Annotated in this window: 53 protein-coding genes and 1 tRNA gene (1 of these 54 only partly in view); 11 read left to right on the forward strand and 43 right to left on the reverse strand. The window is 69.7% G+C overall.

Going from position 1 to position 56088, the window contains the following annotated elements; genetic code table 11:
• Positions 1-513 precede the first annotated feature (513 nt).
• The 5 genes from rplA to AC3RXZ_RS15200 form a co-directional block, all read right to left on the reverse strand.
• Positions 514-1203, reverse strand: a complete 690-nt coding sequence (gene rplA, locus AC3RXZ_RS15180; protein WP_491494579.1) for a 50S ribosomal protein L1 — start codon at positions 1201-1203, stop codon at positions 514-516.
• Between the two features lie 11 nt (positions 1204-1214).
• Positions 1215-1646: a 50S ribosomal protein L11 gene (rplK, locus tag AC3RXZ_RS15185; RefSeq protein ID WP_491494580.1), complete on the reverse strand. Its 432-nt coding sequence runs from the start codon at positions 1644-1646 to the stop codon at positions 1215-1217.
• Positions 1647-1989: 343 nt separating this feature from the next.
• On the reverse strand, positions 1990-2979 hold the full coding sequence (nusG, locus tag AC3RXZ_RS15190; protein WP_491494581.1) for a transcription termination/antitermination protein NusG: 990 nt from the start codon (positions 2977-2979) through the stop codon (positions 1990-1992).
• A 45-nt stretch (positions 2980-3024) separates the two neighbouring features.
• Positions 3025-3288, reverse strand: coding sequence for a preprotein translocase subunit SecE (gene secE / locus AC3RXZ_RS15195; protein ID WP_243229866.1), 264 nt, complete (start codon positions 3286-3288; stop codon positions 3025-3027).
• Between the two features lie 40 nt (positions 3289-3328).
• Positions 3329-3401: transfer RNA gene (locus tag AC3RXZ_RS15200), tRNA-Trp, on the reverse strand.
• A gap of 154 nt (positions 3402-3555) precedes the next feature.
• Between AC3RXZ_RS15200 and AC3RXZ_RS15205 the strand changes: the two genes are divergently transcribed.
• Both AC3RXZ_RS15205 and AC3RXZ_RS15210 read left to right on the forward strand, forming a co-directional pair.
• Positions 3556-5373, forward strand: a complete 1818-nt coding sequence (locus AC3RXZ_RS15205; RefSeq protein WP_491494582.1) for an HSP90 family protein — start codon at positions 3556-3558, stop codon at positions 5371-5373.
• A 25-nt stretch (positions 5374-5398) separates the two neighbouring features.
• Positions 5399-8197, forward strand: coding sequence for a tetratricopeptide repeat protein (locus tag AC3RXZ_RS15210; protein WP_491494583.1), 2799 nt, complete (start codon positions 5399-5401; stop codon positions 8195-8197).
• A 17-nt stretch (positions 8198-8214) separates the two neighbouring features.
• Here the strand turns inward: AC3RXZ_RS15210 and poxB are convergent, their stop codons facing one another.
• The 13 genes from poxB to gabT all read right to left on the reverse strand — a co-directional run bounded on the left by poxB (position 8215) and on the right by gabT (position 24035).
• Entirely contained in the window at positions 8215-9939 is a 1725-nt protein-coding gene (poxB, locus tag AC3RXZ_RS15215) for a ubiquinone-dependent pyruvate dehydrogenase (RefSeq protein WP_491494584.1), read from the reverse strand.
• Between the two features lie 43 nt (positions 9940-9982).
• Complete coding sequence (locus tag AC3RXZ_RS15220) at positions 9983-10531, reverse strand: DUF2165 family protein (protein ID WP_491494585.1); 549 nt, start codon at positions 10529-10531, stop codon at positions 9983-9985.
• The gene (locus AC3RXZ_RS15225) at positions 10528-10725 is read right to left on the reverse strand and encodes a DUF4177 domain-containing protein (protein WP_243229859.1); all 198 of its coding nucleotides are present in this window, start codon (positions 10723-10725) and stop codon (positions 10528-10530) included. Before AC3RXZ_RS15225 ends, AC3RXZ_RS15220 begins: the two co-directional genes overlap by 4 nt.
• A gap of 121 nt (positions 10726-10846) precedes the next feature.
• Positions 10847-12271, reverse strand: a complete 1425-nt coding sequence (locus AC3RXZ_RS15230) for a GntP family transporter (protein WP_243229858.1) — start codon at positions 12269-12271, stop codon at positions 10847-10849.
• Between the two features lie 46 nt (positions 12272-12317).
• Complete coding sequence (locus AC3RXZ_RS15235; RefSeq protein WP_491494586.1) at positions 12318-13208, reverse strand: NAD(P)-dependent oxidoreductase; 891 nt, start codon at positions 13206-13208, stop codon at positions 12318-12320.
• An 18-nt stretch (positions 13209-13226) separates the two neighbouring features.
• On the reverse strand, positions 13227-14630 hold the full coding sequence (locus AC3RXZ_RS15240) for a four-carbon acid sugar kinase family protein (protein WP_491494587.1): 1404 nt from the start codon (positions 14628-14630) through the stop codon (positions 13227-13229).
• Between the two features lie 197 nt (positions 14631-14827).
• Positions 14828-15535: a FadR/GntR family transcriptional regulator gene (locus tag AC3RXZ_RS15245; RefSeq protein WP_243229853.1), complete on the reverse strand. Its 708-nt coding sequence runs from the start codon at positions 15533-15535 to the stop codon at positions 14828-14830.
• A gap of 322 nt (positions 15536-15857) precedes the next feature.
• Positions 15858-17219: an NAD-dependent succinate-semialdehyde dehydrogenase gene (locus AC3RXZ_RS15250; protein ID WP_491494588.1), complete on the reverse strand. Its 1362-nt coding sequence runs from the start codon at positions 17217-17219 to the stop codon at positions 15858-15860.
• A 21-nt stretch (positions 17220-17240) separates the two neighbouring features.
• Positions 17241-18713: an NAD-dependent succinate-semialdehyde dehydrogenase gene (locus AC3RXZ_RS15255; protein ID WP_491494589.1), complete on the reverse strand. Its 1473-nt coding sequence runs from the start codon at positions 18711-18713 to the stop codon at positions 17241-17243.
• Between the two features lie 34 nt (positions 18714-18747).
• Positions 18748-20292, reverse strand: a complete 1545-nt coding sequence (locus AC3RXZ_RS15260) for an APC family permease (RefSeq protein WP_243229850.1) — start codon at positions 20290-20292, stop codon at positions 18748-18750.
• Positions 20292-21176, reverse strand: a complete 885-nt coding sequence (locus AC3RXZ_RS15265) for a universal stress protein (RefSeq protein ID WP_243229849.1) — start codon at positions 21174-21176, stop codon at positions 20292-20294. The genes AC3RXZ_RS15260 and AC3RXZ_RS15265 overlap by 1 nt, the downstream gene beginning before the upstream one ends.
• On the reverse strand, positions 21176-22561 hold the full coding sequence (locus AC3RXZ_RS15270; RefSeq protein ID WP_243229848.1) for a flavin monoamine oxidase family protein: 1386 nt from the start codon (positions 22559-22561) through the stop codon (positions 21176-21178). The genes AC3RXZ_RS15265 and AC3RXZ_RS15270 overlap by 1 nt, the downstream gene beginning before the upstream one ends.
• A gap of 112 nt (positions 22562-22673) precedes the next feature.
• Positions 22674-24035 (reverse strand): 4-aminobutyrate--2-oxoglutarate transaminase, encoded by a 1362-nt coding sequence (gene gabT, locus AC3RXZ_RS15275; RefSeq protein ID WP_491494590.1) that lies wholly within the window; start codon positions 24033-24035, stop codon positions 22674-22676.
• A 98-nt stretch (positions 24036-24133) separates the two neighbouring features.
• Between gabT and AC3RXZ_RS15280 the strand changes: the two genes are divergently transcribed.
• Positions 24134-25621 (forward strand): PucR family transcriptional regulator, encoded by a 1488-nt coding sequence (locus AC3RXZ_RS15280; RefSeq protein WP_491494591.1) that lies wholly within the window; start codon positions 24134-24136, stop codon positions 25619-25621.
• 19 nt (positions 25622-25640) lie between these two features.
• On the opposite strand, the gene AC3RXZ_RS15285 is transcribed toward AC3RXZ_RS15280, so the two are convergent.
• The 6 genes from AC3RXZ_RS15285 to AC3RXZ_RS15310 form a co-directional block, all read right to left on the reverse strand.
• Positions 25641-26624, reverse strand: coding sequence for a hydroxyacid dehydrogenase (locus AC3RXZ_RS15285; RefSeq protein WP_491494592.1), 984 nt, complete (start codon positions 26622-26624; stop codon positions 25641-25643).
• A complete protein-coding gene (locus tag AC3RXZ_RS15290) occupies positions 26621-27289 on the reverse strand; it encodes a DUF624 domain-containing protein (protein WP_491494593.1) in 669 nt (222 codons plus the stop codon). The genes AC3RXZ_RS15285 and AC3RXZ_RS15290 overlap by 4 nt, the downstream gene beginning before the upstream one ends.
• A gap of 1 nt (position 27290) precedes the next feature.
• Entirely contained in the window at positions 27291-28214 is a 924-nt protein-coding gene (locus tag AC3RXZ_RS15295) for a carbohydrate ABC transporter permease (protein WP_491494594.1), read from the reverse strand.
• Positions 28211-29149 carry a carbohydrate ABC transporter permease gene (locus tag AC3RXZ_RS15300; RefSeq protein ID WP_243229838.1) on the reverse strand — a complete coding sequence of 313 codons (939 nt, stop codon included), beginning with the start codon at positions 29147-29149 and terminating at the stop codon, positions 28211-28213. The genes AC3RXZ_RS15295 and AC3RXZ_RS15300 overlap by 4 nt, the downstream gene beginning before the upstream one ends.
• 69 nt (positions 29150-29218) lie before the next feature.
• Positions 29219-30499, reverse strand: a complete 1281-nt coding sequence (locus AC3RXZ_RS15305) for an ABC transporter substrate-binding protein (RefSeq protein ID WP_491494595.1) — start codon at positions 30497-30499, stop codon at positions 29219-29221.
• Between the two features lie 53 nt (positions 30500-30552).
• On the reverse strand, positions 30553-32460 hold the full coding sequence (locus AC3RXZ_RS15310) for a DUF2264 domain-containing protein (RefSeq protein WP_491494596.1): 1908 nt from the start codon (positions 32458-32460) through the stop codon (positions 30553-30555).
• 195 nt (positions 32461-32655) lie between these two features.
• Here AC3RXZ_RS15310 and AC3RXZ_RS15315 point away from each other — a divergent pair, with 195 nt between their 5' ends.
• Complete coding sequence (locus tag AC3RXZ_RS15315) at positions 32656-33768, forward strand: LacI family DNA-binding transcriptional regulator (protein ID WP_491494597.1); 1113 nt, start codon at positions 32656-32658, stop codon at positions 33766-33768.
• 17 nt (positions 33769-33785) lie between these two features.
• On the opposite strand, the gene AC3RXZ_RS15320 is transcribed toward AC3RXZ_RS15315, so the two are convergent.
• The gene (locus tag AC3RXZ_RS15320; protein WP_491494598.1) at positions 33786-35240 is read right to left on the reverse strand and encodes a helix-turn-helix domain-containing protein; all 1455 of its coding nucleotides are present in this window, start codon (positions 35238-35240) and stop codon (positions 33786-33788) included.
• 123 nt (positions 35241-35363) lie between these two features.
• Between AC3RXZ_RS15320 and aceA the strand changes: the two genes are divergently transcribed.
• Both aceA and aceB read left to right on the forward strand, forming a co-directional pair.
• Positions 35364-36671, forward strand: coding sequence for an isocitrate lyase (gene aceA / locus AC3RXZ_RS15325; RefSeq protein ID WP_491494599.1), 1308 nt, complete (start codon positions 35364-35366; stop codon positions 36669-36671).
• A gap of 111 nt (positions 36672-36782) precedes the next feature.
• Complete coding sequence (gene aceB / locus AC3RXZ_RS15330) at positions 36783-38432, forward strand: malate synthase A (RefSeq protein ID WP_243229827.1); 1650 nt, start codon at positions 36783-36785, stop codon at positions 38430-38432.
• 56 nt (positions 38433-38488) lie between these two features.
• Here aceB and AC3RXZ_RS15335 read toward each other — a convergent pair whose 3' ends face one another.
• Entirely contained in the window at positions 38489-39484 is a 996-nt protein-coding gene (locus tag AC3RXZ_RS15335; protein WP_243229826.1) for an aldo/keto reductase, read from the reverse strand.
• A 69-nt stretch (positions 39485-39553) separates the two neighbouring features.
• On the opposite strand from AC3RXZ_RS15335, the gene pdxR reads away from it, so the two are divergent.
• The 5 genes from pdxR to AC3RXZ_RS15360 all read left to right on the forward strand — a co-directional run bounded on the left by pdxR (position 39554) and on the right by AC3RXZ_RS15360 (position 43605).
• Positions 39554-41029, forward strand: a complete 1476-nt coding sequence (gene pdxR, locus AC3RXZ_RS15340; protein WP_491494600.1) for a MocR-like pyridoxine biosynthesis transcription factor PdxR — start codon at positions 39554-39556, stop codon at positions 41027-41029.
• Between the two features lie 65 nt (positions 41030-41094).
• Positions 41095-41499, forward strand: coding sequence for a hypothetical protein (locus AC3RXZ_RS15345; RefSeq protein WP_243229823.1), 405 nt, complete (start codon positions 41095-41097; stop codon positions 41497-41499).
• A 45-nt stretch (positions 41500-41544) separates the two neighbouring features.
• Positions 41545-41979 (forward strand): hypothetical protein, encoded by a 435-nt coding sequence (locus AC3RXZ_RS15350; RefSeq protein ID WP_491494601.1) that lies wholly within the window; start codon positions 41545-41547, stop codon positions 41977-41979.
• An 18-nt stretch (positions 41980-41997) separates the two neighbouring features.
• A complete protein-coding gene (locus AC3RXZ_RS15355; RefSeq protein WP_491494602.1) occupies positions 41998-42357 on the forward strand; it encodes a hypothetical protein in 360 nt (119 codons plus the stop codon).
• A gap of 45 nt (positions 42358-42402) precedes the next feature.
• Positions 42403-43605: a pyridoxal phosphate-dependent aminotransferase gene (locus AC3RXZ_RS15360; protein WP_491494603.1), complete on the forward strand. Its 1203-nt coding sequence runs from the start codon at positions 42403-42405 to the stop codon at positions 43603-43605.
• Positions 43606-43735: 130 nt separating this feature from the next.
• On the opposite strand, the gene AC3RXZ_RS15365 is transcribed toward AC3RXZ_RS15360, so the two are convergent.
• From AC3RXZ_RS15365 to secY, 17 genes are all read right to left on the reverse strand, one after another.
• On the reverse strand, positions 43736-44131 hold the full coding sequence (locus tag AC3RXZ_RS15365; protein WP_491494604.1) for a VOC family protein: 396 nt from the start codon (positions 44129-44131) through the stop codon (positions 43736-43738).
• A gap of 42 nt (positions 44132-44173) precedes the next feature.
• Entirely contained in the window at positions 44174-45310 is a 1137-nt protein-coding gene (locus AC3RXZ_RS15370) for a UDP-N-acetylmuramate dehydrogenase (RefSeq protein WP_491494605.1), read from the reverse strand.
• A complete protein-coding gene (locus tag AC3RXZ_RS15375) occupies positions 45310-45708 on the reverse strand; it encodes a MaoC/PaaZ C-terminal domain-containing protein (RefSeq protein WP_491494606.1) in 399 nt (132 codons plus the stop codon). Before AC3RXZ_RS15375 ends, AC3RXZ_RS15370 begins: the two co-directional genes overlap by 1 nt.
• A complete protein-coding gene (locus AC3RXZ_RS15380; RefSeq protein ID WP_491494607.1) occupies positions 45708-46154 on the reverse strand; it encodes an FAS1-like dehydratase domain-containing protein in 447 nt (148 codons plus the stop codon). The genes AC3RXZ_RS15375 and AC3RXZ_RS15380 overlap by 1 nt, the downstream gene beginning before the upstream one ends.
• Before the next feature lie 44 nt (positions 46155-46198).
• Positions 46199-46990 carry a sulfite exporter TauE/SafE family protein gene (locus AC3RXZ_RS15385; RefSeq protein WP_243229811.1) on the reverse strand — a complete coding sequence of 264 codons (792 nt, stop codon included), beginning with the start codon at positions 46988-46990 and terminating at the stop codon, positions 46199-46201.
• 130 nt (positions 46991-47120) lie between these two features.
• On the reverse strand, positions 47121-47810 hold the full coding sequence (locus tag AC3RXZ_RS15390; RefSeq protein ID WP_491494608.1) for a class I SAM-dependent methyltransferase: 690 nt from the start codon (positions 47808-47810) through the stop codon (positions 47121-47123).
• A 147-nt stretch (positions 47811-47957) separates the two neighbouring features.
• Positions 47958-48491 carry a 50S ribosomal protein L17 gene (gene rplQ, locus AC3RXZ_RS15395; protein WP_243229808.1) on the reverse strand — a complete coding sequence of 178 codons (534 nt, stop codon included), beginning with the start codon at positions 48489-48491 and terminating at the stop codon, positions 47958-47960.
• Positions 48492-48525: 34 nt separating this feature from the next.
• Positions 48526-49515: a DNA-directed RNA polymerase subunit alpha gene (locus AC3RXZ_RS15400; RefSeq protein ID WP_243229807.1), complete on the reverse strand. Its 990-nt coding sequence runs from the start codon at positions 49513-49515 to the stop codon at positions 48526-48528.
• A 138-nt stretch (positions 49516-49653) separates the two neighbouring features.
• Positions 49654-50052, reverse strand: a complete 399-nt coding sequence (rpsK, locus tag AC3RXZ_RS15405; RefSeq protein WP_045249905.1) for a 30S ribosomal protein S11 — start codon at positions 50050-50052, stop codon at positions 49654-49656.
• A 32-nt stretch (positions 50053-50084) separates the two neighbouring features.
• Positions 50085-50459: a 30S ribosomal protein S13 gene (gene rpsM / locus AC3RXZ_RS15410; RefSeq protein ID WP_243229806.1), complete on the reverse strand. Its 375-nt coding sequence runs from the start codon at positions 50457-50459 to the stop codon at positions 50085-50087.
• A gap of 172 nt (positions 50460-50631) precedes the next feature.
• The gene (gene rpmJ / locus AC3RXZ_RS15415; RefSeq protein ID WP_005050492.1) at positions 50632-50748 is read right to left on the reverse strand and encodes a 50S ribosomal protein L36; all 117 of its coding nucleotides are present in this window, start codon (positions 50746-50748) and stop codon (positions 50632-50634) included.
• A 65-nt stretch (positions 50749-50813) separates the two neighbouring features.
• The gene (infA, locus tag AC3RXZ_RS15420) at positions 50814-51035 is read right to left on the reverse strand and encodes a translation initiation factor IF-1 (protein ID WP_018171468.1); all 222 of its coding nucleotides are present in this window, start codon (positions 51033-51035) and stop codon (positions 50814-50816) included.
• A gap of 198 nt (positions 51036-51233) precedes the next feature.
• Positions 51234-51914 (reverse strand): DsbA family protein, encoded by a 681-nt coding sequence (locus tag AC3RXZ_RS15425; protein ID WP_491494609.1) that lies wholly within the window; start codon positions 51912-51914, stop codon positions 51234-51236.
• 225 nt (positions 51915-52139) lie between these two features.
• Positions 52140-53126, reverse strand: coding sequence for a hypothetical protein (locus AC3RXZ_RS15430; protein WP_491494610.1), 987 nt, complete (start codon positions 53124-53126; stop codon positions 52140-52142).
• Positions 53127-53345: 219 nt separating this feature from the next.
• Entirely contained in the window at positions 53346-54173 is an 828-nt protein-coding gene (gene map / locus AC3RXZ_RS15435; RefSeq protein WP_491494611.1) for a type I methionyl aminopeptidase, read from the reverse strand.
• Positions 54174-54175: 2 nt separating this feature from the next.
• Positions 54176-54772 (reverse strand): adenylate kinase, encoded by a 597-nt coding sequence (locus AC3RXZ_RS15440; protein WP_243229803.1) that lies wholly within the window; start codon positions 54770-54772, stop codon positions 54176-54178.
• Positions 54769-56088, reverse strand: the 3' portion of a protein-coding gene (gene secY / locus AC3RXZ_RS15445) for a preprotein translocase subunit SecY (RefSeq protein ID WP_243229802.1). 3 nt of this gene lie beyond the right edge of the window; the window shows 1320 of its 1323 coding nt (coding positions 4-1323); its start codon lies beyond the right edge, outside the window — the gene reads right to left on this strand; it ends in the stop codon at positions 54769-54771. Before secY ends, AC3RXZ_RS15440 begins: the two co-directional genes overlap by 4 nt.

The raw sequence follows: 56088 nt of genomic DNA on the forward strand, positions 1-56088 counted from the left end.
TGTTGAGTTCTCAAGGATCAGACGCTCCCCCGACCCAGCCATCACAACCAGGCCCGAAGGGCAACTTCTCTATCTTATCCGCGTCGTTCAGGCTGTCAAATCGACATGCCGGAAGACCCGGGACCAGAGCCGTTCACCGAAGCTCTTCGAGCTTCGAGACAACTTCTCTAGCTTATCCGTTTCGCGGAGCCTGTCAAATCGGCGCCGGCGGATCCAGGATCCGCTGCGCGACCGTCGACCGCGTACCACGAGGTGGATCCCCCATCCTAGACGCGATGGTCCGGACTCTCAAGAGTGAGAAGGATCGGGGGTGGTTCTCCGCTTGAGGGGGGTGAGGCTCTCGGCCTTTCCGCTTCCCTGTGGGGCGAACAGGTAATAACTTACGCAGGATCCCCGGGCCGGGCAAATCGGGGCCTCCGCCTGGCGTGTCGCGCGGAAAATCGCGGGATCCCGCGACATCCCGAGCACGACGAAGGGCCCCCACCGAGGTGAGGGCCCTTCGAGCGACGCGATTCAGATGGCGTTGACGTCCAGCGGGATGCCGGGGCCGAACGTGGTCGACACCGCACCCTTCTGGATGTAACGGCCCTTCGAGCTCGACGGCTTCAGGCGCACGATCTCCTCGAGCGCGGCGCCGATGTTCTCGCCCAGCTGCTCGGCGGAGAACGACGCCTTGCCGACGACGAAGTGCACGTTGGCGTGCTTGTCGACGCGGAACTCGATCTTTCCGCCCTTGATGTCCTCAACGGCCTTGGCCGGGTTCGGGGTCACCGTGCCGGTCTTCGGGTTTGGCATCAGACCGCGGGGGCCCAGCACCTTTCCGAGACGACCGACCTGGCCCATGAGCTCGGGCGTCGAGACGGCCGCGTCGAACGCGGTCCAGCCGCCGGCGACCTTCTCGATGAGCTCGGCGCCGCCGACCTCATCAGCGCCGGCCGCGATCGCAGCCTCGGCCGCGGGACCGGTGGCGAACACGATGACGCGCGCGGTCTTTCCCGTGCCGTGCGGCAGGATGACGGTGCCGCGCACCATCTGGTCCGCCTTGCGGGGGTCGACCGAGAGCTTCAGTGCGACCTCGACGGTCGCGTCGAACTTCGACGAGCCGGTCTCCTTCGCCAGGGCGACGGCCTCGGCGGGAGTGTAGAAACGGTCTGCCTCGATCTTCTCGGCGGCAGCGCGGTATGCCTTGGACTTGGTAGCCATGATTGTTCTCCTCAGCCCTCGACCGTGATGCCCATGGAGCGGGCGGTGCCGGCGATGATCTGCGAGGCGGCCTCGATGTCGTTCGCGTTGAGGTCGGCCTGCTTGGTCTCGGCGATCTGACGGACCTGGTCCTTGGTGATCTTGCCCACCTTGACCGTGTGCGGCGTCGCCGAGCCCTTCTGCAGGCCGGCGGCCTTCTTGATGAGCTCCGCAGCCGGCGGGGTCTTCAGGATGAACGTGAAGCTGCGGTCCTCGTAGACGGTGATCTCCACGGGGATGACGTTGCCGCGCTGCGACTCGGTCGCGGCGTTGTACGCCTTGCAGAACTCCATGATGTTGACGCCATGCTGACCGAGCGCGGGGCCGATCGGCGGCGCCGGGTTGGCAGCACCGGCGTTGATCTGAAGCTTGATCAGGCCGGTCACCTTCTTCTTCGGTGCCATTCTCTTTCCTTTCGTCGAGCGGATGCCGTGTGCATGCGCTCTCCCACGGGCCCGGCGAATCCGGGTCGTGGTCGTCTGCGCGCGCGGAAGCGGCGCACAAACCAGGCAAGTCTACCCGATGCGGCCGGATGCCGTGGACGAACGAGAACGGCCGCCCCGATCGGGACGGCCGTTCCAGGAAGGCGATGGTTTCGACTCGCTTCGCTCGCTCAACCTTGTGACGCCCTCGCATCAACGCTGCTGCGCAGCATTGATAGAAAAGGCGCTGGTTTCGACTCGCTTCGCTCACTCAACCTTGTGACGCCCTCGCATCAACGCTGCTGCGCAGCATTGATCCGAGTCGTCACAACATCTTCGTGACCTGGTCGAACGACAGCTCGACCGGGGTCTCGCGCTCGAAGAGGGACACGAGGACGGTGAGCTTGCCGCTCTCGGGCTTGATCTCGCTGATCGAACCGGGAAGGCCGGCGAACGAGCCCTCCTTGATCGTGATCGTCTCGCCGATCTCGAAGTCGACCTCGGCGGCGACCGGACGGGCGACGGCGACGCCGCCCTTGGCCTGCACGTTCTTCGCGGTGGGGACGTCCTTGACCTCGACGAGGGACTTCAGCATGTTGAAGGCCTCTTCGAAGCGCAGCGGGGTGGGGTTGTGCGCGTTGCCGACGAACCCGGTGACACCGGGCGTGTGGCGGACGACCGACCAGGTGTCCTCGTTGAGCTCCATGCGCACCAGCACGTAACCGGGAATCCGCACGCGCGTGACCATCTTGCGCTGGCCGTTCTTGATCTCGACGACGTCCTCCATCGGGACCTCGACCTGATAGATGTCGTCCTCGACCTCGAGCGTCGACTTGCGCTGCTCGATGTTGGCCTTGACCTTGCGCTCGAAGCCGGCGTACGAGTGGATGACGTACCACTTGCCGGGCAGCATCCGCAGATCCTGACGGAACTCCTCGTAGGGGTCCGCCTCGTCGTCGCCGTTCACGTCGGGACCGTCGTAGGGGGCGACCTCGTCGGCCACCGCGGCCTCGCGGTCGGCGACCTCCTCGGCCACCGAGTCGTTCAGGACTTCAGCGGCGGCCTCGGACTCAGCCGCCTCGTCCAGGTTGAGAGCGTCGTTCACGATCGCGTCCGCCTCCGGGTCGTCGATGTCGATGTCGTCATCCGTGTCGTCTTCCTCGTCGTCGCCCTCGACATGCAGAGCGACGTGCTCGGCCGGAGCGACCGAGGACTCCTCGGCGGAGAGGACGTTGCCCTCCTGCGCCTCGTCGTCCTCGCTGGACTGCTCCGCGGCGGTCGCCCAGTCGGCGTCGTCGGAATATCGTTCAGACACGTTGTTTCTTTCCATTCACTGCGGCACGCAGACCGCTTTCGGGGGTTACTGCGGAACCCCGAAGACCTGAGTCGTCAGCCACGAGAAGGCGGTGTCCAGGCCGTAGACGAAGGCCATCACGATCACCACGAAGACGAGGACCACAAGAGTGAACTTGACCAGTTCCTTGCGGGTCGGCGTGACGACCTTGCGGAGCTCGCCGATGACCTGACGGAAGAACAGCGCGATGCGGCCGAAGAAGCCCAGCTTCTTGACACGGGCTGCGCCGCCTGCCGCGACGACCTCGCCGCGCGGTTCGTCCTGATCCATCCTGAATGTACCTTTCGTGTGCCAGCGTGGCGCTGACGCGCAGGGCGGACAGGAATCGAACCTGCAACCTGCGGTTTTGGAGACCGCTGCTCTGCCAATTGAGCTACCGCCCTAGAGACCATGAGGCCCCTGGATCTGCATCGCTTCTGCACCCGTGGGCACGGCGAAACAATGCAGACAACTGCTCCACCAGTGTAGGGCATCCCACGGGGCCCGGCGAACAGAGCCCGTCCTGTTAGGCTCGTCAGTCGGTCGAGGGAGGGCGTCGTGCACGGGGAGATCCAGCAGTTCCAGGTCGATCTGCGCGGTGTCGTGGACCTGTTGAGCCGCCACATCTATTCCAGTCCGCGCGTGTATCTGCGGGAGCTGCTTCAGAACGCCCGCGACGCCATCGCCGCCCGCGGCGAGGTCGACGGGGCCGGCGGCACCATTCGTATCACCCCGCTGACCGAGGCATCCGGTGAGTTCGTCCTGCGCGACGACGGCGTGGGCCTGGACGCCACCGAGGTCGCCGAGCTGCTCGCCACCGTCGGGCGGAGCTCCAAGCGCGACATCTTCGACCTCCCCCGCAGCGACTACCTCGGTCAGTTCGGGATCGGTCTGCTCAGCTGCTTCATGGTCGCCGACACGATCGTCATCCGCTCGCGCAGCGCCCGAGGCGGCGCGAGCGTGGAGTGGACCGGCAGCGCCGACGGCACGTTCCAGGTCGCCGAGCTCGACGAGGAGCTTCCGATCGGCACGAGCGTGCACCTCATCCCCCGCTTCGACGCCGACGACCTGCTGCGCCCGGCCGCGGTGCGCGAGCTCGCGACCGTCTTCGGGGAGTTCCTTCCCGTGCGGGTCGTGCTGGAGACGGCGTCCGGAGACATCGACCTGACCCGGCCCGCACCGTTCCTGGATGCGCGTGCAGATCCCGACTCCGCCGTCCAGTACGGCCGCGACCTCGTCGGCTCCACGCCGCTCGACGTCATCGAGCTCGCAGAGCCGGCCACTGGCACCCGTGGTCTCGCCTACGTCCTGCCGTTCGCGCCGCCCCCGGGCTCGCGCCAGGCCACACGCATGTATCTGGGCAGCATGTTGCTCTCCGAGCGTGCCGACGACGTCCTGCCCGACTGGGCGTTCTTCGTCAGGGCCGTCGTAGACTCCACCGGCCTCGCGCCGACCGCGAGCCGGGAGTCCCTCGTCGAGGACGCCGCGCTCGAGCGCGTGAGGGAGCAGCTCGGGGCCGGGATCCGACGCTGGATCCTCGAACTCGGTCTGCGCGAACCGCACCGGCTGGCGCAGTTCGTCGCGATCCACGAAGTCGGGCTCAAGTCGCTCGTGCGCCACGACGAGGAGCTCGCGGCGTTCATCACCCGCTGGCTGACCGTCGAGACGACCCATGGCACCCTGCGGATCGGCGATCTCGTCGAGCAGTTCGCTCACGTCAGGTACGCGCAGACCGTCGACGAGTTCCGTCAGGTCGCCGGGATCTCGCCGAACGCCGAGGTGCTGGTCAACGGCGGCTACCTCTACGACGCGGACCTCGTGCGGATGCTGCCCGAACTGTACCCGCACGTGACCGTCGAGAAGGTGGACGTGTCCGGGGAGCTCGACCGGCTCGACCCGCCGCCCCTGGACGACCGCGCCGCAGCCATCGCCCTGGAGGACCGGGCGGGCGCGGTGCTCGCGGCATCCGACTGCTCGGTCGTGGTGCGTTCGATCGATCGGCCGGAGCTCACCGGACTGTACGTCGCCGACCCCGAGGTGCTGCGCGCTCTCGACCGCGGGCGCACCCAGGGGATCACGGGAGCGCTGTGGGGCGGTGTGCTTGCGCGCATCGACGACACGCTGTCCGCCGGGCGGGAGGACGATCTCCGTGCCCGGCTGTGCCTGAACTGGTCCAACCGCGTGGTCCGCTCGCTCACCGGCGTGCGCGACGACGCGGTCTTCGCCCGCACCGTCCAGCTGCTGTACATCCAGGCGTTGCTGGCGGGCCACCATCCGCTCTCCGACGCCGACCGCGGGCTGATGACGACCGCGCTCGCGGACCTCGTCTCCCTGTCCGCCGGGCTCGACGTCGACACGATCGACGACCCCCGCTGATCACGCCGCCGAAGAAGGGTATCCGATGGCACGTCCCAAGAAGCAGTTCCAGCAGCTCCTCGAGGAGATCGACCGCACACCGTGGGGTCCTGCGGAACAGGCACTCGTCTCCCAGGCCGTCGCCTTGGCGCAGGAGATCGGGGACGACCGACTCGAGTACCAGGCGCGCATGCGCCAGACCGCGTCGGCCAACATGGGCGGCGCGACCGACGTGATGCTGAACTCGTTCGCCTGGTGCCTCGCGCGCCACGACGCGGATCCGGCCCGCTTCCCCGCCGACATCGACAACGGCGGCGCGGACCTGATGTGGCAGTTCAAGTGGATGGCCTCCGCGCTGCGCTCCTCCCCCGCGTTCGCCTCCGAGCAGATCTCCGCCGTCCTCGACGACATGGAGGCCCACTACCGCCAGGCGGGGCTGGGGATGAGCGGCGTCCTGACCGCCCGATTCGAGGACGCCTGGGATGCCGGGCGCCTCGACGAGGCCGAGAAGCTGCGCGTGCAGCTCGAGGCGACGCCGCGCGACGACTACAGTCACTGCGACGCGTGCAGCCGCAGCCAGGTCGCCGGCTTCTTCGTCGACACGGATCGGGATGCCGAAGCCATCCGCCTCGTGGAGGAGATGATCGAAGGCGGCTTCTCGTGCGGCGAGGAGCCCGAGCACGCCCTCTCCCGTGTGCTGCTGCCGTACCTGCGGGCCGGTCGCCTGGACGAGGCGAAGACCGCCCACCTGCGCAGCTACCGCCTTGCCAAGGACAACCCGGACAACCTGACCATCGTCGCGAACAACGTCGTCTTCTGCGCCGTCAGCGGGAACGAGGCCCGCGCCCTGTCGCTCGTCGAACGGCACCTGCCCTGGCTCGCCCACGACGGTCTGAACGTCGACGCCCATTTCACCGCCCTGGGGGCGATCGCCTTCGCCCTGGACCGCGTGACGGCTGCCGGACACGGCGACACCCCCGTGCGCGGCGCGGACGCCGCGGCGCTGCAGCCGTTCTTCGGAGAGCACGAGGGCGCCTGGTCCGCCGCCGAGCTCGCCGCCGCGGCGTGGTCGGCCGCCGAGCGCATCGCCCGCGAGTTCGACGCCCGCGACGGCGGGGACGCGCATGCCGGCCGGCTGCGCCGTCTGCGCGGGCTGACCGAGGCCTCCTACGACGTCCCGATCCGCTCCGACGCCTTCGTCGAGCCGGTGGCCGCCGCATATCCGGCCGATGCCGATGCGTGGTATGCGCGCGTGGTCGAGCTCGCCGACTACGGCGCCGAGAGCGACACGCTGAGCGCCCTGCCCCATGCCTTCGACGTGACGGATGCCGCGAAGACCGCGCGCCTGAACGCGATCCGCCTGGCCGTCCTCGTCGCCGGTGAGCGCGAGGACGAGGCCCGCGCGTTCCTCCCGGATCGGATCGCCGCCCTGCGGGCCGCGGGCGACGAGGCCCAGGCGGCGCTCGAGGAGCGGCTGGGACTGGCGATGTTCGGCGAGGACGGACCGGACGCCGTCGCGGCGCTCGACCGGGAGCTCGCGGACGACGAGGCGCTGCCGGCCGCGTCGCGCGGCGACCTCGCGATCACGCGTGCGTCGCTGCATCTCAAGGAGTCCGAGTTCGACGCCGCCCTCGATCTCGCCGAGCGCGCGCTCCGCGGCTTCGCCGAAGCCGGGGATGCGCGCCGCGTTCACGGCACGAGCCTGCTCGCCGTCTTCGCGCTGCTGCAGACCGAGCAGCTCGAGCGCGCGCTCGGCCACCTGGACCGACTGCTCGCCGAGGAGTTCCTCGGCGACGGGCACCGTGCGCGAGCGCTGGAGATCCGCGCGCGCATCCGCGGAGGACAGGGCGAGTTCGCGCCGGGGGCCGCCGACGCCGACGAGACCTGCCGCATCCTCGCCTCGATCGGGGCGAGCGGCAGCCTCGCCGCCGCGCACATGCTCGCCGGGGCGCTCTGGGAGGACGCCGACGAGGCGGACCAGGCCGTGAGCCGCTACCGCACGGCCTCTCACCTCGTCCAGCAGGACGGCGGCGACCTCTCCGGCATCGACTTCCGCCTCGCGCGCGCCATGCTGTCGGCCGGGGATGCCGCGGAGGCGGCGGAGCTGTTCGGCGACGTACTGCGACGCGAGGAGGAGGCCGAGGTCCCCGAAGGCTCCCGCGCGATGACCGTCGCGATGCTCGCCCGCGCATTCACCGCCTCGGGCGAGTACGGTCAGGCAGTCGGCGCCTTCGGTTACGCCGCGGAGCTGTACGGCGCCGCGGGAGAAGGACCGGACCAGGCGATGTCGCTCACCGAGCGCGCCAAGATCCTCGCCCGCTTCGATGAGCACGACGACGCGATCGAGTCCCTCGAGCAGGCGGCCGAGATCGTCCGTCGGTCCCCTGACGCCGTCGGGGCCCTGTCGGAGGTGCTCCACAATCTCGCGCAGGCCTATGCCTCCGAGCAGGACGAACGGGCCTTCGGCCTGTTCGACGAGGTGGCCTCCCTCGCGACCGAGCACGAGGCGGGCTGGCTGCTCGCCGACGTCACGGACTCGCGGGCGCGCGCCTTCGCATCCCTCGGACGCGTCGACGAGGCGGTGGCCGCCGCGCTCACCGCTGCCGACGGCTTCCTCGGTGTCGGCGATGCGGGAGCGGCCGGCGGCTCCGAGCTGTTCGCCGCCCGCGTGCTGGCGGGGAACGAGCGCGGTGAGGACGCGGTGGCGATCTATCGCACCGTCCTCGAGCACGCCGCGGAGATCCCGCCGCTGCGGCAGGTCGCCGCGCTCGAGCTCGGCGACGTGCTCGAAGGCCTCGGACGCACCGCCGAAGCCGCCGAGGCGCGGGCCGTCGCCGAGGCCTGAGCGACCGCCCGCCGACCTCAGAAGAGCTGACGCCAGTTCGCCCTGGCGAGATCGAGCAGCTCGTCGCCGCGCCCCGAGAGGACCGTGCGGATGGCGTAGAGCGCGAAGCCCTTCACCTGCGACGCCTCGATCGCCGGCGGCATGGAGAGCTCCTGGCGTTCCGTGACGACGTCGAGCAGTGCGGGACCGTCGTGGGCGAGGACCTCCCGCACGGCATCCGGGAGATCCTCGCTCCGCTCGACCCGGCGCGCGAAGATGCCCAGGGCGTTCGCGACGGCAGCGAAGTCCGGATTCTCCAGGTCCGTGCCGTAGGTGACGAAGCCGGCCGCCTTCATCTCCAGCTCCACGAAGTTCAACGACGAGTTGTTCACCACGATCGTCTTCACGGGCAAGCGGTTCTGGGTGAGGGTGATCAGCTCGCCGAGCATCATCGCCAGTCCGCCGTCGCCGGCCAGCGCGACGACCTGACGGTCGGGGTGCGCGACCTGCGCGCCGATGCCGTGCAGCAGCGCGTTGGCCATCGAGCCGTGGTTGAACGATCCGATCAGGCGCCGGTGCTCGGTCATGGTGAGATAGCGGGCGGCCCAGACTGTGGGAGACCCGACGTCCGCCGTGAAGATCGCATCGTCGTCGGCCTGCTCGTCGAGCAGTCTCGCGAGGTACTGCGGATGGATCGGAGCCCGGCCACGGGACGGCACCGCCAGCTCGTCGAGCTTCTTGCGCGTCTTGCGGTAATGCGTCGTGGCGTCCTCGAGATGCGAGCGGTCGGTGTTCTCCGCCAGACGCAGCAGCAGTGCCTGCGCGGTGGCGCGCACGTCCCCGACGAGGCCGAGGTCGAGCGGATGCCTCTTGCCCAGCTGCGCTCCCCGGATGTCGACCTGGATCGTGGTCGCGCCCTCCGGATAGAACTGCTCGTACGGGAAGTCGCTGCCGAGGACCAGCAGGGCGTCGGCAGCCTCCATCGCGCGGTAACCGGAGGCGAAGCCGAGCAGGCCCGTCATGCCCACGTCGAACGGGTTGTCGTACTCGATGAACTCCTTGCCGCGCAGGGCGTGGACGATCGGCGCGCCGAGACGGTCGGCCAGCGCGATGACGTCGTCGTGCGCTCCCTCGACCCCCGCTCCCGCGAGGATCGTGACCTTCCTGGCGGCATTCAGCAGCGTCGCCGCACGCTCGAGCTCCTCGGCGCCGGGTACGACGACCGGCCGGGCGCGTTCGATGACGGTGGCCCGGTCGTCGCCGATGTCGGCCAGCGCGACGTCCCCGGGGATCACCAGCACCGCGACGCCGCGCTGCTCGATCGCGGAGCGCATGGCGATCTCGAGCAGCCGGGGCATCTGCCGTGCGTCCGAGACGTACTCGACGTAGACGCTGCATTCGCGGAACAGCTCCTGCGGGTGCGTCTCCTGGAAGTACCCGGTTCCGATCTCGGTCGTCGGAATGTGCGCGGCGATCGCCAGCACGGGCACCCGGGACCGGTTCGCGTCGTACAGCCCATTGATGAGGTGCAGGTTCCCCGGTCCGCACGACCCAGCGACGACCGCGAGCTCTCCGGTGGTCGCGGCATCCGCTGCGGCGGCGAACGCCGCGGCCTCCTCATGGCGGACGTGCACCCAGCGGATGGTCCCGTCCTTGCGGAGGGCGTCGGTGAAGCCGTTCAGGGAGTCGCCGGGGATGCCGTAGACCCGGTCGATCCCGTTGGCGCGCAGGTTCGTGACGATGTTCTCAGCGACAGTGGCCATGGTCCGACCCTACGCCGCCTGCGTCACGATGAGGCCGGATGCCTCAGACGCGCTCGGCGGCAGATCGGTCAGCCGGCTCCCGGGTTCCGGCGCTCACGGCGGCCGGCTCGTTCAGTGCCAGGAGGACGGCGAACCCGGTCCACACCGTGACGATGCCCATGGCGGTCTCCTTGCCGTTCCACGTGCTGGACTGCCACATCGCGAACCATTCCGAGCCGATGACGACGAAGCCGATGAACCAGATCGCGAAGCCGAGCGCGAACGCGGCGTAGCCCCAGAACCGCGCCTTGTCGTAGGCGAGGACGTCCGCACCGCGGCGCAGGAACAGCAGGACACCGCCGTAGAGCGCGAGGAACGCGAACACGCCTTCGGCGGCGATGATGCCGATGTACGCGATGGTGTGGATCACGGGGTTGTCGATGGCCCGCCACATGAGGGCGTTGCCTTCGAACGTGGTGTCCATGGAGAGCACGTGGACGACGAACTGGTAGTTGGAGTCGTAGTCCATCAGGTTGCCGGCGAACACGAACAGGCCGAAGAGTCCGGCGATGAACACGACGAAGGCCTGGAGCAGGCGCAGGGGATGCCTCATTGCGGGTGGTCCTTTCGCACGAAGACGAGATCGCATCGCGGTTCGGTGTGCTCGGCGAGCGGGATCAGCTGCACGAACTCCCACCCCTCCGCGGCGCGTTCGCCGATGACGCTCCGGTAGTCGAAGGCGAAGTCCCAGCCGTCGCGACGGCGCACGAGCGGCACGCTGACGAAGGCGTATTCCGCGGTCGGCATGACGTCCCTCCCGTCCTCGGCCCCGGAGACCGGTTGCCCCGATGCTAGCGGGAGCGCACGGCGGAAGGACAGAGGTCCCGGCATCCTGGTGCGGATGCCGGGACCTCTGTCCTCGCGCAGGTCAGCCCATCGGGATGACCGCGTAGAGCAGCCAGGTGAGGAGGAAGCCAGCCGCACCCAGCACGGTCGTCAGGGGCGTCCAGGTGCGAAGGCCGTCCTTGACCGACAGCCCGAGGTAGCGCGTGACCACCCAGAAGCCGGAGTCGTTGACATGGCTGAGCCCCAGCGCCCCGTAGCCGATGGCGACCGCCACGAGCGCGATGTGGACGGCGTCGAGTCCGAGGACGGCGACGGTGGGCAGCAGCAGGCCCGCCGTGGTCGTGATGGCCACCGTCGCCGAGCCCTGCGCCGCGCGCATGATGAGCGAGATGAGGAACGCGGCCAGCAGCAGCGGCATCCCGGTGTCCGCGAGCACCTCGGCCACGGCTCCGCCGATCCCGGTCTCGGTGAGGATGCGACCGAACGCGCCTCCCGCACCGGTGATGAGGATGATCACGGCGGCGCTCGGGAGCGCCGACTCCATGACCTCGCCCAGCTTGGCGCCCGACCAGCCGCGGCGCACGCCGAGCAGGAACATCGCGAAGGCGATCGCCACCATTAGCGCGAAGATCGGCTGCCCGATCATCGACAGGAAGCCGTGCCAGAACGTGCCCTCGTCGAAGGACGGCGCGACGGCGGTGCCGAGCATGATGAGAACGAGCGGCAGCAGGATGATCGACAGCACCGTGTACGCGCTCGGGGCCTTCTCGCCCTCGCGCAGTCCGGCGTTCGGGGACGCCTGCTCGGACCCGAAGGCCTCGAACATCTCCTTGGTGGCCTCGATCATCGCGAACTCGCGACGGTTGAGGAACTTCGACACGAGATAGGACAGCACGGCCAGCGGGATCGAGATGATCAGGGCGAAGATCAGCACCCAGCCGATGTCGGCGCCGAGGATCGTCGCGCCGCCGACGATGCCGGGGTGGGGCGGGACGGCGACGTGCACGGCCAGCATGATGCCGGCCACGGGCAGTCCGAACTTGATCGGATTGAGCCCGGCGATCTTCGAGAAGGCGAAGATGATCGGGACGAGGATGATGAATCCGGCGTCGAAGAACACCGGGATCGCAAGGATGCCGGCGGCCGCGACGAGGGCGATGCCGACGCGCTTGGGCCCGAGCCAGGACGTGAACTTGCCGGCGAGCGATTCGGCTCCGCCGGACAGCTCGATGATCTTGCCGAGCATCGATCCGAGCGCGACGAGCACGGCGACCGAGCCGAGCGTTCCGCCGACCCCGGCGATGATCGCCTGGATGATGCCGAGCTGTTCCGGACTCGTCTCAGTCGCGGGGACCGTCGTCATCGGCAGACCGGCGGCGAGGCCGACGACGATGGAGACGAGGATCAGGGCGTAGAACGCCTGCATCTTGAAGCGGATGATCAGCAGGAGCAGCAGGGCAAGGCCCGCCACCCCGATCGCGATCAGGGCGGGAAGAGGGAGCGTCATCGGGTCTCTTCTTTCCGGTGCGCGTGCACCGAGTCGGTTTTCAGGGTCAGGACAGTCGTTCGGGGGCGATCACGCGGATGACCGCGGAGTCGTCGAGGGCGCCGAGGCCCTGTGCCTCGCCGAGCAGGAACAGCTGCTCGGCCGCGGCGGCCACGGGAGTGGACAGGTGAGCGCGCCGGGCCGCGTCGCCGACGATGCCGAGGTCCTTGACGAAGATGTCCAGACGGCTTAGCACCTCGGCCCCCTCCTCGTCGTAGGCCTGCAGCGCCCGAGGACCCCGGTTGCCGAGCATGAACGAGTTCGCCGCGCCGGCGGTGAGCGCCTCGAGCGTCTTCTCGCGGTCCAGCCCCAGCGCGTCCGCGAGGGCGAGCGCTTCGCCGGCCGCCGCGATGTGCACGCCGCACAGCAGCTGGTTCACGGTCTTGAGCGCCTGCCCGTCGCCGGGCCGCTCCCCCACGACCGACAGCGTGGATGCCAGCTGGTCCAGGATCGGACGGGCGATGCCGAGGGCGTCCGGGGTCGCGCCGACGACGATGAGGAGGTCGCCCTCTCCGGCCCGCACGGGGCCACCCGAGAGCGGAGCGTCCACGAGGTGGGCGCCGCGCTCGGCGAGGCGTGCGGCGATGTCGGCGATGCCGTCGGTGCCCACGGTGCTCGTGAGGATGACGACGGAGCCCGCCGCGAGGTGCGGAGCGAGGCCGTCCTCTCCGAAGAGCAGGGCGTCGAGTTGCGCGCCGGTGCGGACGGCCACGAGCACGGCCTCGGCGTCCGCGACCGCCTCGGAGGCGGAGCCCGCGGGCGTCACGCCCTGATCGGCTGCGAGCGCGACGCGCTCGGGGGCGATGTCGAATCCGCGCACGGTGAAGCGTTCGGTGAGCCGGGTCGCCATGGGAAGCCCCATGGCGCCGAGCCCGATGACGGCGACGGTGGTGGTCATCTCGTTCCTTTCCGGAGGTCAGTGGGTGTCGGCCAGCGTCGCGACGACGCGGGCGAGCGAATCCGCGACGCCGACGTTGCCGGCGAAGACGACGTAGGGGATGCCGACGGCAGGGCCGGTCTCCGGCTGCCAGAGCGACACGATGCCGGGGAGCATGGGTCCCAGCACCGTGGCGCGGCGGATCCGGAGCGCTTCGCTGGCGACGTCGCTGGAGGTGATGCCGCCCTTCGCGATCACGAAGCGCGGCGGCGCGATCTCGAGGACACGGCGGACGAGCTCCACGACGCCGCCGGACACCTGGCGCGCGATCTCGAGGCTGGCGTCCCCGGTGGCTCCGGTGACCAGTTCGCGCGTCGTGTGGACGATGACGGTCCCGGAATCGAGCGCCGCCGCCACGGCACGGGACTGCGCCTCCAGGTGCGCTTCGCGCCGGTCGTCGATGAGGCTGGGGACGTCGAGCTCGATCGTGGCGGTGCCCGGCCGGGCGAGACGCAGCGCATCGAGCTGCTGCGTGGTGAGGGGCACGTGACTGCCGACGACGACCAGGCCGCCGCGGTGGTGCGCGAACGGGATGTCCTCGGCGCGGACCGGCTGGGCGATCTCCTGGCCGATGTGGGCGCGGACGTAGGGAGGCCCGACCCGCAGCAGTGCTCCGCGCTCCTTCAGACCGTTCAGCGCGAGCGCTACGACGCGCATGTCCGACTCGTCGACCACGTCGACGGCGACGATCGTGCCGGCGGGCAGTTCCCGCAGGAAGGCGGTGACGGCGTCGACGCCGGAGCGGATGATGTCGATCGTGAGAGCGGCGACGGCATCCGCGGGGATGCGCCCTCCCGTCTTCTCGGCGACCCATTCGCGCAGATCGGAGGAGGCGAATCCGAACGTGGCGTCCTGGGCGAAGGCCGTCTCGCCCACCGGCGTCGCCTCGCCGTCGGTGACCCAGTAGTGCACCGAGTCGACCGTGATGCGCCCCGCCTCGGGGAACGCCGGGACGAGAAGCGTCAGCTCCGGCACCATGCCGCCGTGGGCGGCGATCTCGGCAGCGAGGACATCGGTCTCGAGGGGGAAGTGCCCGCGCAGGGTCGAATCGCTGCGCGACACGAAGGTCACCCGTCGCCCCGCGGCCTCTGCGGCGGCGAGCGCGACCGCGACGATCTCGCGGTTTCGGCGTGCGGCGGTCTCCTCGTCGAGGGAACGGGTGTTGGTCAGGATGTAGACGGCGGCGGCTCCCGTCGCGAAGGCGCCGTCGAGGTCGTCGCGCTCCCAGCGCGTGAGGACCGGGAGATGGGCGACGGACTGCGTCCCGGTCGGATCGTCGTCCAGCACGACGAGGACGTCTCGCGCATCGCGGGCGCGCGCCACGGTCTCGGCGTCGATCTCCACGGGGGCCGGCAGCGGCGCGAGCAGGGCGTCGACGTGCACAGGAACTCCTTCGTTCGAGGGTGTTATCCGATATCAGATAACGACCTTACGCCTCCCCCGCCACTGCCGCAAACCCGACGCCCCACCCCTGCCTGAGCCGCGAGACTTGGCCTGCGGAGCGAGACTTGGCGTGGAGACGTCGGTCTCGCTCTGCAAGGGAAGTCTCGCGTCCTGCGCAGGAGATCGGGGAGCGGAGGTCAGGCGCCCTGGACGTAGTGGAGCAGGTCGGCGCGGGTCTGACGCATATGGCTGGCCATGGCCTCGCGCGCTCCCTCGGCCGAGCGCGTGCGCATCGCCGCCAGCACAGCGGCGTGCTCGGCGAGAGCGTGCTCCCGGATCTCGAAGACCGCGCTCGTCTCGCTGCGGGATTCCTGGAGCAGAGCGGTCAGAGGGCGCACCGAGGCGACCAGGATGCGGTTGTCCGCAGCCTGGAAGATCACGTCGTGGAAGGCGAGGTCGGCCTCCACGAACCCGGGGACGTCGCCGTTGGCATGCGCCGCGTGCATCCGCTCCAGTGTCTCCTTGAGAGCGCGCAGATGCTCGTCCGTGCACCGCGGCGCCGCCAGCTCGGCGGCCCCGGTCTCGAACATCACGCGCATGTCGAGCAGGTCCAGCGCCGCCCGCCGGCGCGCTCCCCCGCTGCGGGAGTACCGGACGACCGCTTCCAGGCCCGTCCATTCGTCCACCGGGGCGATCCGGTGCCTGCTCCCGGGGACCGGGACGATCACTCCCTGCGCCTGCAGCAGGCGCACGCCCTCGCGCAGGGTCAGCCGTGAGACGCCCAGGCCGTCCGCGAGCTCCCCCTCCGGCGGGAGGGGTTCACCGGCGACGAGGCGTCCGGCGATGATCTCGTCGAGCAGGCCGTCGACCACCGCCTGGGTGCGGGTGACGCGCTCAGACTTCATGAGACGGCTCGATCCGGGATGCGGGCATGGATCAACGCTAGCGCGGCGGTGTCGGGGGACGCGGCAGCGGCGTTTCGACTCGCTGCGCTCGCTCAACGAGCGAGGGGTGTGCGAGCGAGGACGGCGGAGCCGACTTCCCCCTCCGCTCGTTGAGCGAGGACGGCGGAGCCGACCGAGTCGAAACGGGCTGACTGCTGAGGCCCATTCGCGAAACGGCGTTTCGACTCGCTGCGCTCGCTCAACGAGCGAGCGAAGGGGGAGCTGCTCGACGAGCGAAGGAGGGCCGGGCCGCGCGGGGGGGCGGGCCGGCCCTCCCCGAGTGTCAGGCGATGCGCACGAGCTTCTTGTTCACGAACTCGTCCGCGGCCAGCAGCCCCAGCTCGCGCGAGGTCCCGCTGCGCTTGACCCCGCCGAAGGGAAGCTCCGGGCTGTCGGCAAGGACGAGATTCACGTAGACCATGCCGGCCTCGATCGCGTCCGCGACCCGTTCGGCCTGCGCGGCATCCGTGGTGAACACGTAGGAGCCGAGCCCGAACGAGGTGTCGTTCGCCAGTGCGACGGCCGCGTCCTCGTCCGCCACGCGGTACACGACCGCTGCGGGGCCGAACAGCTCCTCGCGATACACGTCCATGTCGGGCGTGACGTCCGCGAGCAGCGTCGGCGCGAAGAACGCCCCGTCCCTGGTGCCGCCGGTGAGCAGCGTCGCTCCCTGTGCGACGGCCGTGTCCACCTGCTGCTGCAGCCGCTCAGCGGCCGCGAGCGAGGACAGCGGACCGAGGACGGTGTCCTCGTGTGTCGGGTCCTCGGCCTCGATCGCCGCCAGCTTCTGCGTGAACTTCAGCGCGAACTCGTCGTAGAGCCCGTCGACGACGATGAACCGCTTCGCCCCGTTGCAGGACTGGCCGTTGTTGTCGATGCGCGCGTCGACGGCGGCCTGCACGACGGCATCCAGGTCGTCCGCGGAGAGGACGATGAACGGATCCGATCCACCGAGCTCCAACGCGACCTTCTTCAGGTTGCGTCCGGCGACCTCCGCGACCGCCGCGCCCGCGCGCTCCGAACCGGTGATCGAGACGCCCTGGATCCGTGAGTCGGCAATGATCGCGGCGGCCTGATCGTTCGTGGCGTAGACGTTGACGTACCCTCCGTCGGGAAGACCGGCGTCGGAGTAGATCCGCTCGAGGAACGCCGCGGACTCCGGGCACTGCGGCGCATGCTTGAGGATGATCGTGTTGCCGATCGCGAGGTTCGGCGCGGCGAAGCGGGCGACCTGGTAGGCGGGGAAGTTCCAGGGCATGATGCCCAGGAGCGCGCCGAGCGGCGCGCGGCGCACCACGGCGGTGCCCTCCCCCAGGATGTCCAGGGGCTGGTCAGACGTGATCCGGTCGATGTTGTCGGCGTAGAACTCCACGATGTCGGCGGCGAAGTCCACCTCGCCGACGGCGGCCGCGATGGGCTTGCCCATCTCGCGCACGATGATCGCCGCGAACTCGTCGCGACGCTCGCGGTGCAGCTCGGCGATGCGGCGGATGACCCCCGCCCGCTCGGCCGGTGGGGTCCGGCCCCAGGTGCGGGCCGCCGAGGAGGCGCGCACCACGGCATCCTCGATCTGGGCGTCCGTGAACGTGTCGTACTCGGCGATGGTCTGCCCCGTGGCGGGGTTGACGACGGCGTACTCGGTCATCTCTGGCGTCCTCTCGCTGTCTCAGTTCGGGATCAGGGTGTACTTCGTGGACAGATATTCGTGGATGCCCTCGGCGCCGCCCTCGCGACCGACGCCCGACTGCTTCACGCCTCCGAACGGGGCGGCCGCGTTCGAGACCACGCCGACGTTCAGGCCCATCATGCCGGTCTCGAGCGCATCGATCATCCGGTGCCCGCGAGCGAGATCCTCGGTGAACACGTAGGAGACGAGACCGTACTCGGTGTCGTTGGCGAGGCGGACGGCCTCCTCCTCCGTGTCGAACGTCGCGATGGCGAGGACCGGACCGAAGATCTCCTCGCGGAGGATGTCGCTTCCTGCCGCGACCTCGGTGATCACCGTCGGCTCGAAGAACGTCCCGACGCCGTCGATCGCGTTGCCGCCCGCGAGCACGCGAGCGCCGCGCGAGACCGCGTCGCCGACGAGCTCGGATGCCTTCGCGACGGCGTCCTCGTCGATGAGCGGGCCGATGGCGACGCCCTCCTCAGTGCCGCGTCCGATCTTCATCGTCCTGACCCGTTCGGCGACCCGGTCGGCGAACTCCTCGGCCACGGCGGAGTGCACGATGAAGCGGTTCGCCGCTGTGCAGGCCTGCCCGATGTTGCGGAACTTCGCCGCCATCGCTCCGTCCACGGCCTTGTCGAGATCGGCGTCCTCGAACACCACGAAGGGAGCGTTGCCGCCGAGCTCCATCGAGACCCGGAGCACGCCCTCGGCCGCCTGCGCGATGAGTTTGCGTCCGACCTCGGTGGATCCGGTGAACGACAGCTTGCGCAGTCGCGGGTCGGCGATGATCGGCGCGGACAGCTTCGACGAGGACGAGGTCTGCACGACGTTGACGACGCCGGCGGGAAGCCCGGCCTCTTCGAGCAGCCTGGTGAAGTAGATCGTCGTGAGCGGGGTGAGGGCCGGGGGCTTGATGACCACCGTGCACCCCGCGGCGAGCGCGGGGGCGATCTTGCGCGTCGCCATCGCGAACGGGAAGTTCCACGGCGTCACGAAGAACGAGGGCCCCACGGGACGCTGCGACACGATCATGCGCCCCGTGCCTTCGGGGTTGGCGCCGTAGCGACCGGAGATGCGCACGGCCTCCTCGCTGAACCAGCGCAGGAACTCGCCGCCGTACACCACCTCCCCGCGCGCCTCGGCCAGGGGCTTGCCCATCTCGAGGGTCATCAGCAGCGCCAGGTCCTCCTTGTGCGCCTGCACCAGGTCGAACGCCCGGCGCAGGATGTCGCTGCGCGTGCGCGGGGCGGTCGCCGCCCACTCCTCCTGGGCGGCCACGGCGGCATCCAGGGCACGGATGCCGTCCTCCGGCGTCGCATCCGCGATGGTGCGGATCACGGCGTTCGTCGCCGGGTCGTGCACCTCGAAGGTGCGGCCGCCGGAGGCGTCCTGCCAGATCCCGCCGATGTACAGGCCGGTCGGGACGCTGTCCAGCAGCGCCTGCTCGTCGGGGGCGAGTGCGGATGTCATCGTCGTCTCTCTTTCGTCTCTCTCGGGTTTCTGCTCAGCGGCGCCGGATGCTCGGCGGGGCGTCCATGCCCAGTGTCTCTCCGCGGAAGAAGGCCGGGCGCCGGATCGACTGCCAGATCATGATCGCGATCCCGACCACGATGATGCCGACGCCGAGGATGAACACCAGCCCGACCCCGCCGATGCTGGAGCCCGAGCCGTAGCCGGGGTCCATGGAGTCGATGAGGGTCGTCACGAACAGCACCGCGAGGATCGCGCCGCCCACCAGCGGGAACAGGAAGGTGAAGAAGAAGCTGCGCGCCGAGTCGAACCACTGCCGACGGAAGTACCACACGCACGCGAACGCGGTGAGGCCGTAGTAGAAGCAGATCATCATCCCGAGCGACAGGATCGTGTCAGTGAGCACGTTCTCGCTCACGAGCCGCATGACCGCGTAGAACACGCTCGCGACGACCGCCGACACGATCGTGGCGAAACCGGGCGTGAAGAAGCGCGGACTCACCCGCGCGAAGGTCTTCGGCAGCGCGCCGTAGTACCCCATGGCGAGCAGCGTCCTGGCCGGGCCCACGGCGGTCGACTGCAGCGAGGCCGCCGAGCTCGACAGCACCGCGAGCGACACGAGGAACGCGAGGGGGCCGAGCACAGGATCGGACAGGGCGAAGAACACGTTCGCGGAGATGTCCTCGTTCGCGAGCCCCAGCGCGCCCGTGCCGACGCCCGCGAACATCATCAACCCGATCGACAGCAGCAGGTACAGGCTCACGACGATCACGACCGTGACCATGGCCGCGCGACCGGGAGTCTTCTCCGGGTCCTTGGTCTCCTCGTTCATCGTGAGCACCACGTCCCAGCCCCAGAAGATGAAGATCGACAGCGACAGGCCGGCGGCGAACGCGCTGAACGACGACACCTCGAACGGGTTGAACCACGACCAGGAGAACGCCGTCGGGTCGGGCGCCTCGCCCTGCACGGACCTGACGATCGCGACGACCGCGAACACCACGAGCACGACCACCTGGAACCCGACCAGGACGTACTGGAACTTCTGGGTGGTCTGCATGTCCCGGTACGAGACGAGCGTCGCGCCGAGCATGAACAGCAGGCACACGGCCACGTTGATGAACGGGTTGAAGGCGAGGTCCGCGATGGCCGGGTTGCCTGTGATCTGCGAGATCAGCAGGAACAGGAACTCCACGGCGATGCCGGCGAGGTTCGACAGCACGATCACGGTCGCGGCGACCAGACCCCAGCCGGTCATCCAGCCGATCCAGGGGCCGAAGGCGCGCACGCCCCACGTGAACGAGGTCCCCGAGTCCGGCATCACCCTGTTCAGTTCGCGATAGCCGAACGCCGTCAGCAGCATCGGGATGAATCCGACGAGGATGATCGCCGGCACCTGCGTGCCGACCTCCGCCACTGTCGGGCCGAGCGATGCGGTCAGCGTGTAGGCCGGGGCGATCGTGGAGACGCCGATCACGACGGCGCCGAGCACTCCGACCGCGCCGGCGCTCAGGCCCTTCTGCGAGATGCCGGTCGTGACGGCGGAGACGGGCTCCGTCGCCCGATTGGTGCTGCTCATCAGCGGTCTCCTGCTTCGGCGCGGGTGCGCGGGACGACGATCATGGGGACGGGCAGCTCGTGCAGCATCTTCGCCGCCGTGGAGCCCAGGAAGAGGCGTCTCGGCTGCGCCAGACGCGAGGAGCCGACGAGGATGACCTCGCCGGGGAGCCAGGACAGATGCGCGACGGCGTCCTCGACGCTGTCGCCGCCGGCCTGCTCGACCTCCGTGGCGATGCGCTCGTCCACCGCGGCCCGCGCCTTCTCCAGCACCGACTGCGCGTAGTCGTCCGTCACGATGCCGATCGCCGCGGTGTCCAGCCCGGGAGGGACGTCGAGCGGCATCAGCGACACCAGGCGAAGCGGGACTCCGGCGACGCTGGCGACGGTGGTCGCCTCGTCGAGCAGAGCGTCCGCACCGGGTCGGATGCCGATCGCCGCCGTCACCCGCGGGAGCGCGTGATCGTCCTCGCGGGCGATGCCCGCCGGCGCTAGAGCGACGGGGATCGTCGAGGAGTGCAGCAGCTCGGAGGCGACGCTGCCGAGCCGATGCCGTCCGAACAGGCCGCCGCCGGCGGCTCCGACGACGATCAGGCGTGCGCCGAACTCCTCACCCGCCGCGATCAGCCCCTCGGCGAACGACTCGGCGAAGCGCACATGGCCGGTGCGGGTGAGCTCGGGCGGCAGCGTGCCGATCGCATCCGACAGCCACTGCCGCGCCTGCGCCCTGATGTGCTCGGCGTAGGCCCGCTCCGGCGCGACGATGGGGCTGCGCGTCCCCTCGGTGGGGAGCACGATCACGAGGTGGAGCCGCGCTCCGAGACTGCGCGCGAGGCGCGCGCCCAGTGCCGCGGCGTCCGCCCCGGCATCCGTCGCCGTGTAGCCGACGACGATGGCGCCGGCCATCAGCTCGCGCTCTCGAGAACGGCGCCGGACTCGCGGCTCGCGGAGACGATCGCCGACGCGACGAGGCGTCCCATGCGGATCGCGCCGTCCACGTGCTGGTATCCGGCGCCGGCCATGTCGCTGCACGCGAAGTGGATCGGGCCGACCGGGGTGCGCAGGTCGGGTCCGTAGCGATGCAGCCCGCCGAGGTCGAAGCTCGCGGCGTAGGCGCCGCGGGTCCACTCCTCGCTGCCCCAATCGCTCTCGTAGTACACGACCGGGTTCTTCGCCTCCGGGCCGTAGTAGTGCGACAGGGACTCGAGGATGCGCTCGCGGCGCTCCTCGGCGCTCAGCGTGAAGAGGTCGTCCGCGTTCCGATCGCTGACGAAGCCGACGAGGGTCCCCCGCTCGTCTCCGTGGTTGGTGTTGTCGTAGGCCTCGTGCGACAGCTCGTACGGACTGAACGCGGTCCCCGACAGGCCCTGCTCGCGCCAGAACGGCCGGTCGTACACGGCGTGCACTTTGATCACGAACCCCATCGAGAGGTGCTGGTGCAGCTGATGCTGCCGGCGCGGCAGCGGCGGGACGAACGAGATGCGGTTGTAGAGGATCGGCGCGTGAGCGAGGATCGCGAAGCGCGCGCGGACCGTGTGCTCGTCGGTCTCGGCGACCACGGAGCCGTCGTTCCACTCCAGCCGGCGGACCGGCTGGTTCAGCAGCACGTCGTCGCCGAGCCGTTCGGCGAGCAGAAGCGGGACCTGCTGAAGGCCTCCGACGACCCGCTTGTCGAGGATGAAGTCGGCGTCCACGAGGTTCGAGTACGAACCGGCCGACGCCGCCATGAGCAGCGACTGCAGCAGCGAGAACGCGTGCGTGGGCTTGGTGAGCATGGCCGAACCGGTCGCGAACGCGAGATTGCGGACGGCCTCGTCGTCTTCGGTCTGCGCGCGCAGCCAGGCGTCCCAGGAGATCTCGTCCCATTCCTGCGCCTTCGGGTGCTCCCACGGACGATCCGGGTCGATCTCCGCCACCATGGCGTCCAGGCGCTCGGTGATCTCGGCGATCACCCGCTCGGTCTCGGGGGCCACCGGGAACATCTCGCCGGTGAACCGTCGCGCGACGCCGTCGGGGCCGACGTACACGCTGTCGCCCTCGCGGTAGCGGCTGAAGGTCGTGAGCCCCAGCTCGGCGATGGTCTCGATCAGCGCGTCCTGGTCGGGCGAGACCCATTGACCGCCGATCTCGAGCATCGCCGTGTCGATCACGTCCGTCCACAGGCGCCCGCCGACGCGGTCCCGCGCCTCGAGCACCGCGACCGACAGTCCGGCCTTGCGCAGATCGTTGGCCGCCGTGAGCCCGGCGGCTCCGGCGCCGATGACGACGACGTCGCGTGAGATGTCGGCCATGTGCAGCTCCTTCGTTGTGTTCGCGTCAGCGCGGATGCCGGGCGGCCCCGGCGCCGCTGGAGTGTGCCGGTCGCGGCCCGAAATCCCCCGATCCGAGCCGCGACCGGACGTTCTAGGCCGCCGCCAGCGCCTCGGCGATGATGTCGAGGCCCTCGTTCAGCAGGTCGTCCCCGATCGAGAGCGGCGGGAGGAAGCGGATCACGTTGCCGTAGGTGCCGCAGGTGAGGACGATGATGCCCTGTGCGATCGCGGCCTTGGCCACGGCCGCGGTGAGCGCGGCATCCGGAGCCTTCGTCTCGGGGTCGACGAACTCGGCGGCGACCATCGCGCCGTGTCCGCGGACGTCGCCGACGCGGGCGTCGCCCTGCTGGATCGCGGTGAGCCGCGTCTTCAGCACGTCCCCGATCTCGCGGGCGCGCTCGATGACGCCGTCGTTCTCGAAGACGTCGAGCGCGGCGAGGGCCGCAGCGCACGCGATGGGGTTGCCGCCGTAGGTGCCGCCGAGACCGCCGGAGTGCGAGGCGTCCATGATCTCGGCTCTGCCGGTGACCGCCGCGAGCGGGAGTCCGCCCGCGATGCCCTTTGCCGTCGTGATCAGGTCGGGCTCGATGCCGAAGATCTCGCTGGCGAACATGGCTCCGGTGCGGGCGAAGCCCGTCTGCACCTCGTCGGCGATGAAGACCACGCCGTTGGCGCGGCACCAGTCGACGATCGCGGGCAGGAAGCCGTCGGCGGGGACGATGAATCCGCCCTCGCCCTGAATCGGCTCGATGATGACGGCGGCGAGGTTGTCGGCGCCGATCTGCTTCTCGAGCTGGCTGATCGCGCGGGCCGCCGCGTCCTCTCCCGACAGCCCGTCGCGGAACGGGTAGGACGTCGAGGCGCGGTACACCTCGGGGGCGAACGGGCCGAACCCGCTCTTGTACGGCATCGCCTTGGCGGTGAGCGCCATGGTGAGGTTCGTGCGGCCGTGGTAGCCGTGATCGAAGGCCGCGACGGCCGGGCGGCCGGTGTGCTTGCGGGCGATCTTGATCGCGTTCTCGACCGCTTCCGCGCCGGAGTTGAACAGCGCGCTCTTCTTCGCGAAGTCGCCGGGGGTCAGTCGGTTCAGTGCCTCGGCGACGGCGACGTACGACTCGTACGGCGAGATCATGAAGCAGGTGTGCGTGAACTGCGCGGCCTGCGCGGCGACGGCCGCCGCCACCTTCGGGTGCGCGTTGCCGACGGTGGTCACGGCGATGCCGGATCCGAGGTCGATGAGCGAGTTGCCGTCCGCGTCGACGACGACTCCTCCACCCGCGGCCACCGCCGCGATCGGGATGGTGTGGCCGACACCGGCGGGCACGGCATCCGCCTTGCGCGCGAGGAGGTCGGCCGAGCGCGGGCCGGGGAGGTCGGTGACGAGGCGGCGCTCCTGTGGGAGTTCGGGGCCGCCGAGCGGAAGGGTGTCGGTCGCGGAGTCGAGAAGGGCCATGCCGCGAGCGTAGGCCGCGGCCGGATGCCGATGCACTCGCCGCTCTGTACAATCTGTCTCGAGGATTCGCCGTCTCGTACATCGGAGAAGGAGAGGTCGTGGAGGAACCGACGCTTCGGGCGCTGCTGCGACGCCCGGATCTCCGACTGCGGCTGGTGTCCGAGGAGCGACGACTGCGCGACGGCGCGCTGGATCGGCCGCTGCGCTGGGTGCACTCCTCCGATCTCGCCGACCCGACCCCTTTCCTCGCGGACGAGCTCGCTCTCCTGACCACAGGGACGCAGTTCGCCGACGGCGATGCCGCCGGCGCGGCCGCCTACGTCGGCCGGCTGCAGGAGCGCGGTGTCGTGGGGCTCGGCTTCGGCAGCGAGGTCCACCGCACCGGCGTCCCGCCGGAGCTGATCGAGGCCTGCGAGGCGGCCGGCATGCCTCTGTTCGAGGTTCCGTACGAGACGCCGTTCATCGCCGTCGCGCGCGCGCACTCCGAGGCGATCGCCGCGCAGGCGTACGCACGCCGGACCTGGGCGCTGGACGCCCAGCGCGCGCTCGCGATCGCGGCGCTGAGACCCCGCGGACTCTTCGCGACCCTGGCCGAGCTCGCCCGGCGCCTCGAGCGCTGGGTGGGCATGTTCGACGCCGCGGGCGTGCTCGTCCACGAGCACCCTCAGGGCGGACTCGCGCCGGAGGATGCCGCGGCGCTGGCCTCGCGCGCCGCGGACCTGCTCGCCCGGGGAGGGCAGGCCGGCCAGTCCCTCACCCTCGGAACCGCGTCGTACACTCTGTTCACGCTGGGGCGCGGCGGGCACCTGCGCGGCGTCATCGCGATCGCGACCGCGTCGCTGGATGCCGAGGCCCGCGCCGTCGTCACCTCGGTGATCGCGATGGCGGGACTCGCGCTCGAGCAGAACGAGCAGCTCGCGCGCAGTCGTCGGCGCCTGCGCAGCCAGGTGCTCGCCTCGCTGATGCTGGACGATCCGACCCTGGCGCGCCGCGTGCTCGGCTCACTCCCGCACGCTCCCATGCTGGTCGCGATCGCCGACGCCGACGCACCCCTGGAGGCGGTGGAGGAGTTCTGGGAGCGGCACAGGTCGGACGGGGCGACCGGGGTGTTCACCGCGGAGTCCGACGACGGGTTCGTGATGTGCGTCGCTGAGGAGGACGGAGCGCTGTTCGACGAGATCTCCGCGCGCTTCGGCATCCGGATCGGCGTGTCCGAGCCGGAGCACTACGCGCGGTTCTCGCATGCCCACGCTCAGGCCGCCGCGGCGCTGCGGCGCGGCCGGTCGGGTGTCGTGCGGTTCGCCGACACGGTCTCGGACAGCATCCTCACGGCGTTCGCGACCGACGAGGCACGGCTGATCGCGGAATCCCGGCTGGCGCCGCTGCGTGCGCATCCGGATCTGGAGCAGTCGCTGCGGGTGTGGCTCGAGCACGACGCGCGCATCGAGCAGGCGGCGTCGGCCCTCGGCATCCATCGTCACACGCTGCGTGCGCGCATCGTCCAGGCGTCGGGGCTGCTCGGCCGGGACCTGTCGTCGTTCCCCGCGCGCGCCGAGCTGTGGGCGGCTCTGCAGACCGTCCGCTGATCCCGTCTCCCCGCCGAGGTCAGGCGCTGAGCTCCATGTCGCGGCGGGTGATCGCTCCGGCCAGCTCACCGCCGCGCAGCAGGGTCTCGATGTCGTCGAGGGCGGAATCCGCGAGACGACGCACCTCGGTGCCCATGGAACCCGCGATGTGCGGCGTCAGGGCGACGTTCGGCAGCCGGCGCAGCGGTGCGTCCACGGGCAGCGGATCGGGATCGGTGACGTCGAGCACGGCGTCGATCCGCCCCGAGGCGCATTCGTGCAGCAGCGCGTCGTGGTCGATGAGCGACCCGCGTGCGGTGTTGATCACCGTGGCCCCGTCGCGCAGGGCCGCGAGCTCCGCCCGCCCGATCATGTGCCGCGTCTCGGGCAGCGCGGGCGCATGCAGCGAGAGGACGTCGGTCCTGGGCAGCATGTCCGCGAGCGGGACGAGCTCGCCTCCCGCCGCCGCGACCGTCCCGGCGTCGACGAACGGATCCGCCACGAGGACCGTGACGCCGTCCAGCTGCTGCAGCATCCGCACGACGCGTCGTCCGATCCGCGAGAACCCGACGATGCCGACCGTGCGTCCGACGCGCCCGTAGGCGCCGGAGCCGACCAGGTCGCCCCAGCCGAAGGATTCGCTCGCCTGGTTGCGAACGTGCACGAACGCGCGCTTGAAGGCGAGCACGATCGAGGCGAAGGTGAACTCCGCGACGGGGACCGCATTGGCGTCGGCGGCGGAGGTCACGACGATTCCGCGCTCCCAGAGCTCGTCGGAGACCAGGCCCTGGACGCTCCCGGCCGCGTGCACGACCGCGCGCAGCTGCGGCATCCGGTCGAGAAGGTCGGCGTCGAGACGCGGTGCGCCCCAGGACGTCAGGAGGATCTCCGTGTCTCCGAACGCTCCCGCGTCCAGACGAAGCGACCGAGCCGACGAGAGCGACCTCAGCCGCTGCATCCGCACCTCGTCGAACAGCAGGTCGAACACCTCGGGGCTCATGGCGGTGCGGATGACCCCGCTCACGCGCGGACCTCGTCGATCTCGAGGACGGGCCGCAGAGTGTGCCGGCTGTTCGCCCACGCGACGTAGAGCGCCGGGGCCGCGGCGAGCCCGATGGCGATCGCCGGCATGGTCGTGAACAGCGCCGCCTGCACGGCGAGAACGGCGAAGGACAGCGCCGTCAGGTACCAGCGCCGGATGCCGAGGTACACCGCCGCCCGGACGACGTCGCGCAGCCGCGCGCCGGGCGCTTCGGCGAGCGCGACGAGGCCGATCAGCACGGCGGCGAGCGCGAGCAGGGTCAGGATGCCGAGCACCGGGACGACCGCCACGGATGCGGCCGTGCCCGAGAGCACGCGCACGTCGACGAGGAGGACCACCACAAGCGCGGTGCCGCCGAGGCCGAGCAGCATGGCCCTGCGCCACGTCGTCCGCCATCCGCGCCAGAAAGCGCGGACGACCTGTGTCTCCCCCGCGGCGTGCTCGCGGAACGTGGCGAACGCGGCGGACAGCGCGGGCGCCGCAAGCGGGGCCGCCGCGGCCAGCAGAGGCCAGGAGTGCACCGGATCGGTCGTGAAGAGGAGCAGGATCAGCGGGGCCGCCGCCACGAGGACCAGCAGGTTGACCATGAGCCCCAGGTGGACGACGCCGAGGATCGCCGCCCAGGTGCTGTGCGAGACGCGCTTCATCTCAACCCTTCATCCCGCTCGTCGCGATGCCCTCGACGAAGTACTTCTGGCCGAGCAGGAAGATGACGGCGATCGGGATGACCGAGATCGTCAGCCCTGCGAACAGCAGCGCGTAGTTGGTGTCGAACAGGTTGCTCACGAAGCTCTTGAGACCGAGCTGGATCGTCCACAGTTCGGGATCGCGCAGGTAGATCAGCGGACCGAGGTAGTCGTTCCAGGTGTTGACGAAGGTCAGCAGCGTCAGGCTCGCGATCGCGGGCACCGACAGCGGCACCATGATGCGCCGCCAGATCCCGTACTCGCTGAGCCCGTCCAGGCGCGCGGCCTCGCTCAGCTCCTCGGGGATGGTCTCGTAGTACTGCTTCATGAGGAACACCCCGAACGCGCCGAACGCCTGCAGCAGGATGATCGCCCACAGCGTGTTCGAGACCTTCAGGTTCGAGAGCAGGATGAACTGCGGGATCATGTAGGACTGCCACGGCACGGCGATCGTGCCGATGTAGGCGAGGAACAGGATGTCGCGGCCGGCGAATCTCATGCGCGCGAAGCCGTACGCGGCGAAGGAGCCGGTGAGCACCTGGAGGAACGTCACCGACACCGCCAGGACCAGCGTGTTGCGGATCCAGGTGAGCATGTCGGACTGGGTCCAGATGTCGAGGTAGTTCTGCCACACGAAGGTGTCCGGGATCCAGACCACCGGGACGGAGAACACCTCGTTCGCCGTCTTCAGCGAGCTCATGATCATCCAGAAGAACGGTGCCAGCAGTCCGATCGCCGCGAGAACGAGCGCGACGTAGCCGAGGACGCGACCGACGCGCCGGCCGGCGGACGACTGCCCGACCCGACGCGCGGGAGCGGGCGAGGGATCGGTCAGCCGGCGCAGAGGACGCCGCCCGGTGACGACGAGTTCGGTCTGGGTCATCATGCGCTCCGCTTCTTGTTCCACAGGAACTGACCGATGGTGACGAGGATGCAGAGGAAGAACAGCGCGACGGCCGCGGCGGACGCGTAGCCGAACTGCGACTCCTCGAAGCCCTTCCTGTAGATGAACTGCGACAGCACGAGGGTCGCCTGGCCGGGGCCGCCGTCGGTCATCACGAGGATGAGGTCGAAGATCTTGAACGAGTTGATCGTCAGCATCACCGTGACGAAGAACATGGTCGGTCGCAGGCACGGCAGGGTGACGTTCACGAAGCGCTGCCACACGTTCGCGCCGTCCACGCGAGCGGCTTCGTGCAGTTCGCGCGGCACGGTCTGGAGCCCGGCGAGGAACAGGATCATGTAGTAGCCCATGTCGCGCCAGGTCGAGACGATCACGACGGCGGGCATCGCCCACTCCGCCGAGGTGAGCCACCCCGGCGGGTTCTGGATGCCGAGAGCCCGGAGGATCTCGTTGACGGGTCCGTAGTCCGGGCTGAACAGCAGGTTCCAGACGACCGCGATCGCGACGATCGAGGTGATGTACGGGAAGAACGCCGCCGTCCGGAAGAACGCGACTCCGCGGAGCTTGTTGTTCAGCAGCAGCGCGAGCCCCAGCGACACGACGATCGTCAGCGGGATGTGCATGACGGAGTAGTAGATGGTGTTCCAGAACGCGATGTGGAAGCTGCCGTCCCCCATCAGCCGTTCGAAGTTCGCAAGGCCCACCCAGTCCGCCTTGCCGAACACGTTCCAGTTCGTGAACGCCATGTAGAACAGGATCAGAACCGGCAGCAGGGTCAGGAATCCGAACCCGGCGAAGTTCGGCAGGATGAAGCTCCAGCCGATCAGGGCGTTGCGGCGGCGCAGCGCCGAACGTCGCCGCTTCACCGGCGCCTCCGGGGGCTTCGGTCCGACGGCGGGTGCCTCGGTCGTTGTCATGTCGTCTCCTGGGTGGATGCGGATGCCGGTGGGGCGTGGGGCCGGCCCGCGGCCGGCCCCACGCGGGCGTCAGTCGAGGCCGACTTCGCTCTCGACTCGCTGCTCGGCGGTCGCGATCGCGTCCTCGACCGTCTCGGACCCGGACAGGACGGCGGTGTGCAGATCGGCGAGGATGCCCTGGATCGCGGCGGTCTTGTTCGACGTGGGGTTCTCCGGCAGCGTCTCGTGCGTCGCCCAGGCGAAGCTCGACAGCTCGTCGGCGGGAGCGCCCTCGACGGAGAAGTACGCCTCGGCGATCGCGTCGTTCGTCAGCGCCGGGGTGATGCCGATGCCGGCCAGCAGCGTCGCCGCCTCCTCCGACGAGGCGAACTCGAGGAACGCCTTGGCCGCGTCGGTCTTGGCGGAATCGATGTTCGCGTTGATGCCGAAGCCGGTCGGGTCTCCGAACGTCACCGGGGTGGCCTCGGTGCCGGTGGTCGACTCGTCCGCCTGCGGAACGGGAGCGATGCCCCACTCGAACTCGTTCGCCTCGCCGGACGCCTGCTGAGCGATCAGGGTCGCGGTGTACCAGGTGCCCATGAGCATCATCGCGGCCTTCTGTGTGCCGAACTCGCCCTGATAGGTCAGCTGGTTCGCCTTGGCCGTGTTGAAGTCGACCTGCGCTCCGGCATCCTGCAGCGCCAGCGTGCGCTCGTAGTAGTCCGCGAGGTTGCTGAAGTCGCCCTCGAGGATGTCGGTGCCGGTCTGCGCGTTGGCGAAGCCCTGCACGGTGGACTGCCAGTTGTGCAGGTAGGCGCCCTTGGAGGCGTCGGTCGTGAGCGCCTCGGCGGCGGCGTCGTAGTCCTCCCACGTCCAGCTCCCGTCCGGGTAGGAGACGCCCGCCGCATCGAACAGTGCCTTGTTGTAGAAGAGCACCCAGGAGTCCTGGCGATACGGCGTGGCGTAGGCCGCCCCGTCGACCTCATAGGACTCGGCTCCGCCGATGCCGTCCGGCAGCGGCACGTCGGACACGTCCAGCAGCTGGCCGCCCTCCTGGAAGGTCGTGAGGTACTTGACCTCCTTCTGCGTGATGATGTCCGGTCCGGACCCCGCGGCCAGGTCGGCCGTGACCAGGGTGTTGTACTCCGTGGGGTCGTACTCCTTCAGTTCGACCTGCACGTTGTCGTGCTTCTTCTCGAACTCGTCGGCGAGCAGCTGGAACTCGGGCGTCGTGTCGATGCTCCACGCCGAGACGGTCAGGGTGACCGGCGCGTCGGGATCGGCGGCTTCTCCGGAGTCGCCGCTGCAGCCGGCGAGGGTCAGGGCCGCGACGGCGGCGATGCTGCCTGCGGCGAGGATCTTGCGGTTCATGGGTGCTGCTCCTTTGCGATGGCGTTGGCCCGTGGACGGGTCGGATCCGGGTGTCAGGACGCCCGGAGGTCTGTCAGGTCTGCGGTGGTGCGAGTGCCGTCGCCCCAGGTGACCGTGGCGGAATCGCCCTCGATCACGACGGCCGGGGTCCCGGTCGAGCCGGACGGGAGGCCGGCCAGGCGCACGGCGACGGCGGTCCAGCGGCCGGTGACCGGCTCGTAGGAGATCACGGGAACGCGGGCGACGGGACCGAGCGGGCTCGCGTCCGTCCTCTCGGCGATGCTCGCCGTGCCGCCGGGCGTCAGGGCGACGACGGAGCTGACCCGCCCGTCCGCCCGCGCCGAGGCCGTGTCGCCCGTGAGGTCCGACTCGACCGTCTCCGCCGCGATCGCCCAACCGCCGATGCGGAGAGCGGTGGGCGCGGCATGCGGCTCGAGCGTGTCGAGACGCACCAGGCGCACCTCCCACGCCCCGCGGACGATCGACCGGATCGTGATCCGACCGGCGAGGGTGACCTCGCCGGTGATCCCGGATCCGTGCCGCACCTGCGCCGGAGCCGGGTCGATCCAGTGCGCGTGCGCCGTGGACCCGGCGATCGCCGATGCTCCCCCGATGCGGGCACCGAGCAGTTGCATGCCCGCGCGATGCGTCGCACGTCCGTCCGCATGGATCAGCGCGATCGACTGCTCGAGTGGCTCCTGCCAGGCGTCCCCGTTCAGCAGCGGGCTCGCCGCCGTCGAGTATCCGATCCGGGTGTACAGGGGCGAATCCCCGACGAGGTCGCCGGGACGGGCGTGGTCGGTGCCGTGGTTGACGACCCGCACGATGCCGTCGTCCCGCGTGACCGAGACGATCCAGCCGGCCGGTTCGACGACGCGCAGCTCGTCCTCCGCCTCGGAGGGCAGCAGGCGCGTCTCGGCCGTCCACACCGGGTGGTCGGCGGGCAGGGCGATGCCCAGCATCCCCTTGGCCGCCCAGTACGGCGAACCGGTGCCGGAGTAGTTCTGCGCCAGACGGCGCCAGGGCCCGTGCCAGCCGAGATCCAGCAGGTCGAGCTCGTTCGGGACGCCATGCTCGGCGAAGTGCGCGACGATGCCCGAGGCCGCGCGGCGCAGCTGCCCGAGCGGAACCGAGGGCACCTCCGCGAACACGCCCGCCCAGAAGGGTGCTGCGGCCGCGAACCGGTAGACGAGGCTGCGCCCCTGGATGAGCGGGGAGCCGTCGGCGCCGACGAGCGCCACGGCGTCGCGCAGGTACTCGTCCAGCCGGGCGATGTCGGCACCCGTCCGGCCGTTCGCGAGGTCGGACGCCCCCTGCATGCGGGCCCACAGGATCGGGTACAGGTGCAGCGCCCAGCCGACGTAGTGGTCGTAGGAGCGCTCGTCGCCGTCGGAGAGCCATCCGCCGCTGCGTACGAAGGAGTCGTGCCTGGCGAGGTCGGCGTCGATGTCGCTCTGCGACCAGGGGCCGCCCACCGAGCGGAGGAAGGTCTGGACGACGATGCGGAACCAGACCCAGTTCGTCTGCGGATAACTGTCGTCGCCGACGACGGGGGCGAGATAGTCGATCACCCGCTGACGGGTGGTCGCGTCGAGACGGTCCCAGATCCAGGGGCGCGTCATGTCGAGGATGAGGGCGATGGATGCCGCCTCGACTTTGGCCTGCGCGTGCTCATCGAGCCGGACCCAGCGATCGGGCGCTTCAGGGTCGACGCCGGCGGCGATTCCGCGGGAGTAGTCGGCGATGAGCTCGTCGACGCCCTCGCCGCGTGCCCCGGCGATGCGGAATCCGGCGAGCAGGAATGTGCGGGCGAATCCCTCGAGCCCGTCGACGTCGCGGCCGTATCCGCCGGAGGTGCCGGGCGGCGTGATGCGGGCGAAGTTCTCGGAGGCCCAGCGGCGGGCGCCGGCGAGCAGCCGATCGGCGTAGGCCAGCCAGTCGTCGCGGGTCCAGTCGTGCACGGATCTCTCCTTTGAAATGCGGGCGGTCGTCTCGGGCAGCGAACCGCATTCGGAGATTAGCAATCTTTTTCGTTCATGACAACACGCAATACGTTTCTTCTTGTTCGCTTATGATCGTTTATAGAATCGGCTCGCCGCGTCTCCCGAGGAGACCGGGTCGATGACGGTAGAAAGTACGGGAAGAGGCGAGGAAGCATGACGGACGACAACGCGCACGCGCTGCTCGCGGCCGAACGGCGCGAGCACGTGCTCGCCGCCCTCGCGCGGGACGGCGCCGTGCGGATCTCGCAGCTCGTGGACGACCTGGGCGTCACCCCGGTGACGCTGCGACGCGACCTTGCCCAGATGGAGGGCGAGGGGCTGCTCGTGCGCGTGCACGGCGGGGCAGTCGCCCCGAAGAGCGCGACAGTCCCGGCATCCCCTCCCGCGGCCATCACCGACCCGGAGCCGCCCACCAGGACCGTCGCGGTGCTCGTGCCGTCGCTGAACTACTACTGGCCAGGCGTCGTCCGGGGCATGGAGGCCGAGGCGCGTGCCCGAGGGCTGAACGTGGTCCTGCGCGGAGCCTCCTACGAGCTGCAGGACGAGCGCCCCGTCCTTGAGAGGATCGTCGCGAACGACGACATCTCGGGCCTCATCGTGGCGCCGAACACCGACACCCCGCACGCCCAGGACGTCATGCAGTGGCTGCACGAGTCCGGCATCCCCACCGTGCTCGTCGAGCGCGACGCCGTGACCCTGCCGGACGGCGCACCGGTCGAATCGGTCACGACCGATCATGCGCTCGGCGCCCGGCTGGCGGCGCGCCACCTCGCCGCTCTCGGGCACCGGCGCGTGGGACTGGTGATGTCGCGCAACTCGCCGACCTCCCGCAAGATCGCCCAGGGCTGGCACGGCGCCGTCGAGGAGCTCGGGCTCCAGCCTTCCCCGCAGGGGGAGACGATCCTCCCCGACCGCGCGAGCGGCGAGTTCACCGCCGAGGTGAACGCGGCCCTGGATTCGATGAGGGACGCCGGGATCACGGGACTGCTCGTGCACTCGGATCCCGAGGCGATGGCCGTGGTCGACCTCGCCCTGAACCGGGGCATCTCGGTGCCGGAGGATCTGTCGATCATCGCCTACGACGACGAGGTCGCGCAGCTGTTCACGCCGGCGCTGACCGCCGTGAGCCCGCCGCGTGCGTCGGTGGGACGCACGGCCGTCGACATGCTCGTGCACCGGATGGGCAGCCCCGACCGCCCCGTGCATCGCGTGCAGCTGAGCCCGCAGCTCATCGTCCGGGCGAGCACCGCCGCTCGGCGGGCCTGAGCGCGTTCGGCGGCCTCTCAGGCGCCCGGGGCGTGCGCCTCGAGGAACTCGTACACGTCGGTCGTGTCGACACCGGGGAAGGCCCCGGTCGGCAGGGTCGCGAGCAGCGTCCGCGGGGTCTTCACGTTCGGCCAGGACTGCTCCCGCCAGCGCTCCTCCAGCTCCGCCGGCGCGCGACGGCAGCACACCTCGACGGAGTGCTTCGAGACGCCGCGGTGCGGAGTGTCGCGCCCCACGAACCACTTCGTGTCGTCGAAGCGCACGCCCACGCTCACCGAGTGCAGCCCTTCGCTCGACGCCTCGACGCGGGCCGTGCACCAGTAGGTGCCGTTGCCGGTGTCGGTGTACTGGTAGTACGGGTTGAACCGGTCGTCCTCGTCGAACACGACCCGGCTCGTCCAGCGCCGGCAGCACATCTGCCCCTCGATCGCACCGAGCCGATCCGTGGGGAAGTTCACGTCGTCGTTCTCGTACGCCTTGGTGATGGTCCCCGACTCGTGCACCTTCAGGAAGTGGACCGGGATGTCGAGGTGGCGCGTCGCGAGATTCGTGAAGCGGTGCGCCGCGGTCTCGTACGAGACCGAATACGCGTCGCGCAGATCCTCGATCGAGATCTCCCTCCGCGACTTCGCCTCCTTCAGCGCCGGGACCACGTGCGCCTCGGGGATCATCAGCGCCCCGGTGAGGTAGTTGGTCTCGACCCGTTGGCGGAGGAACTCCGCATAGCTGCGCGGTTCGGCGTGGCCGAGGATGCGGCTCGACAGCGCCTGGAGCACGGCCGTGCGGGCATCGCCCTTCGCCTGCACCTGCGCGGACAGGTACAGCCGGCCGTGCGCGAGGTCGGCGACGCTGCGAGTGGTCTGCGGAAGGTCGGATGCATAGTGCAGCGTGAAACCGAGGTGCGCGGCGATCTCCGAGGCCGTGCGCTGCGTCAGGGGTCCTGCGGGGTGGTCGACCGCGGCGAGGATCTCGGCCGCCTTCGCTTCGAGGTCGGGGAAGTGGTTGTCCTGGTCGCGCATGAGGTGGCGCAGTTCGACGTTCGCGCGCCGGGCCTCCTCGGGAGTGGCCGCGCGCTCGTCCTTCAGCCGGTCGATCTCGCCGTGCAGTGCCAGGAGCGCCTTCAGCGCCTCGGTCGGCACGCTCTTGCCGATGCGGAACGGCTCCACGCCCAGCGCGCGGAACGTCTGGCCCTTCATGGCGCGTTCCAGCGCCACCTCCAGCGCGCTGCGCTCGTCCAGCGGCTCCCCCTCGAGCAGGGCGTCGATGCTCGTGCCGAGCGCGCGGGCGATCGCCTGCAGCAGCGTGAGCTTCGGTTCGCGTTTGCCGGTCTCGATCATGGACAGCTGGCTGGGGGCCCGATCGACCGCAGCGGCGAGCGTCTCGAGCGTCATCCCCCGGGCGGTGCGCAGCCGCCGGATGCGGCGGCCGATGGTCAAGGCATCCGTGTCTTCCACGACCTGTGACGGGTTCATAGCCGCGATTCTGTCACGAAAACAGAAATACATATGAATTTCTCCTCGAATTCGTTCGAAGGCATGCGGCATCTTCACTCACAGTGGATGCCAAGCCCACCCGATCCGACGGAGGAGACAGACATGACGAACACCACGCCGACCGGCCTGCGAGCCGGAGACCAGGTCCAGACGGCCGCCGAGCTCCGGGCGATCTGGGACACCGACCCGCGGTGGGACGGCATCGAGCGCACCTACACCGCCGAAGACGTCATCCGCATCCGCGGTTCGGTCCGTGAGGAGTCGACTCTCGCCCACCGCGGCGCGGAGAACCTCTGGAACCTCCTGCACACCGAGGAGTACGTGCGCGCCCTCGGCGCGTACACCGGCGGGCAGGCCGTGCAGCAGGTCCGCGCAGGGCTCAAGGCCATCTACCTCTCCGGCTGGCAGGTCGCCGCCGACGGCAACCTCGCGGGTCAGACCTACCCCGACCAGTCGCTGTACCCGGCGAACTCGGTCCCGGCGATCGTCCGGCGCATCAACAACGCGCTGCTGCGCCAGGACCAGCTCGAGCACGCCGAGGGCGAGATCACGCAGGACTGGCTGGCTCCGATCGTGGCGGACGCCGAGGCCGGATTCGGCGGCCCCCTCAACGCGTACGAGCTCGCCCAGTCGCTCATCCAGTCCGGTGCCGCCGGCATCCACTGGGAGGACCAGCTGGCCAGCGAGAAGAAGTGCGGCCACCTCGGCGGGAAGGTGCTCGTGCCCACGCAGCAGCACATCCGCACGCTCAACGCCGCCCGTCTCGCCGCCGACGTCGCCGGCGTTCCGACCGTCATCATCGCCCGCACGGACGCCCTCGCCGCGGACCTGCTCACCAGCGACGTCGACGAGCGCGACCGGCAGTTCACCACCGGCGAGCGCACCACCGAGGGCTTCTACCGGGTCCGGGCCGGCATCGGGTCGGTCATCAGCCGGGGGCTCGCGTTCGCCCCCTACGCCGACCTGCTGTGGGTCGAGACCGGCGAGCCGGACATCGCCCTCGCCCGCGAGTTCGCCCAGGCGATCCACGCCCAGTACCCCGGCAAGCTGCTCGCGTACAACTGCTCCCCCAGCTTCAACTGGCGCCGCCACCTGTCGGATGCCGAGATCGCGACGTTCCAGCAGGAGCTGGCCGAGCTCGGTTACAAGTTCCAGTTCATCACGCTGGCCGGCTTCCACGCCCTGAACCACTCCATGTTCGACCTCGCCCGCGGATACGCCGAGCGCGCCATGAGCGCCTACGTCGACCTGCAGGAGGCCGAGTTCGCCGCCGAGGCATCCGGATACACCGCCACCAAGCACCAGCGCGAGGCGGGCACCGGCTACTTCGACGTCATCTCGACCGCGCTCAACCCTGACAGCGCCACCCTCGCCCTCGCCGGCTCCACCGAGGCCGCGCAGTTCCATTGAAATTCGTTCGTTGAGCGAGCGAAGCGAGTCGAAACGTCTCTCAGACGCAAACGCGTTTCGACTCGTCGCTCCGCTCCTCGCTCAACGAACGAGAGAGACGAAGGATTCATCATGACCACTCCCACCGCTCCCCCGACCGCTCCGTCCCCGACGCTGCACGGGCCCGCCCTGCAGATCACGGGTCCGATGCGCGATCGCTTCGACGAGATCCTCACACCGGAGGCCGTCGCCTTCCTCACCGAGCTGCACCATCGCTTCGCGTCGCGCCGACACGACCGCCTCGCCGATCGCATGCGGCGCCGGTTCGAGATCGGCAACGGGCACGACCCGCGCTTCCGCGACGACACGGCGCACATCCGCGAGGATGCCGAGTGGCGCGTCGCCGGCGCAGGGCCAGGGCTCGAGGACCGCCGCGTCGAGATCACCGGGCCGACCGACCCGAAGATGACGATCAACGCGCTCAACTCCGGCGCACGCGTGTGGCTCGCCGACCAGGAGGACGCCACGAGCCCGACCTGGGGCAACGTCATCGGCGGGCAGCTGTCGCTGCGGGATGCGATCCGGGGCGAGCTCACGCACACCTCCCCGGAGGGCAAGGAGTACCGCGTCACCGCCGAACGCACGCCGACGATCGTCATGCGTCCCCGCGGCTGGCACCTCACCGAGAAGCACCTCACCTTCGTCGACCGCTCCGGCCGTGCCATGGCGGCGTCGGGGTCGCTCGTGGATTTCGGGCTGTACTTCCTGCACAACGCCGCGGCGCTGATCGAGGCCGGCCGCGGTCCGTACTTCTACCTCGCGAAGCTGGAGTCCAGCGAGGAGGCGAAGCTCTGGGACGACATCTTCACCTTCAGCGAGGACTACCTGGGACTCGAGCACGGCACGATCCGGGCCACCGTCCTCATCGAGACGCTGCCGGCGGCGTTCGAGATGGAGGAGATCCTGTTCGAACTGCGCGACCACTGCGCCGGCCTGAACGCGGGCCGCTGGGACTACATCTTCTCGATCATCAAGAACTACCGCGGGCGCGGCGCCCGGTTCGTGCTCCCGGACCGCAGCGAGGTCACGATGACGGTGCCGTTCATGCGGGCCTACACCGAGTTGCTCGTGAAGACCTGCCATCGCCGGGGGGCCTTCGCGATCGGCGGCATGAGCGCGTTCATCCCGAACCGGCGCGACCCCGAGGTCACCCGGAGGGCGATCGAGAAGGTCTCGGCCGACAAGCGCCGCGAGGCCGGCGACGGCTTCGACGGCACCTGGGTCGCGCATCCGGATCTGATCCCGACCGCGCAGGCCGAGTTCGACGCCGTGCTCGGCGACCGCCCCAACCAGATCGATCGCCAGCGCGACGACGTGGAGGTGCGCGCCGAGGACCTGCTCGATCTGCACATCGGCCGTCCGATCACGGATCAGGGCGTGCGGGACAACGTCTCGGTCGCGATCCGCTACCTCGAGGCGTGGTTGCGGGGTCTCGGCGCCGTCGCGATCGACAACCTCATGGAGGATGCCGCGACCGCCGAGATCTCCCGCTCCCAGGTGTGGCAGTGGATCCACCAGGACCGCACCACCGAGGAGGGCACGGCCATCACGGCCGAGCACGTCGAGGGCATCATCGCCGAGCTGCTGGCCGGCATGGACCGTCGGGAGGGCGACCGGTTCGACGACGCCGCGGAGATCTTCCGCGAGGTGTCCCTCGGCGCGGAGTTCCCCGCGTTCCTCACGATCGGCGCCTACAACAGGTACCTCGTCGAGGCCGACTGATCGCACCGGCCGATGCTCCTCCGGACCAGCTCCGGAGGAGCATCGGCCGGTGATGGTCACGCCCCGACGGGCTCGGCGTCCAGCCGCTCGCGGACGCCGGCGTCGAGGATCAGATCCGGGGCGCCCAGCGCCTCCTCCAGCTGCGCGATGCTCGAGACCCCGATGACCGGGATCACGGGAACCTCGCCGCCGAGCAGCCACGCGAGGGCGACCTGGTTCGGAGTCGCCCCGATCTCAGCGGCGATCTCGTGCAGCACGGCGCGGCGGGCGCGGCTGGTCGGGTGGTCCACTCCGCCCCACAGCGGCTTGTCCAGGCGTGCTATCGCGCCCTGGTGCAGCGGCGAGTACGCGGTGATGGCGAGCTGCGGCCTCTCCCGGGTCCCGGTCGACGCCGCGTAGTCGAGCAGGCCCGGTGTCACGAAGTTGTTGCGCCCGAAGCGCGGCGCCGGGTGCAGATAGCTGTACTGCTGCTGCACGACGCCGTACGGAGCGACGCCCTGGCGGCGGGCCTCCTCGCGCGCCTCGACGACCCGCCAGGTCGCGACGTTCGAGATTCCCGCGATGCCGATCAGCCCCTCACGTTGGAGATCGCCGAAGGCGCCGACGGTCTCGGCGAGTTCCACCTCGCGGTCGTCGACGTGACCGTAGAGCACGTCGATGCGGTCGACGCCGAGGTGCCTCGCGCTCTCCGGCGCCTGCTTGCGGATGACCTCGGCCGACAGGCCCTCGTAGTTCGTCGGCGGCGTGGTGGACAGCGGCTTGGACGGGTCCTTCTTCGCCGCGCCGACCTTGGTCGCGATGCGCAGTGAGTCGCGGTGTCCGCGCTCGCGCAGCCAGGCGCCGAGGAGGTCTTCGCTGTCGCGACCTGTTCCCCCGACCCAGGCGTTGTAGTTGTTCGCCGTGTCGAGGAAGGTCCCTCCCGCCTCGACGAAGCGGTCGAGGATCGCCCGGGCAGTGGCGGGATCCGTGCGCGTGCCGAAGTTCATCGCCCCCAGGCAGAGCGTCGAGACCTCGAAGGAGGTGGTGCCGTCGGTGAGAGTGCGGTACTGCATGGGAGTGTCCTTTCGCGGAGATGACTCCACGGTACGAAGCCATCGGCCCGGCAGTACACTCCAATCAGCATGCAGAAGACCAGACCGATTCTCGCGTGGGACACGCTCCTCGACCTCGGCGACTCCGCAGCCCCCGAGCGCAGGAACCTGCGCGACCGGCTCGAGCACGCGCTCCGCCAGGCGATCGACGAGGGACGGATCCCGCGCGGTTCCGCGCTTCCGCCCAGCCGCTCCCTCGCCGAGACGCTCGGCGTCTCGCGCTGGGTGGTGACCGAGGTCTACGGGCAGCTCGTCGCCGAGGGCGTGCTCGAGGCCCGGACAGGTTCGGCGACCACGGTCGCCGTGCAGCCCGGGCTCGCCGTGCCGGATGCCGAAAGCGGCACCGTGCGCCGTCCGCGATCCGATGCGCCAGGCACACCGAGCTCTCGTCGCCCGCCCCAGAGGCTCGCACCGCGCTACGACCTCAGACCGGGGCTTCCCGATCTGCGGGCCATCCCGCGCTCGCGCTGGTCCGCGGCGGTCCGCTCTGCGCTGGCCGATCTCCCGGACCGGGCGTTCGCGACGGAACTCGGCGCCGGGCACCGCCCAGCCCGGGAGGCGGTCGCCTCCTATCTGGCCCGTTCCCGTCGCGTGTCGGCCGACGCCGGCGACATCGTGATCACGCACGGCGCGACCGACGGCATGCGGATCCTCGCCCGGGAACTGCACCGGCGCGGGCATCGTCATCTGCTCGTCGAGGATCCGAGCTGGCCGCGCCTGCGCGACGTCGCGGAGGAGTGCGGGCTCGCTCCGGTTCCCGTCGGCGTCGATGGCGACGGCGTCGACACCGACGCTCTTCGCACTGCGGCCCGGCGCACCGGTGCGCGTGCCGCACTGCTCACGCCCGCGCACCAGTTCCCGCTCGGCGCCGCTCTGTCACCCCAGCGGCGGGAGCAGATCGTCTCCTGGGCGCGCGATGTCGACGCCGTGCTGATCGAGGACGACTACGACGCCGAGTTCCGCTACGACCGCCGCCCGGTCGCCGCACTGCAGAGACTCGCACCGGACCGCGTCGCTCTGATCGGATCGCTGTCGAAGTCGATCGCACCGGGCCTGGGGCTGGGGTGGCTGGTGCTGCCGCGCGGACCGGGCGCGTCACCGGCGAGCACGCCGTCACTCGTCGATCAGGCGGCGCTCGCGCATTTCCTCACGGAAGGGGACCTGGAACGCCATCTCCGCCGGGCCCGCGCCCGGTTCCGGCGTCGCCGCAGCGCCCTGCTCGCCGCCCTGGAGCGCGAACTGCCCGACCTCGACGTGTCCGGGATCGCGGCGGGGATGCATCTCGTGCTCGCTCTCCCCGCTGGGGCGTCGACACAGGACATCGTGCGCCGCGCCGCCGAGCGCGACGTCGCCGTGGTCGCGCTGGAGAGGTACGCGTTCCGGAGTCCGTCGCGGCCGGGGCTGGTGCTGGGCTACGGCAACCTCGACGACGCGCTGGTGGACGAAGCGGTCGTCCGCCTCGCCCAGGTCATCCGCGACGCCGCCCGCGAGTCGCAGCCGATGTGACCGACTCCCGCCGCCCTGTGGATAACCCGAGATCCCCGTCGGCGCTCGGGCGTACGCTCGCGAACATGTCGAGCCTCGCCATCACCTACCGGCAGGCGGCCCCGTTCCGCCGGGTCGCCTCGGTCCTGCTCAGCATCCTGACCGTCGTGCTCTCCATCGCGATCCTCGCGGTCTTCGTCACCCGCCCGTCGACGTTCCTTGGCGAGGGGACGTTCGGGCTCGACCCGGTCCGCACGGCCCTGATGGAGTCGCGCGAAGTCCTTCCTCTCGCCCCCATCGCGGCTCTCGCCCTGCTCATCGGGATGCAGAAGAGGGATGCATCCGGCCGTCCGGTGCGCCGCGTGCCGATGGCCTTCGGCGTCGCGGCGGCCATCCTGTGCGCGCTGACCGTCGTCTATCCGAACGTGTCGGTGATCATCGCGGCGCTCCTCTCCATCGTGGGCTTCCTGGTGATGAACGGCGCAGGATGACGCGACGGCGGCCCTCGTCGGGTCGGCGCGGCGTACCCTGGGGTCATGACCGATGCGTGGAGCGGGATCGCCCGCGAGTTCCTCCACAACAACGCTACGGGGCCGCGACTGCTCGCCGTCTCCGGCGCCGAGGAGGATCGCTCGCGTCGCGCCGCCGACGAGCTCGCCGAAGCCCTCGCCGAACAGGGCGTGGCGGTCGAGCGCACGCATGCGGATGCGACGGAGGCCGCTGATCTGCGCGAGCGCGTCGTCGCCCCCTTCCGTGCCGACCGCTCAGCCGATCGCGTCCTGGTCGTCTCCGGTCCGGACGGTCTGCTGTCGGACGAGGTCCGCGGGCTCTGGCACTTCACGCTCTGGAACTCCGCGGGAGACGAGCCGACGCATCCCGATGCCGCCTCGCTCGTGGACATGACGGACCCGGCCCGCCCGTATCGCCGCTACGCCGATTCGTGCGGCACGGCGGAGTGCTGCAGCGACTGAGGCCGGTAGCCTGTCGCCATGACCGAGGATCGCGCCGTGACCGTCCCCCTCCGGGTGCGCGTCGCTCGGGTCCTCGTGATCGTGGCGCTCAGCATCGCCGTGCTGTCGCTCATCGTGGCGCTCCTGACGACGCTCACCGCCGGGGCGTGGCCGCACGAGACCAGGGCGCTGCCGGGTCTGCTCGGGGGCGTTCTTCCCGCCCTGGCGATCGCCACGATGATGCTGGCGGTCGTGGGCGCCGTTCTCGTGCTGCCGCCGCCGCGCCACCTCCGAGTGCTGCTGCCCGTCCTGATCGCGGTCGCGCTGGCGATCCTCACGATCTGGGTCGTCGCGGCCTCGCCCGTGTTCGCTCCGCTCGACTGCGGCGCGTCCTGCTGAGACGGCGGATGCCGGCGCGCACGCCTTCCGAGTAGCATCGGAGGCGTGACCGAACGCGCTCCCGTCTCCCGCAAGCTGTCCGCCATCGCCGAGTCCGCGACCCTCAAGGTGGATGCCAAGGCCAAGGCTCTCAAGGCCGAGGGCAAGCCGGTCATCTCCTATGCCGCCGGCGAGCCCGACTTCGCGACGCCGCAGTTCATCGTGGATGCCGCGGCCGCCGCCCTGGCCGAGCCCGCCAGCTATCGCTACACGCCCGCTCCGGGTCTTCCGGCTCTGCGCGAGGCGATCGCCGAGAAGACGCTGCGCGACTCGGGGCTCGCGGTCCAGCCCTCCCAGGTCATCGTCACCAACGGGGGCAAGCAGGCCGTCTACCAGGCTTTCCAGGCCGTCGTGAATCCCGGCGACGAGGTCCTGCTGCCCGCGCCGTACTGGACGACCTACCCCGAGGCGATCCGGCTGGCCGACGGCATTCCGGTCGAGGTGTTCGCCGGTGCCGAGCAGGACTACAAGGTCACGGTGGAGCAGCTCGAGGCGGCCCGCACCGACCGAACGACGGTGCTCGTGTTCGTGTCGCCCTCGAACCCGACCGGTTCGGTCTACACGGCCGACGAGACGCGTGCCATCGGCGAGTGGGCGGTCGAGCACGGCATCTGGATCATCTCCGACGAGATCTACCAGAACCTCACCTACGAGGGCACGAAGGCGACCTCGATCGTCGAGGCCGTGCCGGATGCCGCGAACCAGACGATCCTCGTCAACGGCGTCGCCAAGACCTACGCCATGACCGGATGGCGCGTGGGCTGGATGGTCGGCCCCGCCGACGCCATCAAGGTCGCCGGCAACCTGCAGTCGCACCTGTCGAGCAACGTGAACAACGTGGCGCAGAAGGCGGCGATCGCGGCGCTGACCGGACCGCAGACCGAGGCCGAGCAGTTCCGCGAGGCGTTCGACCGACGCCGGCGCCGGATCGTCGCGGAGCTGTCGCAGATCGAGGGCGTGAAGGTCCCGAACCCGCTCGGTGCGTTCTACGTGTACCCGGACGTGCAGGGCCTGCTGAACCGCGCGTGGGGCGGCGTGACGCCGACGACGTCTCTGGAACTCGCTGATCTCATCCTCGAGCAGGCCGAGGTCGCCGTGGTCCCCGGCGAGGCCTTCGGACCGTCCGGGTACCTGCGCCTGTCGTACGCCCTGGGCGACGACCAGCTGCTCGAGGGCGTCCAGCGCCTCCAGCGCCTGTTCGCGTCCTGACCCTCCGCGGTCTTACCTGCGCGGCCCGCCCCGGCCCTCGCGAGACCTCTCCCTGCTGACGAGACCCCGCCGTATTCGCGCGAATACGGCGGGGTCTCGTCAATCATGAGAGGTGTCCCGTCGGGAGCGGTCAGTCCTCGAAGCCGATCAGCCAGCGGATGCCGTAGCGGTCGACGACCTGGCCGTCATAGTCTCCCCAGGGTCGCTTCTGCAGCGGGTCGACGACCCGCCCTCCTGCGGCGAGGGCGTCGAACCAGCGCGTGAGGGTCGCGGCATCCGCGGTCCCCAGCAGCGAGAAGCTCGCGCCCACGATGTGCACGGCGTCCTCGTCCGGCCCGGCGTCCGCCGCGAACAGCTCGACGGGGCCCGACACGTGCCCGTGGGCGATCGCGTCGTCCGGGCCGTCGACGCGACTGAACTGCGCGTAGGTGGCCAGCGAGAGCTCGCCACCGAACACCTCGCGGTAGAAGGTGAGCGCTTCCGCGGCGTTGCCGGGGAAGAAGAGGTACGGGACGAGTCCGGGCATGACGCGAGCCTACGCCCGCGCCCTCCTCCGCGGCGAGGCGCTCTAGATCTCGACACCGACGAGCACGGGTTCCGGCTGCAGCATCAGCCCGAACTCCGACTGCACGCGGCTGGAGATGTAGCGGGCGAGCTCGGCGATCTCGCCCGCGGTCGCGCCGCCGCGGTTCGTCAGCGCCAGCGCATGCTTGGTCGACACTCCGGCGCGCGAGCGCGGCAGCCGGAACCCCTTGGAGATGCCGGAATGCTCGATGAGCCAGGCCGCCGACACCTTGACCTCGGCCGGCGCCGTGGCGAGCGGAGGCAGCGCTCCGTCGTATGCGCCGAGCGGAATGACCGTCACGGCGTCCAGGTCGGGCGCGACCGGCCAGCGCGGGCACTCGGCCGGAAGCGTCCGTGCGACGGACTCCGGCACGATCGCGTTCTGGAAGAACGACCCCGCACTGGCGGTGTCCGCGTCGTCGGGGTCCAGCAGCATTCCCTTCGCGGCACGCGTCGCGAGGATCCGCTCCCGCACCCACGCCAGCGGAACCGGCGCATCATTCTCCAGCGCCAGTGCACGGCGGAGCTGCTCGCCGCGGACGATGCGTCCGGCATCACCCACGACCGCGAGGTCCAGCGTGACGGACAGGATGACCGCGCGGCGCAGCGGCACCCCGCCGTAGTGATGCTTCAGGACGGACGTGCGGAATCCCAGGCCGAGGTCGGATGCCGGCACGGTCGACACCTCTCCGGTGGCCTCGTCGATCAGCTCGACCTCGACGAGCGTCTCCTGGATCTCCTGTCCGTAGGCGCCCACGTTCTGCACCGGCGCCGCGCCGACCGTCCCGGGGATCCCGCTCATGGCCTCGATGCCCGCGAGCCCCTGCTCCACGGTGTGCGCGACCAAGGCGTCCCAGTCGTGCCCCGCCTGCACGCGCAACCGGGTGCGTCCGCGATGGGGGGAATCGAGCCGCTCGATCCCCGTGGTGAGCACGCGGATGACGGTGCCCTCGAATGCCTCGTCCCCCACGAACAGGTTGGATCCGCCGCCGAGCACGAACCATTCGTCACCCCGGGACCAGACCTCGCGCAGCGCCGCGACGAGCTCGTCGGCGGTGCGCGCCTCGAGCATCCGCTCCGGCGCGGCACCGGTGCGCAGCGTCGTCAGCTGCGACAGGGCGATCGGCGAGACCTCCGGCATCAGATCGCGACGCGCAGCTGCGACTTGCCGAGGACCGTGGTGTCGCCGAAGGTGACCTTCAGGTCGATGCGGGCACCGGCCTCGTCGACCGCTCCGACGGTGGCGACCACGCGCACGTCGGCACCGGCCTCCGGGTCGACGACGACGGGCTTGGTGAACCGGACGCCGTACTCCGTGATCGCAGCGGCGTCGCCGAGCGCCGAGACCACGACCGAAGAGGCGATGCCCATCGTCAGCATCCCGTGCGCGAGGACGCCGGGAAGGCCGACGGCGGCCGCCACGTCGTCGCGGTAGTGAATGGGGTTGAAGTCCCCGGAAGCCCCCGCATAGCGGACCAGCGACTCGCGGGTCAGGTGGATCTCGCGCTCGGCGACGACATCTCCGACGGTGAAGGCCATCACTCCCCCTCTCCCACCAGCAGCACGCTGGTGGCCGTCACGACGTGTGCGCCGGCGGCGTCCGTGATCTCGGCCTCGCTCGTGATCATCGCGTTGCCGCCGACCGTGCGGATGCCCGTGACCTTCAGGCGGCCGCTCAGCTCGTCGCCGGCGACGATCGGCCGCGTGTAGGCGAAGCGCTGCTCTGCGTGGATCGTGCGCGCCAGAACGATGCCCGAGCCCGGCTCAGCGAGCAGCTGCTGCAGCGTCTGGTCCTGGATCACCATCGCGAACGTCGGCGGGGCGACGACGTCGGCGTAGCCGAGGGCGCGAGCCGCCTCCACATCGGTGTGCAGGGGCGCGTCGGCGAAGACGGCGCGCGCGAACTCGCGCACCTTCTCGCGTCCGACGAGGTACGGGGCCGTCGGCGGGAACTCCCGGCCGACCAGTTCGGTGTTGACAGGCACCCGTCGAGTCTACCGACCGGGGCGGGCCGCTCAGCGCCCGCCCTTCAGCGCCGCCGGCCGCGGATGGCCTTGAGCGACATCTGCACGGCGATCACCACGAGATACGCCGCGAACAGGATGTTCCCGAGAAGCGGATCGATGAGGGTCGCCAGCCACGCGCCGAGAGCGGTCGTGGTGCAGGCTGCGATGCCGATGGTCACGGCGGCCGTGAGGTCCACGTTGCGGTGACGGATGTTCCCGAAGGTGCCGGAGATCGCGGTCGGGATCATCATGAGCAGCGAGGTGCCCTTTGCGACGAGATCGCTGGTGCCGAACGCGAGCATCAGCACGGGAACGACGACGACGCCCCCGCCGACTCCGATGAGTCCGGACAGGATGCCGGTGCCGACGCCGACCACGACCAGAGCGATACCCGAGATCCAGGACAGCTCGAAGGCGGCATCCCGCGAAGGGATCACGACGAACAGGCTGATGATCACGACGACGAGGAACGCGACGAAGCCCCAGCGCAGGGCCGTCTGCGAGATCCGCTGGAGCAGGCGCGTGCCGATCTGGGCGCCGACGACGGCGCCCGCCGCGAGGATGATCGCCGGGATCCACGCCACCGAGCCGTGCACCGCGTACGAGATCACGCCCACGGCCGCCGTGGGGACGATCGCCGCGAGCGACGTCCCGGCGGCGAGGCGCTGGTCGAAGTGCAGCAGCAGCACGAGTAGCGGAACGATGACCGTGCCTCCGCCGACGCCGAACAGTCCGGACAACAGGCCCGCCAGGAGGCCGATGACGATGAAGGACAGATACGCCCGGGGGCCGCGCTGAATCCGAGCGTCACTCACCCGTCCACCCTACGCCCGCCCGCGGCGATGATCCGTCAGCGCACGCGCGCGACGGCCAGCAGATGCGTGCTGAAGTCCCGGATGCCGGGCTCGGCGCTGGTCGCACGTGCGAGCACGAGCGCGGCGCCCGTCAGATCAGCGCGGTCGGCCGCGATCTGTTCGAGGGCGAGACCACCGGGGCCCTCCACGCCGTGGACCGCGAGCACCTCGAGTCCGGCATCCGACACCTCGTCGGCGAGCTCCTCAGCGGTGTGGAAGTGTCCGGCGGGGAACCGGCCGTTCCCCGTCGGGACGCCGTGCTCCCACAGCGCGCGGTCATCGCGGCATCCGCGCGCACCGGTCGCCCGAGCACGTTCGCGCCGAAGGCGATGTAGCGCGACAGCGCCGCCGCGAACACCGACCCGCCGGGGCGCGTGACGCGACGGGCCTCGTTCAGCGCTCGAACGCGATCGGTCGCCGAGGCCAGATGGTAGAGCGGGCCGAGCATCAGCACGGCGTCGAAGGAGCCGTCAGGGAACGGGAGGCTGCGGGCGTCTCCAATCTGGGAGGCGACTCCCGATGCCGCGGCCGCCGCCACATGTTCGGGAACGGGATCGATCAGGATGACGTCGAATCCGCGTTCCTGCAGCGATCGGGCGTGCACCCCCGTCCCTCCGCCGACGTCCAGGACCCGCCCCTCGTCGATGTGGGCGGCGATCAGCTCCTGGGTGCGCCGATGCTCCAGCGGCCCCTGCGCCGATCGAGTCGTCAGCCGGGCTCCCTCATCGAACACACCGCCGTAGTAGGCGCGCACCTGCTCGTCGATCTCGCGCTGATCCATCCGTCCCGCCTCTCGCCGTGAGGGGCATCCTCCCACATTCCCGACCGGGGACGCTCCGCCTCTGCCTCGACGGCTTCGTCGGCCGGAGGAGAAACGACGAAGCCCGCCGTCCCCTGGGAACGGCGGGCTTCGTGAGGAAGCGGATGCTTACTCGGACTTCTCCTCGGCAGCGGCCTCGGCGGGAGCCTCCTCGGCCGGAGCCTCGGTCGTCTCCTCGACGGCCTCTTCTGCCGGAGCCTCCTCGGCGGGCGCCTCTTCGACCTTCTCGGCCTTCGGAGCGGCCTTCGCTGCCGGCTTGGCAGCCTTCTTCGCCTTCGGGGAGACCGGCTCGAGGACGAGCTCGATCACGGCCATGGGGGCGTTGTCGCCCTTGCGGTTGCCGACCTTGGTGATGCGCGTGTAGCCACCCTCGCGGTCCGCGACGAGCGGAGCGATCTCGGTGAACAGGACGTGCACGACTTCCTTGTCACCGATGACCGACAGCACCCGGCGGCGGGCGTGCAGGTCGCCGCGCTTGGCGAAGGTGATCAGGCGCTCGGCGAGCGGACGCAGGCGCTTGGCCTTGGTCTCGGTCGTCTTGATCGACTTGTGGGTGAACAGAGCCGCCGCGAGGTTGGCAAGCAGCAGGCGCTCGTGTGCGGGGCCGCCTCCGAGGCGGGGACCCTTGGTGGGCTTGGGCATATTCGTCTAACTCCTGGTCAGAATTTCGGGAAGGTCAGAAGGACTCGTCTTCGCTGCCGCCGTAGAAGTGGGCGCCGTCGAAACCGGGCACCGAATCCTTGAGCGACAGTCCGAGCGAGATGAGCTTGTCGCGCACCTCGTCGACCGACTTCTGGCCGAAGTTGCGGATGTTCATGAGCTGCGTCTCCGACAGGGCGACGAGCTCGGACACCGTGTTGATGCCCTCGCGCTTGAGGCAGTTGTACGAGCGCACGGACAGGTCGAGGTCCTCGATCGGCATCGACAGCTCGCTGGAGGCGACGGCCTCCACCGGGGCCGGACCGATCTCGATGCCCTCGGCCTCGACGTTCAGCTCGCGGGCGAGGCCGAACAGCTCGGTGAGGGTCTTGGCAGCCGAGGCGACGGCGTCGCGGGGGCTGATCGCGGACTTGGTCTCGACGTCCAGGACGAGCTTGTCGAAGTCGGTGCGCTCACCCGCACGGGTGGCGTCGACGCGGTAGCTGACCTTGAGCACCGGCGAGTAGATCGAGTCGATCGGGATCTGACCGGCCTCGGCGTACTCGTTGCGGTTCTGCGTGGCGGACACGTATCCGCGGCCGCGCTCGATCGTGAGCTCCAGCTCGAACTTCGCGGTGTCGTTCAGGGTCGCGATGACGAGCTCGGGGTTGTGCACCTCGACACCGGCCGGAGCCGAGATGTCCGCCGCGGTGACCTCACCGGCGCCGGTCTTGCGCAGGTACGCGGTGATGGGCTCGTCACGCTCGCTGGAGACGACCAGCTGCTTGATGTTGAGGATGATCTCGGTGACATCCTCCTTCACGCCGGGGATGGTGCTGAACTCGTGCAGCACGCCGTCGATGCGGATGCTGGTGACAGCAGCACCGGGGATCGACGAGAGCAGGCTGCGACGCAGCGCGTTGCCGATGGTGTAGCCGAAGCCGGGCTCGAGCGGCTCGATGACGAACCGGCTGCGGTTCTCGGCGATCTTTTCCTCGGTCAGTGTGGGACGCTGTGCGATGAGCACTGTGTGTTCCTTTCGATCACATGCCCGCTATATGACATGTGGTGGGTGAGGTTCTTGAGTTGTGGAGACCTGCGGCGAGGATGCCGGTCCCGGCGACGGCTCTGAGAGCGTCGCGGGACCCGGCATCCTCGAACGGAATCAGACGCGGCGGCGCTTCGGCGGGCGGCAGCCGTTGTGAGCCTGCGGCGTGACGTCCTGGATCGACCCGACCTCGAGGCCGGCGGCCTGAAGCGAGCGGATCGCGGTCTCGCGGCCCGAACCCGGACCCTTCACGAAGACGTCCACCTTCTTGACCCCGTGCTCCTGGGCCTGGCGGGCAGCCGACTCGGCGGCCATGCCGGCCGCGTACGGGGTCGACTTGCGCGAGCCCTTGAAGCCCACGCCACCGGAGGACGCCCAGCTGATGACAGCGCCGGACGGGTCAGTGATGGAAACGATCGTGTTGTTGAACGTCGACTTGATGTGGGCCTGGCCCAGCGCGATGTTCTTCTTCTCCTTGCGGCGCGGCTTGCGCGCGGCGGCCTTGGGTGCAGCCATGAAAATGTTCTCCTAGTCCCTGGGGCCGCTGCTCAGCGGGCCTTCTTCTTGCCGGCGACGGTGCGCTTCGGGCCCTTGCGGGTACGGGCGTTGGTCTTGGTGCGCTGGCCGCGGACCGGGAGACCACGACGGTGGCGGATGCCCTCGTAGGAGCCGATCTCGACCTTGCGGCGGATGTCTGCGGCGACCTCGCGGCGCAGGTCACCCTCCACCTTGTAGTTGCCTTCGATGTAGTCGCGGAGCGCGACGAGCTGCTCGTCGCTGAGGTCCTTGACGCGGATCGACTCGTCGATCTCGGTGGCCTTGAGGATCTCGACCGAGCGGGTACGGCCGACGCCGTAGATGTAGGTAAGGGCGATCACCACGCGCTTGTCGCGCGGGATGTCAACGCCGGCAAGACGTGCCATGCGAATCTCCTGGGTGTGGTGGAGGTGTGGAGCAGGATCGGTGCCCGGGCCTCCGCCCCGAGGTGTCCCCCACGCTCGTGGGTTCTGATCCTGCCTTTTCATTTCCCGGTCGCTGAGCGAGCGAAGCGAGTCGAAACGCTCTGACCAGGCGGTGTTAAGTTGTGCTGCTCGATCAGCCCTGGCGCTGCTTGTGGCGCGGGTTGCTCTTGCAGATCACCATGACGCGGCCGTGACGACGGATCACCTTGCAGTGGTCGCAGATGGGCTTGACGCTGGGGTTGACCTTCATTGTGTTTCCTGTTCGCTGTCTTCACCGGGCAGGCGCGAGCGCCTGGGGTGTTACTTCTCGACCGATCAGCGGTAGCGGTAGACGATGCGGCCGCGGGTCAGGTCGTAGGGGCTGAGCTCCACGACCACGCGGTCCTCGGGGATGATGCGGATGTAGTTCTGCCGCATCTTGCCGGAGATCGTTGCAAGAACCTTGTGCCCGTTGCTGAGCTCAACGCGGAACATCGCGTTGGGCAGCGCCTCGGACACGACGCCCTCGATCTCGATGACACCGTCTTTCTTAGCCATAAACTCGCTGACGCTTCTGCAGATCGGCCGATCTGCGGTGGATGGATGGGTTGGATGCTCGCCTCCCCGGACACGCCGAATCAAGGCGCAAAGCACCAAAGATCTATGTTAGACGACGCCGGCGCATCCGGCAAATGGGATCCGGTGCGGAAAAGCGGTGGGACGCATCCGAGGATGCGTCCCACCGCTTCTGTGTCGTCAGCCGAGGATCTCGGCGAAGCGCGTGCCGATGTCGGCGTTGTCGATCCGCTCACCGTCGATGGCCACGGTGGGGGTGCCGACGCGTCCGGTCGCCGGGTCCGGCGGGGTGTTGTCGACCTGATCCTGCGTGTACTGCATGTAGGTGCCCTCGGTGATGCAGTCCGCAGCAGCACCGGCACCCGCCTGCTCGGCGAGGCTCACGAGCTCCTCATCCGTCAGCCCGGCGGTCTGCTCCTCCGGCTGGTTCTCGAAGAGGAGGTTGAAGTAGTCCAGCGCCGCGTCCGGGGCCTCGGCCGCGACGCAGTACATCGAGCCGGCGGCCCGAGAGGAGAACTCCGTGCCCTGGGATGCGCCGTCGAGAATGGAGATCGGGTGGATGTTCAGGGTGATCTCGTCGTTGGCCGCGGCATCCTGCAATGCCTCACCGTACGCGTCCTCGAACTGTCCGCAGATCGGGCACATGAAGTCCACGTAGGTGTCGATCGTCGTCTCGCCCTCGCCGAAGCTGATGGCGCCCGTCTCCGAGTTCACGATCCCCGCGGTCTCCGGAGCTGTTCCGGGGGCGGTGGCCTGGTTGTTCAGGAACACGACGAAGCCGCCGAGCACCACCAGGACGACCACCACGGCGGCCGAGATCCAGATGGCGAACCAGTTGGTCTTGCCCTGTGCTGCTGCCATTGCTTTCCGTTCTCTCGAGGCTCGCGGTTCGCGAGTCCGATGTGAAGTCTGAGGCGCGCGAGCGCGCCACCGTCCATCCTCCCGCCCAATCCTATGCGCCCGTTGTGAACCCCCTCTCCCCCTCCCCTCCCCTCCCCTCCCCCTCCCCTCCCCCCAACCCGCGAGACTTGGTTTGTGGAGTGAGACTTGCGCATCCTGGCCAAGTCTCGCACTGCAAAGGAAGTCTCACGGGCGAGGGGTGGGAAGCGCGCGCGGGCGGCGACGCAGCGTGGCGAGCATGGCGGGATTGGATGTCGCGACTCGACGGACACCGGCGCCGTCCAGGGCGTCGCAGAGCGGGCGCGCCTTCCACGCGTCCCCGGGTTCCCAGCGCGCGAAGGGGTGGCCGTGCCGCCGCAGCCGATCCTCGCGACGCTTCTCCTTGGCGAGCAGCAGCGCACCCGTGCCCGGGTCTTCCAGTTGGTACTTGCTCCAGCCGTCGCATTCGCCGATGGCGTCGCAGCTCTCGAAGAAGAAGTCCGAACGGTCCAGGTGCCCCTCGTAGCGGAACTCCCTCTGGAGCACCGGCGTCTCGTAGCCGCTCCACATGATGACGGCTCGGCTCACGCTTTCGGGCGGCGACTCGGCGATCGGATTCGTGTGGTCCCACACCCAGCGCATCCGTGCGCGCCCCCGACTGCCGACACCGTCCTTGCCGCGCGCGATGAGATCGTCGAGCCGCAGCGCACCGCCCTGGACGGGCGAGGTCGCCGCGTCGGACACCGCGAGGGCGTCAGCGGGTTGCATCACCCGGGCGAGGTCGACGACCGTGTCGAGCAGGCTCGTCGCATGCACTCCGCCGATCCGGCAGATCTCGCGACGCGTCGCACTCGCATGAACACGGACGTCGCCATAGCACTGCGTCCGCTGCGCATCCGGATCGTACACGTGGACGTATCGCGTCTCACCCGCGACCGGCAGACCATGCACCACCGCGGCGGATTCGAGGCAGAGGATGGCATCCGGGTGACGCCGCAGGTACGCGTGCACCCGCACCTCGTAGCGTTTCCACGGCGGAAGCGCCCGGAAATCGGTCGCGTCGACGTAAACCCCCTTACGAAGCCGGTGCCATCCGCGAGCACGGACGTCGATGCCATGAGCTCCCGCGTCGGCCTTTGTGAACAGGAGCAGGGGTGATTCGCGCGACGCACGATCCGGCAGGAGCAGGGGCATGCCGCCCGATTCTGCACGACCCGGGTCGCCGCCCTGCGCCGAAGCGGCGCCCTTCCACGACATCCGGGGAGAATTCCGCGCCGAACGTTCCTGTGCAGGGCGAGTGCGGCGACACCCGTCCGCCCGTGAGACTTGGATTGCGGAGTGACACTTGGCCACCGAACGAAAGTCTCGCTCCGCAAACCAAGTCTCGCGGAAACGAGAGGCGGGGCGCGGGAGCTACGGGATGGGGGTGGGGGTCACGCCGAAGGGGGCGAGGCCGGCGGCACCGCCATCGGCGGCGGTCAGCACCCAGATGCCGTCGGCGTGCAGGGCGACGCTGTGCTCCCAGTGCGAGCCGTCGCTGCCGTCGACCGTCGACACGGTCCAGTCGTCGTCCTCCACGAACGTGGCATCCCCACCGGCGGTCACCATCGGCTCGATCGCGAGCACCAGTCCGGGCCTGACCTCGGCCCCGGCATCCGGCGTCCGGTAGTTGAAGACGCTGGGCGCCTCATGCATCTTGCGTCCGATGCCGTGCCCGACGTACTCGCGCAGGATGCCGTACTCCCCCTGCGCCTCGATGTGGTCCTGGATCGCGGCGCCGATGTCTCCGAGGTGGCGTGCGGACGCCATCGCGGCGATCCCGGCCCACATCGAGCCCTCGGTCACCCGGGAGAGCTCGAGGCGAGCCGCGACCAGGTCGGGCCGAGACTCGTCCGGCACCACGAACGTGCGAGCGCTGTCACCGTTCCAGCCCTGATACTGCGCGCCGCTGTCGACGGACACGATGTCGCCGGGCTCCAGCACACGAGGCCCGGGGATGCCGTGCACGACCTGCTCGTTGACCGAGATGCACGTCGTGTGGCGGTATCCGCGCACGAGCTGGAAGTTCGACTCCGCCCCGCGAGCGGTGATCGCAACCGAGGCCGCCGCATCCACTTCCGCCGTCGTCGCGCCGGGCCGGATCGCCGCTGCGGCCGCATCCAGGGAGGCTGCGGTGATGAGCCCGGGTTCGACCATCGCGCGCAGTTGCGCGGGCGTCTTGTAGATCGAGCGGCGGAACACGCTCAGACCGTCACGCGCAGGCCGCGCGCGTCCAGCGCCGCGGTGATGCGCTCGGTGATCTCGTCGAGCGATCCGACGCCGTCGATGCGGTCGACGATGCCGCGGTCCGAGTAGGTCTCCAGGATCGGAGCGGTCTCGTGCTCGTAGATGTCCAGGCGGTGTCCGATGGCCTCGGGGGTGTCGTCCGAGCGGCCCTGCTCCTTCGCACGCAGGCTCAGGCGGGAGATGCTCTCGTCACGCGGGACGTCCAGCAGGATCACGGCGTCCAGCGCCTCGCCGCGCGAGGACAGGAACTGCTCCAGGTGCGCGACCTGGGCGGCGTTGCGCGGGTATCCGTCGAGGAGGAACCCGTTCGCGGCGTCCTCCTGCGACAGCCGATCGCGCACGATCTCGCTCGTCAGCTCATCGGGCACGAGGTCCCCGCGATCGAGGATCGACGTGACCTGCTTGCCCAGTTCCGTGCCGTTCTTGATGTTGGCGCGGAAGATGTCGCCGGTCGAGATCACCGGGATGCCGTAGGACTCGGCGATGCGCACACCCTGCGTGCCCTTGCCGGAACCCTGCGGGCCGACGATGAGGAGACGTGCGGATGAGGTCATCGGAGGAGCCCTTCGTAATGACGCTGCTGGAGCTGAGCGTCGATCTGCTTGACCGTCTCGAGACCCACGCCGACGATGATGAGGATCGATGCGCCGCCGAACGGGAAGTTCTGGTTGGCGCCGACCGTGGCCAGGGCCACCAGCGGGATCAGGGCGATCAGACCCAGGTAGATGGACCCGGGGAACGTGATGCGCGTCAGCACGTAGTCGAGGTACTCGGCCGTCGGGCGCCCCGCACGGATGCCGGGGATGAAGCCGCCGTACTTCTTCATGTTGTCGGCGACCTCGACCGGGTTGAAGGTGATCGCGACGTAGAAGTACGTGAACCCGATGATGAGCAGGAAGTACACCAGCATGTACAGCGGGTGATCACCGGTGGTGAAGTACTGCGAGATCCAGGTCACCCACGCGGCCGGCTCGGAACCGTCCTGCGGGGTGTTGAACTGCGCGATGAGCATCGGGATGTACAGCAGCGAGGAGGCGAAGATCACCGGGATCACACCCGCCATGTTCACCTTGATCGGGATGTAGGTGTTGGTGCCGCCGTAGGTGCGGCGGCCGACCATGCGTTTCGCGTACTGGACGGGGATGCGGCGCTGGGACTGCTCGACGAAGACGACGAGCCCCATCACGATGATCCCGACGGCCAGCACGAGCAGGAAGACCTCGAAGCCCCGGGTCTCCCAGATCAGCCACATGGCGGACGGGAACGTGGCCGCGATCGAGGTGAAGATCAGCAGCGACATGCCGTTGCCGATGCCGCGCTCGGTGACGAGCTCGGCGAACCACATGATGAGGCCGGTGCCGGCGGTCATCGTGATGATCATGAGCAGCTGCGCCCACCAGACATCGTTCGTCAGCAGGTTCTGGCAGGCCGCGATGTCGGTGGTGCCGAACAGCTGACCGCTGCGCGCGACGGTGACGAGCGTCGTCGACTGCAGCAGAGCGAGCGCGATCGTGAGGTAGCGCGTGTACTGCGTCAGCTTCGCCTGGCCGGCCTGACCCTCCTTGTGCAGGGTCTCGAAGTGCGGGATGACCACGCGCAGCAGCTGGGTGATGATCGTCGCCGTGATGTACGGCATGACGCCCAGCGCGAAGATCGAGAGCTGGAGCAGCGCTCCGCCCGAGAAGAGGTTGACCAGGCTCAGCAGGCCCTCGGTGCCCGACGTGAGCGCGAGGCACTGCTCGACGTTCGGGAAGTTCACGAACGGAGCGGGGATGTGCGAGCCGAAGCGGTAGAGGGCGATGATCGCCAGGGTGAAACCGATCTTCCGACGGAGGTCGGGCGTGCGGAAGATCCGCGCAATGGCGCTAAA

Source organism: Microbacterium cucumeris, assembly GCF_058349845.2.

Coding starts and splice junctions, on each gene's coding strand:
- aceA (WP_491494599.1), top strand. CDS start 35,364: ATGACGAACACCACGCCGACCGGCCTGCGAGCCGGAGACCAGGTCCAG.
- AC3RXZ_RS15365 (WP_491494604.1), bottom strand. CDS start 44,131: ATGCCCGGACTCGTCCCGTACCTCTTCTTCCCCGGCAACGCCGCGGAA.
- AC3RXZ_RS15375 (WP_491494606.1), bottom strand. CDS start 45,708: ATGGCCTTCACCGTCGGAGATGTCGTCGCCGAGCGCGAGATCCACCTG.
- rpsK (WP_045249905.1), bottom strand. CDS start 50,052: ATGGCTGCACCCAAGGCCGCCGCGCGCAAGCCGCGCCGCAAGGAGAAG.
- AC3RXZ_RS15320 (WP_491494598.1), bottom strand. CDS start 35,240: ATGAACCCGTCACAGGTCGTGGAAGACACGGATGCCTTGACCATCGGC.
- AC3RXZ_RS15290 (WP_491494593.1), bottom strand. CDS start 27,289: ATGAAGCGCGTCTCGCACAGCACCTGGGCGGCGATCCTCGGCGTCGTC.
- AC3RXZ_RS15355 (WP_491494602.1), top strand. CDS start 41,998: ATGACCGAGGATCGCGCCGTGACCGTCCCCCTCCGGGTGCGCGTCGCT.
- AC3RXZ_RS15430 (WP_491494610.1), bottom strand. CDS start 53,126: ATGCCCCTGCTCCTGCCGGATCGTGCGTCGCGCGAATCACCCCTGCTC.
- infA (WP_018171468.1), bottom strand. CDS start 51,035: ATGGCTAAGAAAGACGGTGTCATCGAGATCGAGGGCGTCGTGTCCGAG.
- AC3RXZ_RS15315 (WP_491494597.1), top strand. CDS start 32,656: ATGACGGACGACAACGCGCACGCGCTGCTCGCGGCCGAACGGCGCGAG.
- AC3RXZ_RS15260 (WP_243229850.1), bottom strand. CDS start 20,292: ATGAGCAGCACCAATCGGGCGACGGAGCCCGTCTCCGCCGTCACGACC.
- rpsM (WP_243229806.1), bottom strand. CDS start 50,459: ATGGCACGTCTTGCCGGCGTTGACATCCCGCGCGACAAGCGCGTGGTG.
- AC3RXZ_RS15295 (WP_491494594.1), bottom strand. CDS start 28,214: ATGATGACCCAGACCGAACTCGTCGTCACCGGGCGGCGTCCTCTGCGC.
- AC3RXZ_RS15335 (WP_243229826.1), bottom strand. CDS start 39,484: ATGCAGTACCGCACTCTCACCGACGGCACCACCTCCTTCGAGGTCTCG.
- AC3RXZ_RS15270 (WP_243229848.1), bottom strand. CDS start 22,561: ATGGCCGACATCTCACGCGACGTCGTCGTCATCGGCGCCGGAGCCGCC.
- AC3RXZ_RS15350 (WP_491494601.1), top strand. CDS start 41,545: ATGACCGATGCGTGGAGCGGGATCGCCCGCGAGTTCCTCCACAACAAC.
- rpmJ (WP_005050492.1), bottom strand. CDS start 50,748: ATGAAGGTCAACCCCAGCGTCAAGCCCATCTGCGACCACTGCAAGGTG.
- rplQ (WP_243229808.1), bottom strand. CDS start 48,491: ATGCCCAAGCCCACCAAGGGTCCCCGCCTCGGAGGCGGCCCCGCACAC.
- gabT (WP_491494590.1), bottom strand. CDS start 24,035: ATGGCCCTTCTCGACTCCGCGACCGACACCCTTCCGCTCGGCGGCCCC.
- AC3RXZ_RS15305 (WP_491494595.1), bottom strand. CDS start 30,499: ATGAACCGCAAGATCCTCGCCGCAGGCAGCATCGCCGCCGTCGCGGCC.
- aceB (WP_243229827.1), top strand. CDS start 36,783: ATGACCACTCCCACCGCTCCCCCGACCGCTCCGTCCCCGACGCTGCAC.
- AC3RXZ_RS15370 (WP_491494605.1), bottom strand. CDS start 45,310: ATGCCGGAGGTCTCGCCGATCGCCCTGTCGCAGCTGACGACGCTGCGC.
- poxB (WP_491494584.1), bottom strand. CDS start 9,939: ATGGCCACTGTCGCTGAGAACATCGTCACGAACCTGCGCGCCAACGGG.
- AC3RXZ_RS15255 (WP_491494589.1), bottom strand. CDS start 18,713: ATGACATCCGCACTCGCCCCCGACGAGCAGGCGCTGCTGGACAGCGTC.
- AC3RXZ_RS15225 (WP_243229859.1), bottom strand. CDS start 10,725: ATGCCGACCGCGGAATACGCCTTCGTCAGCGTGCCGCTCGTGCGCCGT.
- AC3RXZ_RS15210 (WP_491494583.1), top strand. CDS start 5,399: ATGGCACGTCCCAAGAAGCAGTTCCAGCAGCTCCTCGAGGAGATCGAC.
- rplK (WP_491494580.1), bottom strand. CDS start 1,646: ATGGCACCGAAGAAGAAGGTGACCGGCCTGATCAAGCTTCAGATCAAC.
- AC3RXZ_RS15235 (WP_491494586.1), bottom strand. CDS start 13,208: ATGACCACCACCGTCGCCGTCATCGGGCTCGGCGCCATGGGGCTTCCC.
- AC3RXZ_RS15250 (WP_491494588.1), bottom strand. CDS start 17,219: ATGACCGAGTACGCCGTCGTCAACCCCGCCACGGGGCAGACCATCGCC.
- AC3RXZ_RS15425 (WP_491494609.1), bottom strand. CDS start 51,914: ATGGCAGCAGCACAGGGCAAGACCAACTGGTTCGCCATCTGGATCTCG.
- AC3RXZ_RS15345 (WP_243229823.1), top strand. CDS start 41,095: ATGTCGAGCCTCGCCATCACCTACCGGCAGGCGGCCCCGTTCCGCCGG.
- AC3RXZ_RS15390 (WP_491494608.1), bottom strand. CDS start 47,810: ATGGATCAGCGCGAGATCGACGAGCAGGTGCGCGCCTACTACGGCGGT.
- AC3RXZ_RS15440 (WP_243229803.1), bottom strand. CDS start 54,772: ATGACCTCATCCGCACGTCTCCTCATCGTCGGCCCGCAGGGTTCCGGC.
- AC3RXZ_RS15300 (WP_243229838.1), bottom strand. CDS start 29,149: ATGACAACGACCGAGGCACCCGCCGTCGGACCGAAGCCCCCGGAGGCG.
- secE (WP_243229866.1), bottom strand. CDS start 3,288: ATGGATCAGGACGAACCGCGCGGCGAGGTCGTCGCGGCAGGCGGCGCA.
- rplA (WP_491494579.1), bottom strand. CDS start 1,203: ATGGCTACCAAGTCCAAGGCATACCGCGCTGCCGCCGAGAAGATCGAG.
- AC3RXZ_RS15265 (WP_243229849.1), bottom strand. CDS start 21,176: ATGGCCGGCGCCATCGTCGTCGGCTACACGGCGACGGATGCCGGGGCG.
- AC3RXZ_RS15220 (WP_491494585.1), bottom strand. CDS start 10,531: ATGAGGCATCCCCTGCGCCTGCTCCAGGCCTTCGTCGTGTTCATCGCC.
- AC3RXZ_RS15245 (WP_243229853.1), bottom strand. CDS start 15,535: ATGAAGTCTGAGCGCGTCACCCGCACCCAGGCGGTGGTCGACGGCCTG.
- pdxR (WP_491494600.1), top strand. CDS start 39,554: ATGCAGAAGACCAGACCGATTCTCGCGTGGGACACGCTCCTCGACCTC.
- AC3RXZ_RS15230 (WP_243229858.1), bottom strand. CDS start 12,271: ATGACGCTCCCTCTTCCCGCCCTGATCGCGATCGGGGTGGCGGGCCTT.